53 protein-coding genes (2 of these 53 running past the window's edge) are annotated in these 57,671 nt (G+C 59.3%); 50 read left to right on the plus strand and 3 right to left on the minus strand.

The window, feature by feature from the left end; all coding sequences use genetic code 11:
• Window positions 1–545: the start of a coiled-coil domain-containing protein gene (locus H7B67_RS19265; protein WP_185121482.1), read on the minus strand. The gene continues 559 nt to the left of window position 1, outside the view; 545 of the gene's 1,104 nt are visible here — the first part of the coding sequence; it begins with the start codon at window positions 543–545; its stop codon lies off the left edge, out of view.
• A 156-nt stretch (window positions 546–701) separates the two neighbouring features.
• Here H7B67_RS19265 and H7B67_RS19270 point away from each other — a divergent pair, with 156 nt between their 5' ends.
• On the plus strand, window positions 702–1,844 hold the full coding sequence (locus tag H7B67_RS19270) for an SAM-dependent methyltransferase (protein WP_185121483.1): 1,143 nt from the start codon (window positions 702–704) through the stop codon (window positions 1,842–1,844).
• Between the two features lie 151 nt (window positions 1,845–1,995).
• Here the strand turns inward: H7B67_RS19270 and H7B67_RS19275 are convergent, their stop codons facing one another.
• A complete protein-coding gene (locus tag H7B67_RS19275; protein ID WP_185121484.1) occupies window positions 1,996–2,232 on the minus strand; it encodes a DUF2626 family protein in 237 nt (78 codons plus the stop codon).
• A gap of 304 nt (window positions 2,233–2,536) precedes the next feature.
• Between H7B67_RS19275 and H7B67_RS19280 the strand changes: the two genes are divergently transcribed.
• The 43 genes from H7B67_RS19280 (at window position 2,537) to ftsZ (ending at window position 51,715) form a co-directional block, all read left to right on the plus strand.
• On the plus strand, window positions 2,537–3,190 hold the full coding sequence (locus tag H7B67_RS19280) for an RsfA family transcriptional regulator (RefSeq protein WP_185121485.1): 654 nt from the start codon (window positions 2,537–2,539) through the stop codon (window positions 3,188–3,190).
• Window positions 3,191–3,363: 173 nt separating this feature from the next.
• Window positions 3,364–4,329, plus strand: coding sequence for a ketopantoate reductase family protein (locus tag H7B67_RS19285; protein ID WP_281067817.1), 966 nt, complete (start codon window positions 3,364–3,366; stop codon window positions 4,327–4,329).
• 4 nt (window positions 4,330–4,333) lie between these two features.
• The gene (locus H7B67_RS19290; protein ID WP_185121487.1) at window positions 4,334–4,741 is read left to right on the plus strand and encodes a DUF3397 domain-containing protein; all 408 of its coding nucleotides are present in this window, start codon (window positions 4,334–4,336) and stop codon (window positions 4,739–4,741) included.
• 228 nt (window positions 4,742–4,969) lie between these two features.
• Complete coding sequence (gene bshC / locus H7B67_RS19295) at window positions 4,970–6,601, plus strand: bacillithiol biosynthesis cysteine-adding enzyme BshC (RefSeq protein ID WP_185121488.1); 1,632 nt, start codon at window positions 4,970–4,972, stop codon at window positions 6,599–6,601.
• A gap of 34 nt (window positions 6,602–6,635) precedes the next feature.
• Window positions 6,636–7,898 carry an adenosylhomocysteinase gene (locus tag H7B67_RS19300; protein ID WP_185121489.1) on the plus strand — a complete coding sequence of 421 codons (1,263 nt, stop codon included), beginning with the start codon at window positions 6,636–6,638 and terminating at the stop codon, window positions 7,896–7,898.
• Between the two features lie 278 nt (window positions 7,899–8,176).
• Window positions 8,177–9,265 (plus strand): LLM class flavin-dependent oxidoreductase, encoded by a 1,089-nt coding sequence (locus H7B67_RS19305; protein ID WP_185121490.1) that lies wholly within the window; start codon window positions 8,177–8,179, stop codon window positions 9,263–9,265.
• 27 nt (window positions 9,266–9,292) lie between these two features.
• Entirely contained in the window at window positions 9,293–9,919 is a 627-nt protein-coding gene (locus tag H7B67_RS19310) for a cysteine hydrolase family protein (protein WP_185121491.1), read from the plus strand.
• Window positions 9,916–11,280, plus strand: coding sequence for a zinc-binding metallopeptidase family protein (locus H7B67_RS19315; protein WP_185121492.1), 1,365 nt, complete (start codon window positions 9,916–9,918; stop codon window positions 11,278–11,280). Before H7B67_RS19310 ends, H7B67_RS19315 begins: the two co-directional genes overlap by 4 nt.
• Window positions 11,277–12,347, plus strand: coding sequence for a TetR family transcriptional regulator (locus tag H7B67_RS19320; protein ID WP_185121493.1), 1,071 nt, complete (start codon window positions 11,277–11,279; stop codon window positions 12,345–12,347). The genes H7B67_RS19315 and H7B67_RS19320 overlap by 4 nt, the downstream gene beginning before the upstream one ends.
• Window positions 12,348–12,609: 262 nt before the next feature.
• On the plus strand, window positions 12,610–13,713 hold the full coding sequence (locus H7B67_RS19325) for an amidohydrolase family protein (protein ID WP_185121494.1): 1,104 nt from the start codon (window positions 12,610–12,612) through the stop codon (window positions 13,711–13,713).
• Between the two features lie 7 nt (window positions 13,714–13,720).
• A complete protein-coding gene (locus tag H7B67_RS19330; RefSeq protein WP_185121495.1) occupies window positions 13,721–14,077 on the plus strand; it encodes a Rieske (2Fe-2S) protein in 357 nt (118 codons plus the stop codon).
• A 20-nt stretch (window positions 14,078–14,097) separates the two neighbouring features.
• Window positions 14,098–14,847 carry a DeoR/GlpR family DNA-binding transcription regulator gene (locus H7B67_RS19335; RefSeq protein WP_185121496.1) on the plus strand — a complete coding sequence of 250 codons (750 nt, stop codon included), beginning with the start codon at window positions 14,098–14,100 and terminating at the stop codon, window positions 14,845–14,847.
• Window positions 14,848–15,071: 224 nt separating this feature from the next.
• Window positions 15,072–15,950 (plus strand): carbohydrate ABC transporter permease, encoded by an 879-nt coding sequence (locus tag H7B67_RS19340; RefSeq protein WP_185121497.1) that lies wholly within the window; start codon window positions 15,072–15,074, stop codon window positions 15,948–15,950.
• The gene (locus H7B67_RS19345) at window positions 15,947–16,780 is read left to right on the plus strand and encodes a carbohydrate ABC transporter permease (protein WP_185121498.1); all 834 of its coding nucleotides are present in this window, start codon (window positions 15,947–15,949) and stop codon (window positions 16,778–16,780) included. Before H7B67_RS19340 ends, H7B67_RS19345 begins: the two co-directional genes overlap by 4 nt.
• Before the next feature lie 106 nt (window positions 16,781–16,886).
• Complete coding sequence (locus tag H7B67_RS19350; RefSeq protein ID WP_185121499.1) at window positions 16,887–18,203, plus strand: ABC transporter substrate-binding protein; 1,317 nt, start codon at window positions 16,887–16,889, stop codon at window positions 18,201–18,203.
• Window positions 18,204–18,291: 88 nt separating this feature from the next.
• Window positions 18,292–19,590: a Rieske 2Fe-2S domain-containing protein gene (locus H7B67_RS19355; RefSeq protein WP_185121500.1), complete on the plus strand. Its 1,299-nt coding sequence runs from the start codon at window positions 18,292–18,294 to the stop codon at window positions 19,588–19,590.
• A gap of 23 nt (window positions 19,591–19,613) precedes the next feature.
• Window positions 19,614–20,510 carry a VOC family protein gene (locus H7B67_RS19360; protein WP_342592460.1) on the plus strand — a complete coding sequence of 299 codons (897 nt, stop codon included), beginning with the start codon at window positions 19,614–19,616 and terminating at the stop codon, window positions 20,508–20,510.
• 47 nt (window positions 20,511–20,557) lie between these two features.
• On the plus strand, window positions 20,558–21,496 hold the full coding sequence (locus H7B67_RS19365) for an acetamidase/formamidase family protein (RefSeq protein ID WP_185121501.1): 939 nt from the start codon (window positions 20,558–20,560) through the stop codon (window positions 21,494–21,496).
• Between the two features lie 145 nt (window positions 21,497–21,641).
• Entirely contained in the window at window positions 21,642–23,174 is a 1,533-nt protein-coding gene (locus H7B67_RS19370; RefSeq protein WP_185121502.1) for an FGGY-family carbohydrate kinase, read from the plus strand.
• Complete coding sequence (locus H7B67_RS19375) at window positions 23,171–23,953, plus strand: SDR family NAD(P)-dependent oxidoreductase (protein ID WP_185121503.1); 783 nt, start codon at window positions 23,171–23,173, stop codon at window positions 23,951–23,953. The genes H7B67_RS19370 and H7B67_RS19375 overlap by 4 nt, the downstream gene beginning before the upstream one ends.
• A gap of 12 nt (window positions 23,954–23,965) precedes the next feature.
• Window positions 23,966–25,585: a gamma-glutamyltransferase family protein gene (locus H7B67_RS19380; protein ID WP_185121504.1), complete on the plus strand. Its 1,620-nt coding sequence runs from the start codon at window positions 23,966–23,968 to the stop codon at window positions 25,583–25,585.
• A 64-nt stretch (window positions 25,586–25,649) separates the two neighbouring features.
• Window positions 25,650–26,468 (plus strand): BtpA/SgcQ family protein, encoded by an 819-nt coding sequence (locus H7B67_RS19385; RefSeq protein WP_185121505.1) that lies wholly within the window; start codon window positions 25,650–25,652, stop codon window positions 26,466–26,468.
• Window positions 26,465–27,091, plus strand: coding sequence for a DUF1349 domain-containing protein (locus H7B67_RS19390; RefSeq protein WP_185121506.1), 627 nt, complete (start codon window positions 26,465–26,467; stop codon window positions 27,089–27,091). Before H7B67_RS19385 ends, H7B67_RS19390 begins: the two co-directional genes overlap by 4 nt.
• 24 nt (window positions 27,092–27,115) lie before the next feature.
• Entirely contained in the window at window positions 27,116–28,279 is a 1,164-nt protein-coding gene (locus H7B67_RS19395) for an iron-containing alcohol dehydrogenase (RefSeq protein WP_185121507.1), read from the plus strand.
• Between the two features lie 55 nt (window positions 28,280–28,334).
• Window positions 28,335–29,096, plus strand: a complete 762-nt coding sequence (locus H7B67_RS19400) for an HAD-IA family hydrolase (RefSeq protein WP_185121508.1) — start codon at window positions 28,335–28,337, stop codon at window positions 29,094–29,096.
• Window positions 29,097–29,106: 10 nt separating this feature from the next.
• Window positions 29,107–30,090, plus strand: a complete 984-nt coding sequence (locus tag H7B67_RS19405) for an NAD(P)/FAD-dependent oxidoreductase (RefSeq protein WP_185121509.1) — start codon at window positions 29,107–29,109, stop codon at window positions 30,088–30,090.
• Window positions 30,091–30,263: 173 nt separating this feature from the next.
• Entirely contained in the window at window positions 30,264–31,421 is a 1,158-nt protein-coding gene (locus H7B67_RS19410) for a DUF4349 domain-containing protein (protein WP_185121510.1), read from the plus strand.
• A gap of 152 nt (window positions 31,422–31,573) precedes the next feature.
• A complete protein-coding gene (gene mraZ, locus H7B67_RS19415) occupies window positions 31,574–32,011 on the plus strand; it encodes a division/cell wall cluster transcriptional repressor MraZ (protein WP_185121511.1) in 438 nt (145 codons plus the stop codon).
• A 99-nt stretch (window positions 32,012–32,110) separates the two neighbouring features.
• The gene (gene rsmH / locus H7B67_RS19420; RefSeq protein ID WP_185121512.1) at window positions 32,111–33,064 is read left to right on the plus strand and encodes a 16S rRNA (cytosine(1402)-N(4))-methyltransferase RsmH; all 954 of its coding nucleotides are present in this window, start codon (window positions 32,111–32,113) and stop codon (window positions 33,062–33,064) included.
• 87 nt (window positions 33,065–33,151) lie between these two features.
• The gene (gene ftsL / locus H7B67_RS19425) at window positions 33,152–33,559 is read left to right on the plus strand and encodes a cell division protein FtsL (protein WP_185121513.1); all 408 of its coding nucleotides are present in this window, start codon (window positions 33,152–33,154) and stop codon (window positions 33,557–33,559) included.
• A gap of 20 nt (window positions 33,560–33,579) precedes the next feature.
• Window positions 33,580–35,937, plus strand: a complete 2,358-nt coding sequence (locus H7B67_RS19430; RefSeq protein WP_185121514.1) for a penicillin-binding transpeptidase domain-containing protein — start codon at window positions 33,580–33,582, stop codon at window positions 35,935–35,937.
• A gap of 200 nt (window positions 35,938–36,137) precedes the next feature.
• Entirely contained in the window at window positions 36,138–38,066 is a 1,929-nt protein-coding gene (locus H7B67_RS19435) for a stage V sporulation protein D (RefSeq protein ID WP_185121515.1), read from the plus strand.
• A 166-nt stretch (window positions 38,067–38,232) separates the two neighbouring features.
• Window positions 38,233–39,720, plus strand: coding sequence for a UDP-N-acetylmuramoyl-L-alanyl-D-glutamate--2,6-diaminopimelate ligase (locus tag H7B67_RS19440; protein WP_185121516.1), 1,488 nt, complete (start codon window positions 38,233–38,235; stop codon window positions 39,718–39,720).
• The gene (locus tag H7B67_RS19445) at window positions 39,720–41,120 is read left to right on the plus strand and encodes a UDP-N-acetylmuramoyl-tripeptide--D-alanyl-D-alanine ligase (RefSeq protein WP_185121517.1); all 1,401 of its coding nucleotides are present in this window, start codon (window positions 39,720–39,722) and stop codon (window positions 41,118–41,120) included. The genes H7B67_RS19440 and H7B67_RS19445 overlap by 1 nt, the downstream gene beginning before the upstream one ends.
• Before the next feature lie 4 nt (window positions 41,121–41,124).
• Window positions 41,125–42,087, plus strand: coding sequence for a phospho-N-acetylmuramoyl-pentapeptide-transferase (mraY, locus tag H7B67_RS19450; RefSeq protein ID WP_185121518.1), 963 nt, complete (start codon window positions 41,125–41,127; stop codon window positions 42,085–42,087).
• 4 nt (window positions 42,088–42,091) lie between these two features.
• The gene (gene murD, locus H7B67_RS19455) at window positions 42,092–43,552 is read left to right on the plus strand and encodes a UDP-N-acetylmuramoyl-L-alanine--D-glutamate ligase (protein WP_185121519.1); all 1,461 of its coding nucleotides are present in this window, start codon (window positions 42,092–42,094) and stop codon (window positions 43,550–43,552) included.
• Window positions 43,553–43,599: 47 nt separating this feature from the next.
• Window positions 43,600–44,697: a stage V sporulation protein E gene (gene spoVE / locus H7B67_RS19460; RefSeq protein ID WP_185121520.1), complete on the plus strand. Its 1,098-nt coding sequence runs from the start codon at window positions 43,600–43,602 to the stop codon at window positions 44,695–44,697.
• A gap of 6 nt (window positions 44,698–44,703) precedes the next feature.
• On the plus strand, window positions 44,704–45,807 hold the full coding sequence (murG, locus tag H7B67_RS19465) for an undecaprenyldiphospho-muramoylpentapeptide beta-N-acetylglucosaminyltransferase (protein ID WP_185121521.1): 1,104 nt from the start codon (window positions 44,704–44,706) through the stop codon (window positions 45,805–45,807).
• Between the two features lie 147 nt (window positions 45,808–45,954).
• Window positions 45,955–46,860 carry a UDP-N-acetylmuramate dehydrogenase gene (murB, locus tag H7B67_RS19470; RefSeq protein ID WP_185121522.1) on the plus strand — a complete coding sequence of 302 codons (906 nt, stop codon included), beginning with the start codon at window positions 45,955–45,957 and terminating at the stop codon, window positions 46,858–46,860.
• Between the two features lie 16 nt (window positions 46,861–46,876).
• The gene (gene murA, locus H7B67_RS19475) at window positions 46,877–48,160 is read left to right on the plus strand and encodes a UDP-N-acetylglucosamine 1-carboxyvinyltransferase (RefSeq protein ID WP_185121523.1); all 1,284 of its coding nucleotides are present in this window, start codon (window positions 46,877–46,879) and stop codon (window positions 48,158–48,160) included.
• A 110-nt stretch (window positions 48,161–48,270) separates the two neighbouring features.
• Window positions 48,271–49,053: a cell division protein FtsQ/DivIB gene (locus tag H7B67_RS19480; RefSeq protein WP_185121524.1), complete on the plus strand. Its 783-nt coding sequence runs from the start codon at window positions 48,271–48,273 to the stop codon at window positions 49,051–49,053.
• 214 nt (window positions 49,054–49,267) lie between these two features.
• Window positions 49,268–50,518, plus strand: a complete 1,251-nt coding sequence (gene ftsA, locus H7B67_RS19485) for a cell division protein FtsA (RefSeq protein ID WP_185121525.1) — start codon at window positions 49,268–49,270, stop codon at window positions 50,516–50,518.
• A 51-nt stretch (window positions 50,519–50,569) separates the two neighbouring features.
• Complete coding sequence (gene ftsZ / locus H7B67_RS19490) at window positions 50,570–51,715, plus strand: cell division protein FtsZ (RefSeq protein WP_185121526.1); 1,146 nt, start codon at window positions 50,570–50,572, stop codon at window positions 51,713–51,715.
• Window positions 51,716–52,190: 475 nt separating this feature from the next.
• Here ftsZ and H7B67_RS19495 read toward each other — a convergent pair whose 3' ends face one another.
• The gene (locus H7B67_RS19495) at window positions 52,191–53,048 is read right to left on the minus strand and encodes a transposase (protein WP_185121527.1); all 858 of its coding nucleotides are present in this window, start codon (window positions 53,046–53,048) and stop codon (window positions 52,191–52,193) included.
• Between the two features lie 595 nt (window positions 53,049–53,643).
• On the opposite strand from H7B67_RS19495, the gene spoIIGA reads away from it, so the two are divergent.
• The 6 genes from spoIIGA to H7B67_RS19525 all read left to right on the plus strand — a co-directional run.
• The gene (gene spoIIGA, locus H7B67_RS19500; RefSeq protein WP_185121528.1) at window positions 53,644–54,603 is read left to right on the plus strand and encodes a sigma-E processing peptidase SpoIIGA; all 960 of its coding nucleotides are present in this window, start codon (window positions 53,644–53,646) and stop codon (window positions 54,601–54,603) included.
• A gap of 15 nt (window positions 54,604–54,618) precedes the next feature.
• Entirely contained in the window at window positions 54,619–55,341 is a 723-nt protein-coding gene (gene sigE / locus H7B67_RS19505; RefSeq protein ID WP_185121529.1) for an RNA polymerase sporulation sigma factor SigE, read from the plus strand.
• Window positions 55,342–55,404: 63 nt separating this feature from the next.
• The gene (sigG, locus tag H7B67_RS19510; protein WP_185121530.1) at window positions 55,405–56,187 is read left to right on the plus strand and encodes an RNA polymerase sporulation sigma factor SigG; all 783 of its coding nucleotides are present in this window, start codon (window positions 55,405–55,407) and stop codon (window positions 56,185–56,187) included.
• 151 nt (window positions 56,188–56,338) lie between these two features.
• Entirely contained in the window at window positions 56,339–56,614 is a 276-nt protein-coding gene (locus H7B67_RS19515) for a YlmC/YmxH family sporulation protein (protein WP_185121531.1), read from the plus strand.
• Window positions 56,615–56,682: 68 nt separating this feature from the next.
• Complete coding sequence (pgeF, locus tag H7B67_RS19520; protein ID WP_185121532.1) at window positions 56,683–57,552, plus strand: peptidoglycan editing factor PgeF; 870 nt, start codon at window positions 56,683–56,685, stop codon at window positions 57,550–57,552.
• An 8-nt stretch (window positions 57,553–57,560) separates the two neighbouring features.
• On the plus strand, window positions 57,561–57,671 hold the beginning of the coding sequence (locus H7B67_RS19525) for a YggS family pyridoxal phosphate-dependent enzyme (RefSeq protein WP_185121533.1). It continues 582 nt past the right edge of the window; 111 of the gene's 693 nt are visible here — the first part of the coding sequence; its start codon is at window positions 57,561–57,563; its stop codon lies beyond the right edge, outside the window.

A 57,671-nucleotide genomic window follows, 5' to 3' on the forward strand; every position in this document is an offset into this window, starting at 1 on the left:
TGAAGCGTCTCGATTCTCTGTCTTTGGGCAATGAGTTCCGATTCCACCCGGGCGAGCTCTTCCTTGCTTCGTTCCAACGACCGATATCCGTTCTGCAAAGCCTCATAGTCGTCTTCGTAGCGCGAAAGAATCTCATGGTCGGACTTGAACAGCAGGTCCATCAGCTCCCAGGTGACGAGAAGCTCTTTGAGGGAGCGCGCTTTGAGCAGGGCGGACCACATCGCATCCTTCTGCCCCATATAATAGGTTCGCAGGACCCGTCCGGCTTGCTCGCGTTTGGCCGCGATCGCGACCTCCTGCCGGACCAGCTTCTTGGACGCCTGTTCGATGCCGATCTCCGTATCCGCGCGAAGGCCGGCGATCCGTTCGATCTCCCGGTCGATCTCGACGACGGTAAGGCCTTTTTCGAGCAGCTTTCTCGTTTCTTCGCCATAGCCGGCCGGCGCGGCATACGCGGGCATCGTCAGCAGGTTCGTTCCGGGCATCAGCAGCAATGAGGTTAAGGTCAGCCCCAAGGCAAGGATCAGGGAGAGGCGACGTAGCATGGCAGGGACCTCCCTTTCGTTCGAATGGACATGCGCCGGGTTGATCCCATTCTATGAGTCAGCCGGTCTCGTCATGTCTCTGACCATTATAAATCATCCGGCCGGAATAAGTTTCGATAATATTCCATCCGCGATTGCCAGAAGGGAGCCGATAGGGTGACAGAGCCGATCGTTCGCGTTCTGCGGGAGAAAATAAAGGCTTCGGAGCATGTCGGGGTTACGGAGGAGGGACGCGAGGCTCGCGGAATATCATTCCGGGATTATATGGACGTCTGCCTGTACGATCCCCTTCACGGCTATTATTCCGGGGGCAAGGCAAGGGTGGGCAGGGAGGGCGACTTCTACACGAGCTCTTATATCGGGGAGGCGTTCTCGGAATGTCTGACCCGCCGATTGGCCGAGCTTGCGGACGAGCATTTCGGCGGCGAGGAGCCGGTTCGCGTCATCGATTGGGGAGGAGGAACGGGGTGGCTTGCGGCGCAATTGCTCTCGGCTTGGGAAGCGGGAGGAGAGCGGCGGTTCGAGCTTACGGTCGTGGACGGCAATCCTTCCCATCGCGAGCAGGCCGTTAGGAGCTTGGAGCCGCATATCGGGCAAGGACGGGCGTTCGTCCTTAGCCCCGAAGAGGCGGAAGGCCGGGATTGGAGCCGCTGCTGCGTCATCGTCATCGGCAACGAATTGCTGGACGCGATGCCCGTCCATCGCGTCGTTCGCAAGGAAGGGCAGCTCCGGGAATGGGGAGTGTCATGGGACGAGCTCCATTGCCGGTTGATTCCCTGCTTGCTGGAGCTTCCGGCCTGGCTTGCGGAGAGGATGGACCGGGACCGGATCCTTGTTCGGGAAGGGCAGACGGCCGAAGTAGGAGCGGATGCCGGGCGTTGGCTCGCGAAGCTCGCTTCTTCTCTCGGCAGGGCGCTGCTTGTGTTCATCGACTACGGGGACGAATCGGAGGAATTGACGGCCGAACACCGGATGAACGGGACGCTCGTCTGTTACCGCAATCATATCGCCCGCGATAATCCGCTCGAAGCCCCGGGGGAACAGGATCTAACCGCTCACGTGAATTTTACGGGCCTGAGGGCGGCGGCTAGGGAAGCGGGATTGAAGGAGCTGTGGTACGGGACGCAGCTTCGCTTCCTGATGGAGTCGGGAGTGCTCCGATCGCTGGTTCCGCTGTCCAGCGCCGACCCGTTCCATCCGGACGCGCGGCGGAACCGAGCCATCCGGCAGCTTCTGCTCAGCGACGCGATGAGCGAGCTGTTCAAGGTCCAGATTTTCCGCAAGGGCTTGGCCGAATAACAATTCCCCCAAAAGTGACGCAAAACTCTGTAGTTGATTCCGATTACTTTTGGGGGAGCCCCCGGTTATCCATAGGAAAATGCGTTGTCTAATTTCCTGATCCATAAAAAAACGCCGGAGCATGGCGCTCCGGCGTTCTCTCTTGTTTGTATTAAGCGGGAAGTCCCATCTCGAAGACACTCCAATAAGTGAACCCGAGGAAGGCGATGACCATATAGCCCCAGAACATGTAGATATAGGTCTTCTCCGTAAAATTCAGGTAACCGAACAAGAAGAACACTGCCGATTGGATAAAGAACAGCAATGCCATCTCCCACATATCGCCCGCGAACGACATCAAAGCGATTAGCAGCGTAAAGAGCCCCAACACCCGGAACATGCGTGCCATAATGAAATCTCCTCTCTGTCTAACCCCGTTTACTCATGCATATTATACCTGTTGTCCCAGCATAGTGTAAACCGGAAGAAGTGACGAATTGGCAAACTTTTCGTCCATAGCTTCAAGGTTCCGTTTTTTTCGCTCTTTTATTCATAAGGACCGGGCTCTTCTTCGCGGGAGGTATACCAAGACGGAAAATGGATATACATAGAAGTAACCGATAGATTCTATGAACTCTACTACGGGCATAGAAATGAATAAAAACACTAAAACAACGATGGAATATCATCCTTGACGAGGAGGGAATGTGGGCATGACGGCTGTCAGACAGGATGCATGGAGTCCAGATGACGATTTGATTCTGGCCGAAGTTACGCTCAGGCATATTCGAGAAGGAAGCACCCAACTAGCGGCATTCGAAGAGGTCGGCCAACGAATCGCCCGTACGTCCGCCGCATGCGGTTTTCGCTGGAACAGCTTCGTTCGCAAACGGTATGACGAAGCGATCGGATTGGCGAAGCAGCAGCGGCAGAAACGTAATTATCTTAAAAAGCAGGGACTCACTTCTTCCTTGGCGAACTCGATTTCGGAGCGGCTTCCGGGAGAAGACGCGGATTCATCCAAATCCGAATTGCTGACCGCGGATTCATTATCTATGGAAGCGGTTATCCGCTACTTGCGGCAATGGAAGAATTCGGTACAGGAATTAACCCGCCAGGTGAAGGCGCTCGAGAAGGAATTGAAAGAGAAGGAAGAGCTGCTGGCGGAGCTGCGGGACACGAACAACCGTCTATCCAAAGAAGTGAGCGAGGTCCAGACCGACTACCGCGTCGTCAACGACGATTACAAGGCGCTCATCAAAATCATGGACCGGGCAAGAAGGCTCGCCTTCCTGGCCGAAGATACGGAAGAAGAGAAAACGCGCTTCAAGATGGACGCCAACGGCAATCTGGAGCGAATCGAATAGATCCGCGAGCTCCCGAAGCATGAAGACGGGGGCCGCCCGCTTGGTCTCGCAAGACCGGGCGGACGGCTCCCGTCTTTGCTTCGTCTTCATGCTAAGCTATGATAAAGGGAAGAGTTGGTAAGCCATCGAAGTTTTAAAGCCTTCGTTAATAAGGCTGTCGAGAGGAAAATCAGATGACGAAAATATCCATAGCGGTGTTGGGAGGCGGCTCTATGGGTCTCTTGCTGGCGGCCAGGATCGGCGCCGCCGGCTTCGGGACGTCCGTCTGGACAAGAACCCGCGAGCAAGCCCATCTTCTGGCGGAGCAAGGAATCCTTCTTAAAGACGCGCAGGGAACGGCGATCCGGCGGGTCTCCGTTCAAGCGGCTCCTATCGAGGAGGCTCCCGCGAATATAGACGGCCTTATCGTGTTCAATGCCCTTAAGCAGACCGGGCTGACCGAGCCGCTCCTTCGGCAATTGGATTCCGTTCTGGCGAAGAACGCGGCGATCGTCTCGTTCTGCAACGGAATCGGGCATATCGAACGGATCGCCGCGGCCGTTCCCGGCCGGCCGCAGCTGGCCGCGGTGACGACGGAAGGGGCGCTTCGGACGGGGCCCGCGGAGGTCATGCACACGGGAACCGGCGGAATTTGGCTGGGAAGAGCCCCCTTATTTGAAGGGACTTCAAGCGATTATGTCCAAATGCCTACGGAAGATAGGATCAAGGGTATGGCAAACGTTGTCCGGGAGGCAGGATTCTCCATTTTCTTGTCGAATAATATGACAGAACGCATTCTCCGGAAGCTGCTCGTCAACTCGGTGATCAATCCGCTTACCGCGGTGCTTCGGGTACGCAACGGAGAGCTGCTTGCGACGGAGGACCGGCTTCGCCTGATGAGATCGTTGTTCGAGGAGACGCTGTCTATCCTCCAACGGAGCGGGCTTCCGAGCTCGGAAGGGCTATGGGAGGAGCTTCTCGACGTCTGCGCCCGAACCGCGCGGAACGAATCCTCCATGCTTCAGGATGTCCGGAACGGCCGGGCAACCGAGATCGAAGCGATCAACGGAGCCGTGGCGCGGCTCGCGGCCGACAGAGGGCTGCCAGCGCCCAGGAACGAGACGATGGCTGGATTGATTAGATCCCTATCCGGCGAATAAGGAGATGAGAACGGTGTCCGTGATCTGGGATGCATTGGTGTACGCATACGCTTCCGTGGCCGTCATTCCCGTTATTCCGTTTCTCATCGTCTTCTACTTGGCAAGATGGCGAGGCCAAGAGCGCAACCGGGCGATCAAGCTGTCGATGGACATCACGACGGTCTTCCTGATCGGCTGCGTTTCGATGCTTCTGAACCGATTGGGAACCTCTTTCGGCCCATATATTTTATTGTTGTTCATGCTCGTCGTCGGCGGTTTGCTCGGTGGCGTGCAGAACCGCGTACGAGGCAAGGTAGACGCGCGCAAGCTGGTCCGGGCGGTCTGGCGGCTCACCTTCTTCTTGACGACGCTTCTGTACGTGCTGCTGACGATCGTCGACATCTCGATTCGGGCGTTCGGGAAATCGGCCTAATGCGACAACGAACCCGTTAAGCCGTGCCGCGGACCGCGAATCCTCGCGACGCCGGCGCGGTTTTTTTCGATCCGAAGAGAAGGGCGCCCGGTTTCCGCAAGCCGTTGCGGATGACGCGGGTTGGCGGCAGATCGCGAGAGCGCCCGTTCTCGCCAACCTTTCTTTGACGCCAACGAACCCCTTCATGTACAATCTAGTGGACATGATATTTATCGGGGGGACTCTTCCATGAACTTGACTCCCTTACAAGGGGTGTCTTCCCCAGCTCTGGCGGAACGATACCGGCAGGGAGACGCACGATTGCGAGATCTATTCGGCTCTCATCCCTCTATCGCCGAAGACTGGCGGAAACGCGCACAATTATTGGACCGGACGGAAGCCGGACGCATAGAGAAGTCCGAGCTCGCCTCCGTCCTTCGAGATTACCAAGCCCGGCTCGTTCCAAGCGAAGCGGTCGACCGCTCGATCGAAGAGCTGGCGCGGCCGGGCAGCCTTGCCGTCGTCGGCGGCCAGCAAGCCGGCCTGTTCGGAGGAGCTCTCTTGATCGCCTATAAAGCGATCTCCGTCATTCAGGCGGCGCGGCATGCGGAGAGCCTGCTCGGCCGCAAGGTCGTTCCCGTCTTCTGGATCGCGGGAGAAGACCACGATTTCGACGAGGCGAATCATCTGTATGTCGCGAACGCGGAAGGCAAGCCGCGCCGCGTTCGGCTGGATCGCCCGGATGGCGCCCGCCATTCGGTCAGCCGGACTCCTCTTACGGAGGAACAATGGACGGCGGCGATCGAGCAGCTTGCCGAAACGCTGCCGGACTCGGAGTTCAAGCCGGGGCTGCTCGATCGGCTTCGCGGCTACTCCGGGGACGCGCCGACCTTGACTCTTGCCTTCGCCAGGCTGTTGTCCGAGTGGTTCGGCCCGGAAGGACTCGTTCTGCTCGACGCCGACGACCCCAAGCTTCGCCGGCTGGAAGCGCCGATGTTCCGCCGGCTCATCGAAGATAACGAATCGTTGGAGCTCGCTCTTAAGCAAGGCGAGGAGAAGGTCGGCGAGCTGGGCTATTCCGTTCAAGCGCCGTTGGCGCAATCGTGCGCGAACCTGTTTCTTCATTCCGAACACGGCAGGCTGCTGCTGTTCCGGGAGGAGAACGGCTTCGCGGACAAGAAGAAGCTTCGGGCTTACAGCCGCGAAGAGCTGCTCGCCCTGGCGGACCGTTCGCCCGAGGCGCTCAGCAACAATGCCCTGACGCGGCCGATGATGCAGGAGTATGTCCTGCCCGTGCTGGCCACCGTGCTCGGACCGTCCGAGATCGCTTATTGGGCGGGCCTGGGGCAGGCGTTCGGGCAATTCTCGCTCGAGCTCCCGATTCTCGTTCCCCGGCAGTCCTTCACCTACCTGGAGCCGGGAATCGACAAGCTGCTCTCGAAGTACGAAGTGACCGTAACGGACATCATGTCCGGCGGCGAGCGGCTGCGGGACGAATGGCTTCAAGCCCAAGACAAGTGGAGGCTGGAGGAACGCTTCGAGGAGGTTCGCGCCGGAATCGCGGCGCTCTACGCGCCTCTGCTTGATACGCTTGCGGAGATTCAGCCCGCATTGGGCGATCTCGGCGGCGTTAACCAAGGCCGGCTGATGGAACAGATCGCCTACCTGGAGAAGCGGGCGGCGGATACGGTCGCCAAGCAGCATGACGTATCGCTGCGGCAATGGGACCGAATGCGGGAATCGCTGTGGCCGTTAGGCAAGCCGCAGGAGAGAACGTTCGGCACCCTTCATTTCCTGAACCGCTTCGGCCCGAATTGGCTGAAGGAATGGCTGAACGTTCCGTTCGACGTAACGGGCGGCCATCGATTGGCCGATAAATAACATAGCGTTTCGATAACGCAGGAGGAATCCCGTCTTGAAGACAACTCTCAAGAGCATTATCCAAGATCCGTCCCTAGCGCCGGAAGGCAAGCTGAAGATCGATTGGGCCGAGGCCCATATGCCGGTGCTTAACCGGATCCGCGAGCAATTCGAACGGGATCAGCCGTTCAAAGGGCTGAAGGTGGCGATCTCGCTGCACCTGGAAGCGAAGACGGCTTATCTCGCCAAGGTCGTTCAAGCCGGCGGCGCCGAAGTCGCGATAACGGGCAGCAACCCGCTGTCGACCCAAGACGACGTCTGCGCGGCGTTGGCGGAAGACGGCATCGCGGTGTTCGCCAAGTACAACCCGACTCCGGAGGAATATCGCGAGCTGCTCGTGAAGACGGTCGAGACGAAGCCGGACCTGATCATCGACGACGGAGGCGACTTGGTCACGATTCTCCACACGGAGCGCCAAGACCTGCTCCCGAACGTGCGCGGCGGCGCCGAAGAGACGACGACCGGGATCCTTCGCCTGAAAGCGATGGATAAGGAAGGCTCGCTGAAGTTCCCGATGGTCGCGGTCAACGACGCTTATTGCAAATATTTGTTCGACAACCGCTACGGAACCGGACAATCGGTATGGGACGGCATCAACCGTACGACCAATCTGGTCGTCGCGGGGAAGACGGTCGTCGTCAACGGCTACGGCTGGTGCGGCAAAGGCGTCGCCATGCGCGCGAAGGGATTGGGCGCCCATGTCGTCGTGACCGAAGTGGACGCGATCAAGGCGGTCGAGGCCTACATGGACGGCTTTACGGTTCTGTCGATGGAGGAAGCGGCCAAGGTCGGCGACTTCTTCGTTACCGTCACCGGCAACAAGGACGTCATTACCGGCGAGCATATCGCGAAGATGAAGGACGGAGCGATCCTGTCCAACGCCGGCCACTTCGACGTCGAGGTGAACCTGGTCGAGCTGGCGGAGATATCCGTCTCCAAGCGCACGGTTCGCCGCAATATCGAAGAGTACCGTCTGAAGGACGGCCGCAAGATCTACGTTCTGGCCGAAGGCCGCCTCGTGAACCTCGCCGCCGGCGACGGACACCCGGCCGAGATCATGGATATGACGTTCGCGCTGCAGGCGCTGTCCCTGAGATACGTCAACGAGAACTATCGGGAGCTCGGCAACCGCGTCGTCAACGTTCCTTACGAGCTGGATGAGCAGGTGGCCCGCACGAAGCTGGCTTCTCTCGGTATCCGGATCGATTCCCTTAGCGAAGAACAGAAGGCTTATCTCGATAGCTGGGCGGCGCACTGAGGAAGATACGCCCTTTTATAGCAAATCATAAAACGGCTTCGCCCCGATTCGCCTCGGGACGGGGCCGTTTCTGCTTGCGTCGGATTGCGATTACTCGACAAAGAACCGCTGCAAGTTGCTTTAATTTTTTGAATATTATGAACGAATATCGTCCGGTGCCGTTGACGCCCTATGGGGCATGTGCTACTTTAGGGGCAATTAAATTAACTAAACATTTAAATGAATTTACTGTTTAGTTAATACGTACTTAACCAAACGATGAACAGGAGAGATGGACCATGAGCTCAGCTTCCAAAGAGGTCGATTTTAACAAACGGGATTTCGGCGTGTTTCTTCCGGTGGCGAACGGAGGTTGGATTATCTCCGACGCGCAGCCCAGGCCGGACGGAAGCTATGCTCTCAACCGGGAAGCGGCGATTCTGGCCGAAGAGCTGGGCTTCGACTTCATCATGTCGATGGCCAAGTGGAAAGGGTACGGCGGAGAAACGAATCATTGGGGCGTCTCCCTCGAGTCGATGACGATGATGGCCGCGCTCGCGGAAGCGACGTCCAGAGTGAAGGTGTTCGCCACCGTCCATACGATTCTCTATCATCCGGCGGCCGCGGCGAAGATGTTCTCGACGCTCGACCAGATCAGCGGCGGGCGCGTCGGAATGAACATCGTCTCCGGCTCCTATGCGGGAGAGTTCCGCCAGATGGGCACATGGCCGGAGCACCTGGACCACGATGCCAGGTACGATCTGGCCCGCGAATGGATCCAGGTCGTAAAGCGGCTGTGGAACGAGGAGCGGGTTACCCATAAGGGGCAATTCTACCAATTGGAAGATTGCGAGTCGAACCCGAAGCCGCTGCAGCGTCCGCGTCCGCCGATCATCTGCGCCGGCGCCTCCGATAAGGGGATGGGCTTCACGATCGACGAGGGCGACGCATGCTTTATCGGGGGCCGCGATCTGGAGGAGCTGGCCCGGGTGAGCGCCCGAGCCAAGGAGCTGGCGGCCGAGCGGGGCAAGACGATCAAGACGTATTCGATGTTCGGCGTGCTGCCGGGAGACTCGGAAGAGGAAGTGCAGGCGAGGCTGCAGCGCTACCGGGACGGAGCCGACCTCGAAGCGATCAAGGGCCTGCTTCGCAGCTACGGCTTGGAGCCCGACGGACGGGAAAATTCGATGCAGGCGCGCGCCCGCAACGTGTTCATGAACGAGATGCTGACGGGCGACGCGGAGAGCATCGCGCGGCAAATCAAGCACATCATGGAGATGACCGGACTCGACGGGATGATGCTGACGTTCGCCGACTACATCGGGGATCTCCGCTACTTCGGCGAGAAGGTGCTGCCGCTGCTTCGTTCGGAGAAAGAAGCCGGCTGACGGCCGGTACGCGAAAGGGTGACGGAGATGGGCGTTCCAAGCGAGAATACGGCTTTGCTGGTGGTGGACGTGCAGAACGACTTCTGCGCTCCGGACGGGATGATGGGGCGGCTCGGCGCGGACCTGTCGCAGGTGGAGCCGGCGGTGGGCCGGATCGGGCGATTGATCGAGGCCGCTCGCGCCGCTGCCGTCCCGGTCGTCTTCGTGCGGCTCGTCACCGCGGCGCATACGGATTCCAAGGCGATGCTCGCCTGGTATTCCAGGCAAGGAATCGATGCGTCCGCGGCGGCGGTATGCCGGGAGGGCACGGCGGGGGCGGAAGGATACAAGCTGTTCCCGCAAAAGGGGGATTACGTCGTCGAGAAGCAGCGCTACAGCGCGTTCATCGGCACGAATATGGAGTTGGTGCTGCGCCGTCTCGGCATAGACAAGCTGGTCGTTACGGGAGTGACGACGGAGTGCTGCGTCGAATCGACGGTCAGGGACGGGTTCATGCTCGATTACGAGACCTTCGTCGTCGCGGACGGCTGCGCGGCGTACGAGTCCGGCCTGCATGACATGTCGCTGAAGCTGATGGGTCTTAATTTCGCCTCGATCGTAGAGACGGAGAGCGTGCTGGCCGATTGGGCCGAGCCGAAGGGGGGACTTAGATGACGCAGGGAACCCCGGACGGCTTCGAAGCCTTGAAGTTAGGAGCGGGAGCGTTCAAGCCGAAGGACTTGACTCTCGGCGAGGTCGTCGCGCTTATTCGCGCTAACGTCGATCGGCAGGAATTGATCGATCTGATTCTGGAGCTGTGCAACATCCGAAGCTTGCCCGGCTTCGAGAAGGACGCGGGAGACTTCGTCTATGCCTGGATGGAGAAGGAAGGGATGGCTCCGAAGCGCGTCGGCATGGTGCCCGATCGCTTCAACGTGATCGGAAGAATGGGCGGGGCCGACCCGGCGAACGGACGCAACCTGCTGTTCACGAGCCACCTCGATACGGAGGCTCCGCAGTACAATTGGCGCGACAGCTGGAAGTACCGGCCCGGGGGCGCCGTGTGCGATCCGGGCTGGATTCGCGCGGAGCTGAAGGACGGCGTCTTCCTGGGCCATCCGGTCGAGAACGACCGGGGCCCCATGGCCTGCTTCCTGATCGGCGCCAAAGCCCTGAGGAAAGCCGGCCTGACCCTGAACGGCCATCTGTATTTGACGGCATGTCCGGCGGAGATCGGCCCTGAGCACGTGGAGGAATTCCAAGGGCCGATCTATCACGGCAAAGAAATCGGCGCCCAATACATGATGACGCACGGAGGAGTCGCTCCCGACTTCGCCGTGGCGGCGGAGGGGACGGACTTCGGCATCTCCTGGGTCGCCTGCGGGTATGCGAATTACCGCATCGATATCTACGGGGAAGACGTGTTCACGCCGCTGCTGACGCATCCGCCGAGGCTGAAGGATCATCCGAGCGCGCTCGTGCTCGTCGCTCCGCTTATCGAAGCGGTACAGCGCTGGGCGGCGGATTACGAGAAACGGCACGTTTACAGGGGCGCCGGGGGGACGGCGGTGCCGAAGGCGCAGATCATCGCCATCCGCGGCGGAGATCCGCACATCATGGGCGGCGGCAGCGAGGTATGCTCGCTCTACCTGGAGGTCGGCCTGACGCCTGCCCAGGCGATCGCGGACGTGCAGCGGGAGCTGGAAGCGGTGCTCGCGGAGGAGCGGTTCGAGGGCAAGGTCGAACCGCTCGTGTACCGTCAAGGCTTCGCGGCGGAGGAGGGGAAGGTGAGGCCTCTGGCCGATGCGATCGACGCCGCCGGCCGTTCGAGCGGCAAGGGAGCCTTGGAGCTCGGCCATTCCGTCTATTCCAGCATGTGGCGGGATCATAACGTATTCAACATGTTCGGCATCCCGGCGGCGACGTACGGGCCCCGGCGCTTCAAGCCGACGGTGGACGACATGGCGGATGCCGCCGTTATTTACGCGGCGGCCGCTTGGCTCGTGTGCAACGGCATTCGGGAGGGAATAGAGTGACCGATAACGCGGATTCGCATGACGGCAAATCCTCCGTGAGAGAGCGCATCCTGGCGGCCGCGGTGGAGGCGTTCGCCTCCAGCGGCTTCGCGGGAACGCGGGTCGGGGAGATCGCCGTGAAGGCGAAGGTCAACCAAGCGCTGATCTATTATTATTTCGAGTCCAAGGAGCGGCTTTACCAGGAGGTCTTGAACGGCTTGTTCGCGCAGTGGGAGGCGATGCTGAGCCGGCTCGACTGGGAGGGCAAGGACGTGACGGCCTTCGTCCGCGAGTACATTCGCGCCCAGTACGAGATGAAGGTACGTATGCCGCACCTGTACAAGATCTTCCATTGGGAGACGCTCGAGGGCGGAGGGCTGTTCGAGAAGTACGCGTCCCCGGTGTGGACGCAGGACTTCTATGACATCGCGGGCAAGCTGGCAGGCTGGAAAACCGAAGGCGCGATCCGTCCGCAGGCGAACGAGAAGGTGCTGCTGTTTCTGATGTTCGGCATGATGGACCAATTCTACTTCCGCCGGGCGGAGGGGCTCGCTTCGATTCTCGGCAAGGACGGAAGCGAGGAACGGCTGCACGCGGACGTCGTCGAAGAGATGGTCGCGCTGACGCTGCACGGCGTGCTGCCGAAGGCCGAGCCGCCTCGGCGGGGGAGCGGGCGGCCGATCGTGACCGTCCTTGCGGAAGGCGAAGCCGAAGTACCCGAGGCCAGGCAGCTGCTGGAAGCGCTGAAGGATGCCGCGGGAGCGGAGCTGCGCGCGGTCGACGTTCGCGCTCCGGAAAAGGCGCTTGCGAACGATAGCGGGCTTGTTCTCCTTCTCGCGTCCACGTCCGTCGGAGAGATGCCGGCTTGGATTCGCGATTGGCTTGCGGCGCTTGCCCGCAACCGGTCCGCCGCGGAGGGAAGAGCCTTCGCGATCTGGACGATCGGCGAAGGAGCGGCGCCGGAACGGCTGCAGAGGCTGCTCGAAGAAACGTTCAACGAGCTCGGCGGCTTCGCGGTGTCGCGGCTTCGGGGGCAATCGCCCGGGGATTATGCGAAACGATGCATGAGTTGGATCAAGGCTCATTAACGAGAAAAGAAGGGTTCATGTAAAGAAAGCGTTATTTTATTGTCAGATAATTGATGGTTTTTGGGAATAGTTCTGATTTTTTATGATTGAAACGTGATTATTGTTGACGGAATTAACATGCAATTCTATAATTGCCCTAAAGTCACTTATTTAAAGTTAGTTGCGAGTCATATTTCCTGACGCGAATTGCGACAGGGTCGCGCGAAAGCGTACCGCTCGCGATTCCCTGTCGATCCCGAGCCGAGATTAAGGAGGAGCCGGAATGTCTACTCTGCAAGCCGAAGCGTTGACCGAAGGAAAAAAAGAAAAGGCGGCGAGATTCCCGATTATCGATACGGACGTTCATGAGCGCATGGTGTCGATCGAGGACTTGCTTCCTTACATCAAGGAGCCTTTTCTCAGCTATATGAAGCATTGGACAGGCTGGGGCGAGTTGAAGTACACCCATCCGATCGGGGGCTCGCGACTCGATTCGCTTCTGCCAAGCGGCAATGTTCCCGGCTCGGATTACGGCGTGCTGAAGGAGCAGCTGCTCGACAAATACGACATCGATTATGCGATTCTGACGGGGTTGTTCTACCCGGCGACGATGGAAGCGCAGTTCGAACTGGCGGCGGAGCTGGCGTCCGCGTACAACGAATGGTACGTGCGCAATTGGCTGGAGAAGGACGACCGCTTCCTCGGCTCGATCCACGTCGCTCCCCAGATGCCGGAGACGGCGGTGCGCGAGATCGAGAAGTGGGGCGACCACCCGAAGATGGTGCAGGTGCTGCTTCCGATCGGAACGGCTCCGCTGGGCGATCCGTATTACCACAAGATCTACGAGGCGGCCCAACGCAAAAACCTGGTCATCGGCATGCATCAGGGCAATTCGGTGACGACGGGCTTCGGACAGCCGAGGTATTACGTGGAGTGGCACACGATTCTCTCGCAGGCGTTCATGGGCATGGCGGTCAACCTCATCCTGAACGGGGTGTTCGACAAGTATCCGGGAACCCGGGTCGCGATGATCGAAGGGGGCTTCACCTGGGTTCCGTCGCTCATGTGGCGCATGGATCACAATTACAAATCGCTTCGCTCCGAGGTGCCGTGGGTGAAGCGCCTGCCGAGCGAGTATATCAAGGAGCATTTCCGGTTCTCGACGCAGCCGATCGAAGACCCGAACCCGCAGCACATGCTCCGAATGGTGGAGATGATGGAGAGCGACGAGCTGCTCATGTTCTCGACGGACTACCCTCACTGGGATTTCGATTCGCCGACGCGCAGCCTTCCGACGACGTTCTCGGCGGAGCTTAAACGCAAGATTTTCTACGACAACGCCAAAAATTTCTATCGGTTGCCCGATTCTCCCAAGGCTGCGAGGTGACGGAAGAATGAATCGAATGGTGGTTTGCGGCTCGGAGGAGATGGCTCCCGGCCAGAAGAGGGCGGTGCAGGTGGGCACTCGTTCCGTCGTGCTGGTCCGGCTGGGCAGCGGCGAATACTGCGCGCTGATGAACGCTTGCCCGCATCAAGGCGCTCCGCTGTCCGACGGGGAGTTGACGGGGACGACCTTGCCCTCTACAGTAGGAGAATACGTGTACGGCAAAGACGATCAGGTTCTTCGCTGTCCTTGGCATCGCTGGGAATTCGACGTGACGAGCGGCCAAGCATTGTTCAACGATAGACGGGCTTGCGTCAAGCGGTACGAGGTGACGGTCGAAGAAGGGAACGTCGTCATCCATTATTGAAGCGGAAATCGGAGGGCGTTATGTCTCGTAACAGGGAGAGCGAAATTCTGAGGTATCTGAGTAAAAAATCGCCGATTACGGTCGAGGAGCTCGTCGGCTTGTTGCAGGTGTCGGAGGCGACGGTTCGCCGGGATCTGGTGCAGCTGGAGAATCAGGGGCTTATCTTGAAGCGCCGCGGCGAGGTGTCCTTGCCGGGACTCGGCGTGGAGCCCGTGTTCAATCAGCGGTTGAATCAGAACGCGGTGCCGAAGCAGAGGATCGCTCAATACGCGGCGGGGCAGATCGCGGAAGGCGAAGTGATCGCTCTCGACGTGGGCACGACCACGGCCGCGCTGGCCAAGGAGCTGCTCAAGCGCAAGGGCATGACGATTTTTACTTACTCCCTTCAGATTGCCTCGATCCTGTCGCGGAGCCAGCACAACGTTTACGTCATCGGCGGCGGCTTCCGCAAGCAGGAGATGTCGATGGTCGGCTCGCTCGCGATCGAGATGATCAAGCAATTCCACTTCGATCGATTCTATCTCGGGCTGGGCGGCTTCTCCAAGGAGGAAGGGCCGACCGACTACGCGATAGAGGAAGTCGAGATCAAGCGGGCGCTGATCGAGCGTTCGAAGAGGGTCGTCGCTCTCGCCGACGGCTCAAAGTACGGAATGACTTCGCTGGTGAAGGTGTGCGAATACGACGACATCGACGAGCTGGTGACCAATGAGCCGGACGGCGTGTCGCTTGCCGACGAGCTTGGGCTTGGCGATAAAGTTACGCTGGTGTAAAGAACGGCCTTTCCGTTGCGCGCGGAAGAGACTTGAGGCTCCGTTGGTTCGGGGGAACGTCTCGGTTCGGGTGGCGAAGGGCTTTTTTTACAGCCTATGAATGTTAGGTATTCGTTAATTAATGTAACTCAAAGTATCGATATCCCTCGCTATCCCCGATTTTACGTCATTTAAATTAACATTTCTTATCGACTTGACTCCATATGCCGGGGGTGATGGCTGCCATGAGGAAAAGTTTGTTCGAAGCGATCCGTCAGACCGTATTTATGGGTCCCGCTGTCTTGGTGTACGTAACGATACTCCTGATTCCGCTCTTGCTCGGCTTGTATTATTCGATGACCGACTGGGACGGAGCCTCCTCGTCTTATTCCTGGGTCGGCTTCGGCAATTACAAGGAAGCGCTGCTTGACGACCCGGACTTCGTTTATTCCTTCTGGTTCACGATCAAGATGACGCTCGTCATCGCCCTGCTCATGAATCTGATCGGCTTCGGCCTCGCCTTTCTCCTGACCAAGAAGCTTCGCTTCCGCAATCTGTGGCGAGCCGTCTTCTTTCTTCCGAACGTGCTAGGGGGACTGATTCTCGGGTTTCTATGGAACTTTATCTTCACCAAAGTCTTCGAAGCCATCGGAGAAGCGACGAATTGGCCCCTCTTCGCCATCGCTTGGCTGGGCAACGAGCACACCGCCTTCTGGTCGCTCGTGATCGTAAGCGTCTGGCACGGCCTCGGCTACGTCATGATCATCTATATCGCCGGCTTGGTCAATATCCCGACCGAGATTCGGGAGGCGGCGCAGATCGACGGGGCGACCGGCTGGCAATCGCTAACCCGGATTACCTTGCCTCTCATCATGGCTTCCGTCACGATCTGCCTCTTCTGGACGATCAGCTCCACGCTGCGGATTTTCGACCTCAACTATTCCCTTACCGCGGGCGGTCCGTTCGGCTCGACCGAATCCGTCGCGATGAACATTTATTACGAAGCTTTCCGGGATAACAACTTCGGCCTGGGCTCCGCGAAAGCCGTCATCTTCTTCCTGGTCGTCGTGGTCATTACGGCCGTGCAAGTGATCCTGACGAAGCGCAAGGAGGTGGAGGCATGACCGGACGGCAATCGCGCAAGCGGCTGATCGCCGCGGAGTGGCTGCTCCTCGCCGTCTCCGTCGTCTTTCTCTATCCGTTGGCCCTGGCGCTCATCAACTCCTTAAAGACGATGAACGACATCCTGATGAACATGGGGTCGCTGCCGAAGGAGTATGTCTGGTCGAATTACAAGACGGCCTGGGAGGTGCTGGATTTTCCCCGCGCCTTGACGAATTCGCTCGCGATCGACGTCTTCAGCGTCCTTGGCGTCACGCTCATCTCCGCGATGTGCGCTTACCAGATCGTTAGGCGTCCCGGGCGGTTCAACCATGCGATGTTCGGTTTGTTCGTCGCGTCGATGGTCATTCCCTTTCATGCGATCATGATCCCCCTTGTTCAGGTTCTGCGCGAGCTCGGCATGGTCAACAGCCTCTTCGGCATCGTTTACGCCTATTGGGGCTTGAGTCTCGCTTTCGCCATCTTTCTTTTCCACGGATTCGTCAAAGCATTGCCTTATGAGATCGAAGAAGCGGCTCTCGTCGACGGGGCAAGCATCTACAGCGTCTTTTTCCGGATCGTGCTGCCGCTGCTGAAGCCGATCGCGGCGACCGTCGTCATCATCAACGCGCTGTGGATCTGGAACGACTTCCTGCTTCCGATGATCGTGCTTCAAGGACCGGATAACCGCACCATCCAGGTGGCGATCAATACGATGTTCGGCCAGTACATGAAGAGATGGGATGTCGCGCTTCCGGGAATCGTCATGTCGCTCGCTCCGAGCGTTCTGTTTTTCCTTCTCATGCAGCGCCAAATCGTCGAGGGTATATCGAGCGGGGGAATCAAGGGCTAGGCGGACGCGCCTCTCTCTTGCGCTCTTCTTCTCTGGATATATAAATGAAAGTCGGTTTTAGACAAAGAGAGCAGACGAAAGAGTAGATGAAACGGAGGAGAAAAGGATGGGAAAACGGAAAAAGGCAGTTGCATTCGCGGTTTTGGGAGGATCGCTTGCTTTGGCGCTGGCCGGTTGCGGCAGCTCGAACAACGACGGCGGCTCGGGGGCGGCTCCGGCCGAATCGTCTTCGTCCTCGGCTTCGGCTTCGGCGGAGAAGGCGACCTTGAATTTGTTCTTGAACCGTTCGGAGAGCGTCGACGCGTTCAAGAAGCTCAAAGAGATTTACGAAGCGGCTTACCCGAACATCACGCTGAACATCGAGACGGGACAGGGCGGGGAATTCAACACCAATCTGAAGACGAAGTTCGCCGCCGGCGCGGGCCCGGACATCTTCACGAACTCGGGCTTCACGGATCTGGATATCTGGGTCGACAAAATGGAAGACCTGACCGGCTCGGCCTGGGAAAGCGAGGTGCTGGACCGTTCGCTGGACGGCATCACGAAGGACGGCAAGGTTTACGGCTATCCGCTGTCGATGGAAGGCTACGGCTTCATTTATAACAAGGATTATTTCGCCAAGGCGGGAATCGCCGAGGTTCCGAAGACGATGACCGAGCTGAAGGAGGCGGTCGCGAAGCTGGAGGCGGCGGGCATCAAGGCGTTCGTGCCGGATTACGCCAACTTCTACGTGCCCGGCGTGTTCGAGACGAACAACGCGGTGGCCAAGCAGCCCGATCCGGATCAGTTCCTCGCCGATCTGAAGTCGGGCGCCGCGAAAGTTACGGATAATCCTCTCTTCTCGGACATGCTCGATTTGGTCCAGCTGCAGGCCGACCACGCCAGCAAAAACCCGATGTCGATCGACTACACCGGAATGGTCACCGACTTCGCGGCCGGCGAGGGCGCGATCTCGTTCGGCTGCTCCTGCTCGCAGCCGCTTCTGGACCAAGCGCAGCCGGGCTTCGAGATCGGCGTGTTCGGCACCCCGCTGAACGACGATGCCGACTTGAACGACCGGGTGTTTGTCCAAGTCTCCTCGTACCTGGCGATCAACAAGGATTCGAAAGTCAAAGAACAGGCAAAGCAGTTCATCGATTGGCTGTACAGCTCCGAAGAAGGCCGCGAGTGGTACGTCAAGGACTTCCGCTATCTTCCCGTACTTAAGGGACTGGAGACGGACGCCGCCAGCCTGGGCACGATCGGAGCCGGAATCAAGGCCTATATGGACCAAGGCAAGTATTTGGCCTACGAGTATCCGAAATATCCGGAGGGCCTGACGACCGAGTGGGGCGACACTCTCATCAAGATGATCGCGGGCAAGCTGGATAAGCAGCAGACGCTCGAAGAGCTCCAGGCGGTCTGGGAGAAAATGTCGAAGTAACGGGGTTGATCCGGTCGCCGGGACGGCGCGCATGCCGCATTCGGCGACCGGATCGGAATACGCATGCGATCGGGAGGAGGCTAACCTAATGTTGTCGCAAGAAGATAACGAGTTGATCACGAGAGTCGGGGCCGGAACTCCGCTGGGCAATTTGTTCCGCCGGTATTGGCTGCCGGCCTTTCTCTCCGAGGAATTGGAGCCGGGGGGAGCGCCGATGCCGGTCAAGCTGCTAGGCGAGCGCCTTGTCGCCTACCGGAACAAGGAAGGGAAGCTCGGGCTGCTCGGCGAGTTCTGTCCGCACCGCGGCACGTCCCTGACGTTGGCCCGCAACGACGATTGCGGCCTGACCTGCATCTATCACGGCTGGGCGTTCGATACGGACGGCGCCTGCGCCGATATGCCTTCGGAGCCGGATTTCAGCCGCTTCAAGGAGAAGATCAAAGCCAAGAGCTATCCGGTCTACGAGGCGGGAGGCGTCGCCTGGACGTACATGGGCGAGCCGGAGCATCAACCGGCGCCTCCGAAGTACATTTGGACCTCGCTGCCGGAATCCCACCGGATGGTGGCGAAGGTGTACCAGGAATGCAATTACCTGCAAATCTGGGAGAACGAGATCGACTACATGCACGCGGCGTTCGCCCATCTGGCGTTAAAGGAGCAAGACATGAAGGAGGGGGCGCTCAGCACGGAGCTCGGCATCAATCCTTCGCATCCCCTCGTCACCTCGCGCAATCCTCTGCTTAGCGTACAGCCGACGACGTACGGCTTCCGCAACATGTTCGTCGGCCAGGCGGACACGTCGGAGAACGCCGATCAATTCATCCTGGACGCGCCGATTCTGATGCCATCGTTCGCCTTTACGCCCCGAGTCAAGGAAGAGGATCACCTGTTCCACGCCTACGTTCCGATCGACGATACGACGACGTGGTCGTACGACGTTCACTTCACGCTCGACCGCCCTCTGAATCACGAGACGCAGAAGGAGCGGCGGGGGCTCTGGGTGGACGAGAACCACAAAAAAATCTACAACCGCGACAACAATTACAAGCAGGACCGCTCGCTGATGGAGAGCGGGAACTTCTCCGGCATTCTCGGCATCAGCAACCAGGACCACGCGGTCACCGAGAGCATGGGGCCGATCGTCGACCGTTCGAAGGAGCATCTCGGCACGAGCGACGTCGGGGTCATCGCGCTGCGGCGGATGGTGCTCAAGTCGATCAAGCAGCTGGAGAAGGGCGAGGTTCCGCTCGGTCTCGATCCCGGCATTCCGACCGACCGAATCTACAGCGAAGGCGTTATCGCCCCGCGAGGAATCCCTTGGAAGGAAGCGTGTCCGCTAGACTCGGCCTTCGAGCCGGCCAAAGCCGAGAAACCGGTGAAAAGTTGATTCGATAAGGGGGGGGATTCCAGGTGGTCCTGCAGCCGACAGAGCTTAAGCCGTCCGGCAAAGAGGCGCACGCCGGCACCGAGATGGGGGCGGTCCATCTCAAAGTGAGCGATCTGGAACGCTCGACAAGCTATTATACCGAGGTGCTTGGCCTCTCGGTTCTGAACCGCTACGCCGGTCTGGTGAGGCTGACGGCCGACGGCGTTCATCCCTTGATCCTGTTGGAGCAGATCCCGGGAGCGCTCGCTCTGCCACCCGGCCGGCACAGCGGCTTGTACCACTTCGCGCTGCTTGTCCCGAGCCGCCGGGATCTCGGTAACGCGCTGAGGCATCTAATCGGCCGGCAGGTTCGGCTCGGCTCGTCGGATCACGGCGTCAGCGAAGCGCTCTACCTGTCCGATCCGGACGGGATCGGCATCGAGATCTACCGGGATCGCGATCGCTCGGAATGGACGTACCTGCCCGGCGGGCAAGTGTTCATGAGGACCGATCCGCTCGATGCCGCGGGCTTGCTGAGGGAAGCGGAAGTAAGGGAGTGGGAGGGGCTTCCCGTCGGAACGAGGATCGGCCACGTCCACCTTCACGTCGGCGACCTGAACCGGGCCGAAGCGTTCTACAGCCGCCTGCTCGGCTTCCGCATCATGCTCCGCTACGGACCATCCGCGCTGTTCGCCGGCGCCGGGGGCTATCATCACCATCTCGGGCTCAACGTCTGGGCGGGAGAGGGAGCGCCCGCGACGCCGGATCGGGCGACCGGGCTGAAGTATTTCACGATCGTCAATCCGGACCCCGACCACATCGAGTGGCTGCTGGAGGAGTTCGCCGCCCGCTCGATTCCCGTGGACGCCCGCGGCGACGGCTGGTACTTCAAGGATCCGTTCGGAATCGGAATCCGCTTGACGACGTGCGGGATTTTATGACATTACGGCGAATCTATCAGCGATTTTATTGAGGGGAGCGAGCTACGATGGCAAAGCTTCATCGGCTTGACGCATCCGCGGATACGGTCGTCTGGGGCTACATCGGGGGCCGGCAGCGGCCGGTTCTGACGATCGAGCCGGGCGATTCCGTCGTATTGCGTTCCGTGTCGGGAACGCCGGACGACGAGGTGCCGCGGGAATGGATTCCGGACGCGCTGCGGGAGATCTACGGCAAGGTGACGGACCGCGGACCCGGCGTTCATCTTCTGACCGGCCCGATCGCGGTCAAGGGGGCGATGCCGGGAGACACGCTGGCGGTCGAGATCGGGAAGATCCGCGTCGACGCCGATTACGGCTTCAATTATATGGGGCCGATGTCCGGGCTTTTCTATAACGAGATGGACGACGCCGAGATCGCGATCGTCCCGTACGACAGGGAACGCCGTTACGGGAGCCTGGGACGGGCTTCGATCCCGCTCCGCCCTTTCTTCGGGATCATGGGGGTGAATCCCCCCGAAGATTGGGGCCGGATCACGAGCGTGACCCCGGGACGTTACGGCGGCAACATGGACAACAAGGAGCTGGTCGAAGGGACGACTCTCTACTTGCCCGTCCTGCGCGAGGAGGCGCTGTTCTATGCGGGCGACGGGCATGGCGCGCAAGGCGACGGAGAGATCGACGTGACCGCGATCGAGACTTCGCTCGAAGGACGATTCAAGCTGGATCTCCTTAAGGGGACCGGCCAGGAATGGCCCTACGCGCGAAGAGGCTCGACCCTGATCAGCATGGGCTTCGACGAGGATTGGGCGGTGGCCCTCAAGGCAAGCGCAAATCAAATGATCGGGCTGCTCGGGGAGCAGTACGGACTGAGCCGGCGCGAAGCCTACCGGCTGTGCAGCATCTGCGCCGACTTCCGCATCACCCAGGCGGTCAACGGCATCAAAGGCGTTCACGGGCTGTTCGACACCTCCGTGATTACCTCGTGAAGCGTCGGCGTCCGACGAGGAGCCGAAGGATAACGACAAACGAAGAAACCGAAGAAGTAACCTCGAATAAACGACGAAGCGACTAACGAAAAAAACCGACTGGAACGACGATCGGCTAGCGACATCTAAGAGCGAGGTGAGAAGCATGTCCTCCTATTCCTTGGGGATCGATATCGGCACGACGGCCGTCAAGGCGATCCTGCTGTCGGAGGATCGCATCGTCTATCAGACGAGCGCGGCGCATCACCTGCTGTCCGAACGCCATGGCTGGGCGGAGGAGGATGCGGGCGAGTGGTGGGGCAACGCTGTTAAGGTCGTCCGCGAGACGCTCGCCGCGGTTCCGGACGCGCGGGACGGCATCCGGGCGATCGGGGTGAGCGGCATGGTGCCCGCTATCGTCGTGCTGGACGAACGCGGGGAGCCTCTGCGCAACAGCATCCAGCAGAACGACGCCAGGGCGACCGAGCAGATCGAGCGGCTCAAGCGGGAGCTCGATCAGGAGCGGCTGTTCGCGGCGACCGGCGGCTTCACGAACCAGCAGCACGTTCTCCCGCGGCTGCTGTGGCTGCGCGAGCATGAACCGCGGCTGTGGCCGCGAATCTCCGCCGTGCTAGGCTCCTACGACTACATCAACTACAAGCTGACGGGCACTCTTGCGCTCGAGATCAACTGGGCGGTCGAGAGCGGCATGTTCGACATCCGGAAGCGGGAATGGATCGGCGAACAGCTTAAGCTGCTCGGGCTGCCCGAGAGCGCGTTCCCTCCCGTCAAGGAATCGGCGGAGAGAATCGGCGTCGTTTCGGAAGAGGCGGCGGCGATGACCGGCCTTCGGCCCGGAACCCCGGTCATCGCCGGGAGCGCGGACCATATCGCTTCCACGCTGGCGGCGGGCATCCTCGAGCAAGGCGAGCTGCTGATCAAATTCGGCGGAGCGGGCGATATTCTCTACTGCATGAACGAGATCCGTCCGGCTCCGGAGCTGTTCTTCGATTATCACGTATATCCCGGCAAGTACCTGCTGAACGGGTGCATGGCTTCGAGCGGCTCGCTCGTCAAGTGGTATTCGAACGAGCTGCTGCAGGACGATTCGCCCGATCTGTTCGCCCGGCTCGACCGCGACGCGGAGCGGGTGCCTCCGGGCTCGGACGGGCTGATCATCCTCCCGTACTTCCTGGGGGAGAAGACGCCGATCTTCGATCCCGAAGCGAGAGGAGTGCTGTTCGGGCTGAGCCTCGCCCATAAGCGGGAGCATCTTTTCCGGGCCATTCTCGAATCGGTCATTTACGGGTTTCGCCATCATATCGAAGTCATCCACGGCCTCGGCTACGAGCCGCAACGAATCTTGGCCACGAACGGAGGCGCGAAGAGCAAGTTCTGGTGCCAGATCGCGGCGGACGTTCTTAACGCCGAGATTCGATCCTACCCTTCCCATCCAGGCTCCGCGCTAGGCGTCGCGTTTCTGGCGGGCAAGTCGGAGGGCGTGTACGGGAGCTGGGAACAAATCCGAGATTTTCTCGTTGATTACAGAGATTTTAAGCCGGACCCTTCGCGGGCGGCTGTCTACGATAAAGCTTATGCCATTTACCGCAAGCTGTACGCGCAGCTCAAACCGTTATTCGCCGAAGTCGGCGCGATGTACGGGGATTCGGCGGACCGACAGGAGGAGCAACCCTTATGAGCAATCTGCACGGCAAAGTAGCCGTCGTCACCGGAGCCGCGAGCGGAATCGGCCATAGCATCGCAACCAGGCTGGCATCCGCCGGAGCATCGGTCGTCATCTGCGACCTGAACGGCGAAGCGGCCAAGGAAGCCGCGGCGGCGCTTCCCGCGAGCGGCTCGGCCAAGCACGGCTTCGCTGCCGTCGACGTGACCCGCAAGGAGCAGGTGCAGGCAGCGGTTCAAGACATTATCGCCGATTACGGCGCCATCGACATTCTGTGCAACAATGCTGGCGTGTCCACGATGAACCGCATCGAGGACCTGACCGAGAAGGAATGGGACTTCAACTTCGACGTGAACGCGAAGGGGGTATTCCTGTTCACGCAAGCGGTGTTCCCATATATGAAGGCTCGCGGCAGCGGCAAAATGATCAACACCGCGTCGATGGCTGGCAAGCGGGCGACTCCGCTGCTCGCGCATTATGCGGCTTCCAAATGGGCGGTCGTCGGCTTCACCAAAAGCGCGGCGGTCGAGTTCGCTCCCTTCGGAGTCACGGTCAATTGCGTCTGTCCCGGCTTCGTCCGGACGAGCATGCAGGAGCGGGAGCTGGAATGGGAAGCGGAGCTGCGCGGCATGACGCCGGAGGAAGTGAAGGACGAATACGTCAAGCTGACGCCGATGGGACGGATCCAGGAGCCCGAGGACGTGGCGAAGGCCGTCTGCTTTCTGGCTTCCGAGGAAGCGGACTTTATCACCGGCGAAGCTCTGGACGTGACGGGCGGGGCGCACCTGCTGTAGGAGGGAGGAACGATGGCCATCGAATTCGACGCTCTGAGCTACCCGAACGCATCGAGAAGAACGACGGTATACGGGAGAAAAGGCATGGTGGCGACTTCGCAGCAGCTGGCGGCGCAGGCGGGGCTCGATATTCTCAAGCGGGGCGGCAACGCCGTCGACGCGGCGATCGCGACCGCGGCTTGCCTCACCGTCGTGGAGCCGACCTCCAACGGCATCGGAGGGGACGCCTTCGCTCTCGTGTGGATGAAGGGAGAGCTTCACGGCCTTAACGCAAGCGGCCCCGCGCCGATGGGCATCTCCATCGACAAGCTGAAGGCGCAGGGCTTCGCCGAGATGCCGAAGTACGGCTGGCATCCGGTCACGGTGCCGGGCGCCCCGTCCGCCTGGGCGGCGCTGGCGAAGCGGTTCGGCCGCCTGCCGCTGGCGGAGCTGCTGGAGCCGGCCATCCGCTACGCCGAAGAAGGCTATGCGGTGTCGCCGACGCTCAGCTCCTTCTGGCATCGCAATTACGAGAGACACGTAAAGGAATTCCCGAAGGTGCTGCTCGATCAATGGAGCGAGCTGTTCATGCCGGAAGGCGCGCCTCCCAAGCCGGGGGACATCTGGCGCTCGCGACGGCACGCGGAGACGCTGGCCGAGATCGCGGCCACGGATGCCGAGTCGTTCTACCGCGGGGCGCTGGCGGATCGGATCGACCGTTTCTCCCGGGAGACGGGGGGCTATCTCCGGAAGGAGGACCTGGCTCGCTTCGCCCCCGAGTGGGTGAAGCCGATCAACTCAAGCTACAAGGGCTGCGACGTGTGGGAGCTCCCGCCGAACGGTCAAGGCATCGTGACGCTAATGGCGCTTAATATCTTTAAGGGCCTGGACACGAGCGGGGACGATGCGGCGCGGTACGTCCATCGCCAGATCGAAGCGATGAAGCTGGCTTTCGAGGACGGGCTGGAGGAGATCGCGGATCCGTCCAGGCTGCGCGAAGGCGTTGTCGCCGAGCTGCTCTCCGAGGAATACGCGGACCGGCAGCGCCGGCGCATCGGCGAAGAAGCGATCGTGCCGCGCACGCCTCCCGTCCCGACCGGAGGCACGGTCTATCTGTGCACGGCCGACGGCGAGGGCAATATGGTCTCGTATATCCAGAGCAATTACATGGAATTCGGCTCCGGCTTGGTCGTGCCGGGAACGGGCATCGCCCTGCACAACCGCGGACATTCGTTCTCGCTGAACCCGGCGCACCGCAACGCGCTGGAGCCGGGGAAGCGGACGTACCACACGATCATTCCGGGCTTCCTGTCGAAGGACGGGGAAGCGATCGGACCGTTCGGCGTGATGGGCGCGTTCATGCAGCCGCAAGGGCACTTCCAAGTCGTGCTCGGCGCGCTGGACCGAGGACTTAATCCGCAGGCGATCCTGGATGCTCCGCGTTGGCGGTGGGACGAAGGCAGGAAGGTGCTCGTCGAGCCGTCGTTCCCGCGGGAGTTGGCCGAAGCGCTGCGCGACCGGGGCCACGAGATCGCCGTCGGAGACAACCCCGGCCTGTTCGGTCGGGGGCAGATCATCTGGCGGAACCCCCGTACCGGCGTCCTCAGCGGAGGAACGGATCCGCGAACGGACGGAGCCGTCGTCGCCTGGTAAGCGGCGAGTCGGCGGCAAGAGAAGACGAAAGCCTACCCCATTCGAAGTTGAGGAGCGTGCCAATATGACCTGGTTAAAGGATGTTATCGGGACCGAGAAGGCCATTATCGCCATGTGCCATTTCAACGCGTTGCCGGGAGACCCGAATTACGACGCGGACAAAGGAATGGAGGACGTCCTCGATTGGGCGAGAAAGGATCTGCTCGCGCTCCAGGAGGGCGGCGTGGACGCCGTCATGTTCTCCAACGAATTCAGCCTGCCCTATCTGACGGACGTCCGCACCGAAACGGTCGCATCCATGGCTCGCATTATCGGCGAGCTGATGCCGGATATCCGGGTTCCCTTCGGCGTCAACGTGCTGTGGGACGCCAAGAAGTCGCTGGATCTCGCCGTGGCGACGGGAGCGAAGTTCGTCCGGGAGATCTTCACCGGCGTGTATGCCAGCGACTTCGGCTTGTGGAACACGAACGTGGGCGACACGGTCCGCCATCAGCGCCATATCGGCGCCTCGAACGTCAAGCTGCTGTTCAACATCGTGCCCGAGGCGGCGCAGTACGTCGCCCACCGGGAGATCGAGAGCATCGCGCGCTCGACCGTGTTCAACAATCGCCCCGACGCGCTCTGCGTGTCCGGCTTGACGGCGGGCGCCGAGACGGATTCGGCCGTGCTGAAGCGGGTCAAGGACACGGTGCCGGACACCGTCGTGCTGGCCAATACGGGGATGAGGCTCGACAACGTCGACCGGCAGCTGGCGATCGCCGACGGCGCGGTCGTCGGGACGACCTTCAAAGCGGAAGGGAAGTTCGAGAACCACGTCGACGTCAAGCGGGTGAAGGCTTTCATGGACAAGGTCAAGGAGTTCCGGGGAGTGCTCGTTCCGTGAAGAGGCATTTAGAGGATTTAAAGAACGGAACGTCGTTCAAGGAAGGAAGCGGCCTCGTCTGGATGAACGAGCCGGGCGAGTGGAGCGTTCGGGAAGGCCTGCTCTCGATGACGGCGCCGGCGGGCGGAGATTTCTTCAACGACCCCGGCTCCGATTCCGTCGTCGCGACGGCTCCCTTTCTGCATGTCGTTCTGAAGGGCGACTTCGTCGCCGTCGTTCGCCTTAGCGTCGAGATGGCCGCCCAATGCGACTCGGGCTGTCTGATGGCGATGGCGGACGCGTCGAATTGGGCGAAGATTTGCTTCGAATACATGAACGGGGCGCCGACGATCGTCACGGTCGTGACGAGGTCGAGATCCGACGACTGCAACTCCAAAGCGACCGCGGCGGAAGCCCCGTATCTGCGGCTGGCGCGCTCGGGAAGCCGTTTCGCCTTCCATTATTCCGAGGACGGAGAGAGCTGGGAGCTGGTGCGCTACTTCGCGATGGACGTGCCGGATGAACTGAAGGTCGGCCTCGTGGCGCAAGCTCCGTTCGCCGATCGGTGCCGAGCGACGTTCCATTCCTTCGATACGTCGGAGGAGGCCGTAGCGGACGTCAAGGCCGTAACAATCGTGAAGTGACCCATTCCGGAGGTGAAGAGGCTTATGGAAACATTCGTGCATATGAACCCGACGAAGCTGATTTTCGGCCAAGGAACGTTAATGAAGCTAAAGGATGAATTGAAGCCGTTCGGGCGCAAGGTTCTCCTCGTTTACGGAGGCGGCAGCATCAAGCGCAACGGCGTATATGACGGCGTTAAGGAGCAATTGACCCTGGCCGGTCGGGAAGTGTTCGAGCTGGGCGGCGTGGAACCGAACCCGCGCCTCTCCACGGTGCATAAGGGAGTCGATATCTGCAAAAGGGAAGGGATCGACTTCGTGCTGGCCGTCGGCGGGGGCAGCGTTATCGATTGCGCGAAAGCCATCGTCGTCGGAGCGGTTTATGACGGCGACGTCTGGGACATTATCTCCAAGAAGCTCTACGCTCCGGGCGCGCTTCCGTACGGCGCGGTGCTGACGCTGGCGGCGACCGGCTCGGAGATGAACGCGGCTTCCGTCATTACGAATTGGGAGACGAAGGAGAAGAACGGCTGGTATGCGCACTTCAATCATCCGCAATTCTCGATTCTCGACCCCGCGTTCACGTACACGGTGCCGCTCGACCAGACGATCAACGGAATCGTCGACATCATGACGCATATTCTGGAGCAGTACTTTCATCATACGCCGAACGCTCCGGTACAGGACGCGTTCTGCGAAGCTCTGCTGCGGACGGTCGTCCGTACGGCGCCGAAGCTGGCGGCGAATCTCGAAGACTACGATTCCCGCGAGACGATCCTGTACGCCGGAACGATGGCTCTCAACGGAACGCTTGCCATGGGAACGCCCGGCGATTGGGCGTCCCACAACATCGAGCACGCGGTCAGCGCGGTGTACGATATCGCGCACGGGGCGGGGCTTGCCGTCCTGTATCCTTGCTGGATGGAACACGTTCTGGACGACGGCGTCGCTAAATTCAAGCAGCTGGCCGTCGAAGTGTTCGGCGTCGATCCGTCCGGGAAGGAGGACCGGGAGACGGCGCTTGCCGGGATTCGCGCGCTGCGCGAATTCTGGACGTCGATCGGAGCTCCGAGCCGGCTTAAGGATTTCGGCATCGGCGACGAACGCTTCGAGGAGATGGCCGACAAGGCGATGGCGAGAGGGCCGTTCGGCACGATCAAGACGCTCGGCAGAGAGGACGTTCTCGCCATCTACAGATTGGCCGTTTGAGCGAGGCTATTTTGCGGCCGGCAAGCCGCAAAAGCGCGGGAGGAGGACAAACGAGGTGGCGAAGCTTCAAACGAACGGGCGGAATCTGGAGGTGGAGGTCGCCGTCTTCGACAAGGACGGCCTGCTGTTCGATTCCCAGCACTTCTGGAAACACCTGGCGGAGGCGAGGCTTCGCGAGCTGTCGCGGCTTCTCGAGCCGGAAGCGCTGTGCGAATGGGCGGAATGGTTCGGCGTCCGCCAAACGGACGGAGAGATCGACGGGGCCGATCCGAACGGCATCCTCGCGCTCGCTTCGCCCCAGGAGGAGATCGCGATTACCGCTTCCTTGCTGAAGCGGCACGGCATCGGCGATTGGGGGCGGTGCCGGCGGGCGGCGGCCGACGCGTTCGACCGTTCGGATCGCGACTTCTCCCTCTATGAAGCGCTGCTGCCGAAGCGGGGCTTCCCGGCCGTGTTCGACCGGCTGAGGGAAGCCGGGGTGACGATCGGCATCGCCACGTCCGACGACCGGAGCCGGGCGATCGATTCGGTGGCCCGATACGCGCGGGCGGACGATTTGGCTTTTATCGTCACGCCGGCCGACGTTCGCCGCGGCAAACCCTACCCGGACATGCTGGAGCTGATCGCCGAGCGTACGGGCGCAAGGCGGGAGCGTATCGCCATGATCGGCGATTCTTTCGTCGACGTGCAGATGGCCAGCGAGGCGGGCTGCATCGGCATCGGCATCCCCGACGACCCGGAGATGCGGGAGAAAATGCGGCCCTTCGGGGCCGAGATCGTCGATTCGCTGGACGACATACTTGTGGTTGGAGGGTAACGGAATCGTCATGAGCATCGAGAAGGATATTGTCGTTATCGGCGGAGGTCCGGCCGGATTGTTCGCCTGCTTCTACGGCGGAATGCGCAACGCGTCCGTCGCCTTGGTCGACAGCTTGCCGCAGCCGGGCGGGCAGCTGTCGGCGCTGTACCCGGAGAAATACATTTACGACGTGGCCGGCTTCCCGCGGGTAACCGCGCAGGAGCTGGTCGATCGATTGGTCGAGCAGATGTCTTACTTTCCGATCGATGTCCGGCTGAACGAGCAGGCGTTGGCGGTGCGCAAGCTGGACGAGCGGCTGTTCGAGGTCCGATTGGCCGGGGAGACGCTGCGCGCGAAGGCCGTTATCGTCACCGGAGGCGTCGGGGTGTTCAGCCCGAGGCGCTTGGAGATCGAAGGGGCCGAGAAGTACGAGCGGACGAATCTCCACTACGCGGTGACGGATCTGGAACGGTTCCGGGGGAGGAGGGTGCTCGTCACCGGCGGAGGGGATTCCGCCGTCGATTGGGCGCTGATGCTGGAGCCGGTCGCAAGCCAAGTGACGCTCGTTCATCGCAGGGACAAATTCCGCGCGCATGAGCACAGCGTGAACAAGCTGCGGGAGTCGGCCGTCGACATCAAGACTCCTTGGGAGATCTTCGCTCTGGAAGGGCAAGAGCGAATCGAACGGGCGACCCTGCTTCATGCGGCCGGAGGCGAGCGGACGGAGCTCGAGGTGGACGACGTCATCGTCAGCTACGGCTTCCTGTCGCAGCCGGGACCGATCGCGGAATGGGGCTTGCGGATGGAGGGCGGTTCCATTCTCGTCGATTCCCGCATGGAGACGAGCATTCCCGGCATATTCGCCGCCGGCGACATCGCTTCCTACGACGGGAAGGTCAAGCTGATCGTCGTCGGATTCGGCGAAGCCGCGACCGCGGTCAACAACGCGAAGGCTTACTTGGATCCGACGGCCAAGCTGTCGCCCGGGCATAGCAGCAATATGAAGAGATAAATGTAGGGTTAAATGAAGGATTATAATGAAGAGAAAACGGCGAGCGGCGGAAAGCGCCCTGTTCGAGCCTCGGCTCCTTAAATGGAGCCGGGGATTTTTTTTGTTGGCAGAATTGTAACATTCCTCCATGTCCAATCGTCTGAAGAGTCAGATATCGATGAGGGGGATGGATGATGCGAAGAAAAAGACAAGCAAAACGCGGCGCGAAGGGACTTATTCTCGTATTGGCATTGATGGTATGGGCGGCGATTCTGACAGGCTGTTCGGGCTCGAACGACGATTCGGATTCTGCGGCGATGGCCGATAAGTCGGCTCCGATGGAAGGGGCGATGCCAAGCTCGGCTCCGGTCGCGGAGGCTCAAACCAACGTAGTATTCGGCGAAGAGAAGGGATCCGCATCTTCTTCCGTGGAGGATCGGGGAGAAGCCGCCGCGCCTGCCCAGACAACGACGACTTCTACGGCATCGCAAGGCTCGGCCATATCCGCGTCCTCGATCGGCGTCATCGCCGACGCGAACGCGGGCTTCAACCGGAAGATGATCTATACCGCCAGCGTCGTGCTTAAGGCGAAGAGCTTCCGGACGGCCGAGGAAGCGGTCAGCAACGCGATTTTCCAAAGCGGGGGGTTCATCGTCCAATTCGCCGATACGAAGAGCGAGCGCGAAATCGGCTCCACTTACGTGATCAAGGTGCCGTCCTCCGGGCTGAGCAACTTTATCTCGCTGCTCGAAGAGATTCCGAACGAAGACTTCGACCGCAAAATGCAGGGCAGCGACGTCACCGAGGAATACGTGGATCTGGAGTCGCGCCTAGCGGCGAAGCAAGCGGTGGAGGCCCGGCTGCTCGCCTTCATGGAGAAGGCGACGAAGGCGGACGATCTGGTGAGGTTCTCCTCCGAGCTGGGCGGCGTGCAGGAAGAGATCGAACAGATCAAAGGCCGGATGAGGTACCTCGATCAGAATGTCGCTTATTCTACCGTTAATCTTCGGCTCTACGAGACGATCGAAGAAAAAGCCGTGGCGCAGGAAGAAAAGAAAGAGAAATCCCTGGGCGCGAAGCTCTCGGATACGATGCGCTCCAGCACGGACGTGCTCGGAAACATCGGAGAAGGCATCCTCACTTTCCTGGCGGCCGTGTTGCCCATTCTTCTCGTGCTGATCGTCATCGGCGGACCGGTCTATTGGGCCGTTATGCGTACCCGCAGCGGAAGAAAAGAACGGGCCGAGCTTCGAAGAAAGCTGCTGAACGCGGATTTGGCGGCTGCCCGGACGGTCGCGGAAGAGCCGGAACCCGCGTCGCGTAAGGATTCTCCGGCGCCCAAGGAGGAATAGGCGAACGAAGGTTCGGGTCTTTAATCCCTTTAAATATTTTTTTGAGAATCCTGCTCCCGAAGCAGGATTTTTATTTTATGGGGCGAATAATTCATCATATGTGGTTTAAAGTGGGGGAAAGTGGTGGAAGATGGAGGGGGTGAAGAGGGCCGATGTTTTTAGGGGAATTTCAGCATTCGATCGATGATAAGGGAAGAATCATCATCCCCGCCAAGTTTCGCGAGGCCCTCGGAACCGACTTCGTCGTCACCCGCGGATTGGACAACTGCTTGTTCGTCTACCCCCGCGAGGAATGGAACTCTCTCGAGCAGAAGCTTAAGCAGCTTCCGCTGATGAAATCCGATGCCCGCGCTTTTACGCGCTTCTTCTTCTCGGGCGCTTCGGAATGCGAGTGGGACAAACAGGGAAGGGTAAACGTACCCGGCCACTTAAGAGAGTACGCCAAGCTGGAGAAGGATTGCGTCGTCATCGGCGTCTCCACGCGCGTGGAGATCTGGGACAAGGCGACATGGGATGCTTACAACGAGGCTTCTCAATCGTCCTTCAACGAAATCGCCGAGAAGCTGGTCGATTTCGATTTCAATTTCTAAAGCCGCCTTCTACTCGGCCGCGAACTTCGTTCACACATTACTTCTTATAGATTAGACAAACTAGAAACGACCCCGAGAGGTTGCCGGGAGGACCTAAAGATGTTTCACCATATTACCGTGCTGAAGGAAGAAGCGGTCGACGGCTTGCGCGTTCGACCGGACGGCATTTACGTCGATTGTACGTTAGGCGGAGCGGGACACAGCGAATTGATCGCGTCCAAGCTGCGGCCGCCGGGCAGATTGATCGGACTGGATCAGGACGAGACTGCTTTGACCCATGCGCGGGAACGGCTTCGTCCCTACGAGGATGTCGTCACGTTGGTGAGGAGCAACTTTAGGAACCTGACCGAGGCGCTGAGGGAAGCGGGGGTGCCCGAGATCGACGGAGCGCCCCGGGTAGACGGGATCCTGTTCGATCTCGGCGTATCCAGTCCGCAGCTGGACGAAGCCGACCGAGGCTTCAGCTACCAGCACGACGCCGAGCTGGACATGCGAATGGACCGCAGCCAGCGGTTGACGGCCAAGGAGATCGTCAACGAGTGGGACGAGCGGGAAATCGCCGAAATCCTAAGGGACTACGGCGAAGAGAAATTCGCCCGCAAGATCGCTCGCCAGATCGTGCAAGCAAGAGCCAAAGCCCCGATCGAGAAGACGGGCGAGCTGGTCGAGCTGATCAAGGCCGGCATCCCGGCCGCGACGAGAAGAACCGGGCCGCATCCGGCCAAGCGTTCGTTCCAGGCGCTGAGAATCGCGGTGAACGACGAGCTGGGAGTGTTCGAGGACGCTCTTAAGCAGGCGATCGAATGCGTGAAGCCGGGAGGAAGAATCGCCGTCATCACCTTCCATTCCCTGGAGGACCGGATCTGCAAGACGATATTCCAGAAGGAAGTGGCGAGCTGCAGCTGTCCGCCGGATTTTCCCGTCTGCGTCTGCGGCGGGGGAGACGGACGTCTAAGGCTCACGCCTCGAAAGGCGATTCTGCCGTCCGAAGCGGAGCTTGAAGCGAACAACCGGGCGCGGTCGGCCAAGCTGAGAATCGCGGAGAGGATTTAGAAGAGACGGCTTATCGGACTCTATGAACCAGTGAACATAAAGAATGGCTAGATTTCCCATGGGGGACAAGCAAGGGGGAGAATGACGATGCAATATTACGGCAACCTGGCGCTCAGCCCGGAACGCAAAAAGCAGCAAGAGCAGGTCAATCGGCGCCGTCCTCAGACGCCGCCTTCGAACCGCCCGCGCCGCAAGACGATTCCGGTCGGCGAGAAGCTGCTCTACTTGCTGACGGTCTTCGTGTTCGTGGCCGTGGCGGGTCTCGTAGTCTATCGCTACGCGGGACTCTATGAATTGAATCGCGAGATTCAAACGACGAAGTCGCTTTACGAGCAAGAGGCCGATCTCACGAAGGAGCTTCAGCAGGAGATCAATACGCTGAGGGATCCGAGCCGAATTCAAGAAATGGGGAAGAAGCTCGGTTTGCAAGGCACCCAGGAATCCATTACCCTGTCCGGCGCTAACGGTCAAACTTCTACGGCCATGAAGCCGTAAGACGAGCACGGGTGATCAGTATGACGAAACGAATCAAGCTCCGTACGCTGCTGTTGGGAGGGTTCATTACCCTCCTTTTTGTCGGTTTGGTCTTTCGCATCTATTGGGTGACCGTCGGGCCTAAAGGGGAGTTCTGGCTCAACCAGGCCAAGCAGACCTGGATTACGAGCAAGCCGCTGCCGCAGGAGCGCGGGACGATCTCGGACCGCAACGGCGTGGTTCTGGCGGCGGACGCGGCCGCTTATACCCTGGCCGTCAGCCCGAAGGTCCTCAACGAGCTGGAGGAGAGCCATCCGTCCTGGAGGCTGATCGACCAGATCGTCTCCAAGTTCCATCTGGTGCTGGACAAGGACGAATCCGAGATTCGCGCGGCTATCGGCGCTAAGAAAGAGGACGGCACCTATTACGACCAGCGCGAGATTCGGCCGGAAGGCTGGAAGATGGACAAGGCGGTCGCCGACCGGCTGATGGCGTTCCGCGAGGAGATGCGGAAGCTGACGGGCCAGAACGACGTCGGAATCTATTTTAACGAAGAGAAGAAGCGCTACTATCCGGGCGGCGCTCTCGCCTCGCAGATACTAGGCTACGAGAATAAAGACGGCGAAGCGATCATGGGCCTCGAGAAGACGCTCGACGAGCAGCTTCGCGGGGAAGCCGGCCATATCACTTACGAGAAGGACGGCATACGCACGCAGCTTGCGGACGGCGTCGTCGACGTGAAGCAGGCGGTGGACGGCAAGGACGTGACGCTGACGCTCGATCGCGACATTCAATTTTATATGGAAGAAGCGCTGGAGGAAGCCTACAAGAAATATAATCCGGTCTCGATTACCGCGATCGCGGCGGACCCGAAGACGATGGATATTCTGGGCATGGTCAGCTTGCCCGACTTCGACCCGAACAACTATTGGGACTACAGCAATAATCTGGCGGCTTTTAAGAACAATGCCGTCCAGTCGGTCTACGAGCCGGGATCGACGTTCAAGATCATGACGCTTGCCGCCGCGGTTCAAGAGGGCAAATTCAATCCGAACGCCACCTATAAATCGGGAAGCATCAGCATTTCGAAGAAAGACAAGCCCATTCACGACCACAATTACAGCGGATGGGGAACGATTACGTATCTGGAAGGCTTGAAGCGCTCCAGCAACGTCGCGTTCGTCAAGCTAGGCTACGAGATGCTGGGCAAGGAGAAGTTCGCCCAATACATCAACGACTTCGGCTTCGGCGCGAAGACGGGCATCGATCTGCCGGGCGAGGTGCTGGGACAGACGAAAATAACCTGGAACCGGGACTACGCGTCGGCGACGTTCGGCCAGTTCGTGACGGTAACGCCGATTCAGCAGGTGGCGGCCGTGGCGGCGGTGGCGAACGGCGGCAAGCTGATGCAGCCGCATATCGTCAAGTCGATCGCCGATCCGAAGACGGGCGAGAAGACGGTGACGGAGCCGAAGATGATTCGCCAGGTCATCTCGGAGAGCACCTCGAAGCAAGTCGGCGAATACCTGGAGCAGGTCGTCAGCGACACGGAGATCGGCACCGGGCGGAACGCGTACATCCCCGGCTACAAGATCGCGGGCAAGACCGGTACGGCGCAGGTCGTCGTCAACGGCAAATACGCCGAAGACAAATACGTCGTTTCGTTTATCGGCTATGCGCCGGTCGAGGATCCGAAGATCGTCCTCTATGTCCTCGTCGACCAACCGGATATCCCGCTCGCGGGAGGCAGCTCGGTCGCGGCTCCGATCTTTAAGCAGATCATGGAGCAAGCGCTGCGCCATCTGGGAATCCAGCCGGACCTGGACGAAGAGGAGACGAAGGGCAAGGAAGGCGAGGATGAAGAGGTCGTCGCCGAGGTGACCAAGGCCGTGCCGGACGTGACCGGCATGACCGTCGCCCAGGCGGTAAGCGAGCTCGCGAACGTCTCCTTCAATACGGAGACGCTAGGCAAAGGCGAGAAGGTTCTTCAGCAATTGCCTAAGGCGAACAGCGTCATTCCGTCTTCGCAGAGAGTCTATCTCGTAACCGAGAAAAGCGTAAACAGCGTTCCTTCGCTCAAAGGCATGTCCTTGCGCGACTCGCTCGAGATGTGCACGCTGCTCGGAGCGAAGTGCCTGACAAGCGGAGAAGGCTACGTCGTCGCCCAGACATCGGGCAAGGCGAACGGCCAGCTCGTGCTGACGCTTGCCTTCGCGGCCCCGGGCCAGGAGGAAGCGGCGCTGCGGGAGCTGGCCGCGAAGAATCAAGAATCCGGGGCGGGCGACGGCGATTCCGGCAGCGGCTCCGAAAGCGATTCGGACAGCGAAGCCGCAAGCGATGCGGGCGGCGATTCGGAAGCCTCGGACGGGTCGGGCGAATCGTCGTCCGGCGACGGGTAATCGCAATGGAGAAGAAGCTGTCTCGTCAGGTCAGAAATGGCTTCGCGAGACGGCTTTTTGTTTGGAGGCTTCCTATCGCCTTCGCTGGGACAGCCCCGGGTTCTAACGAACTCTTAATCGGAATAGCTTGAACTAATAGGAATGGGCTTGTTCCATCCCGTTCCGTCTCAAGCGCAAGTGTTCCGGTGAGGAGGGAGAGCTTGAAGAAGATATCGCAGGTGACGGTGCGCAGGCGGCTGTTTATCGTATTGGTCGGCGTCGTGATCGCGTTCTGCGCGCTGCTGGTAAGGCTCGGCTACGTGCAGCTGTGGATCGGCGGCGAGCTGTCCGCGAAGGCGGAGGATTCCTGGCGGCGGCAAATTCCGTTCGAAGGCAAACGGGGGGAGATCGTCGACCGCAACGGGACGAAGCTGGCCTACGACATCAGCTCGCCGACGGTCTACGCCGTCCCCGTCCAGGTGAAGGATAAGGCCGGCACGGCGGCCAAGCTGGCGCCGCTGCTGGGGATGACGCAAGAGAAATTGGTCGAGTTGATGTCCAAGAAGACGAGAGAGGTGGCGCTGCGTCCCGGAGGACGGAAGATCACGACGGAGCTGGGGAGACAGATCCAGGCGCTTAACCTCCCGGGAATCTTCGTCGCGGAGGACAGCAAGCGATATTATCCTTACGGGGTCATGGCGTCGAATATTCTCGGCATTACCGGCTACGACGGCGGATTGACCGGCGTGGAGAGCAAGTATGACGAGCTTCTCAAAGGAATGAGAGGCAGCATCTCCTATCTGACGGACGCCGCCGGCAACGCGATGCCGGACTCCTCGGAGAAGTACCAGGCGCCCCGCGACGGGCTGACGCTGAAGCTGACGATCGATCAGCCGATTCAGTCGATGGTGGAGCGGGAGCTGGACCAGGCGATGTTGAAGTATCAGCCGAACAGCGCGATCGCGATCGCGATGGACCCGAACACGGGCGAAATTCTGGGAATGGCGAGCCGGCCGACTTTTCAACCGGATAAATACCAGGAAGCGAAGCCGGAGGTGTACAACCGGAATCTGCCGATCTGGATGACGTACGAGCCGGGGTCGACGTTCAAGATCATCACTTTGTCGGCGGCGCTGGAGGAAGGCAAGGTCGACCTGAAGAACGAGCATTTCTACGACCCGGGCTACATCGAAGTGGCGGGCGCCAAGCTGCGCTGCTGGAAAAGAGGCGGACACGGAAGCCAGTCGTTCCTCGAAGTGGTGGAGAACTCTTGCAACCCGGGCTTCGTCACGCTGGGGCAGAGGCTTGGCAAAGAGAAGCTGTTCGAGTATATTGAGGACTTCGGCTTCGGCAAGAAGACCGGGATCGATCTGGGCGGCGAGGAGAACGGAATCCTGTTCAAGCTGAGCCAAGTCGGTCCCGTCGAGCTGGCGACGACATCCTTCGGCCAAGGCGTCTCCGTGACGCCGATCCAGCAGGTCGCGGCGGTGGCGGCGGCGATCAACGGCGGCAAGCTATACAAGCCCCATGTCGCGAAGGAATGGATCCACCCGGAGACCGGGATGGTGATGGAGGAGATGCAGCCTGAGCTTGTCAGGCAGGTGATCTCGCCCGAGACGTCCAAAAAGGTTCGCGAGGCGCTGGAGAGCGTCGTGGCGCAGGGAACCGGGGGCAAAGCCTTTCTCGACGGCTATCGCGTCGGAGGCAAAACGGGGACGGCCCAGAAGGTCGTGAACGGGCGCTACTCGCCGAACGAGCATATCGTCTCCTTCATCGGCTTCGCTCCCGCCGACGACCCGAAGCTGGTCGTTTACGTGGCGATCGACAACCCGATGGGGATCCAGTTCGGCGGCCAAGTGGCGGCGCCGATCGTTCGAGACATCATGGCGGACGCGCTTCCCCATCTCGGAGTGGAACCGAGAAAGGAACAGATCGCCAAAGAATACAAGTATCCGGACGTTCCGCTCGTGACCGTTCCGAATCTCGTCGGCAAGACGGTTTCGGATTTGTACGAGGATATGAACATGAACTTTCAGCTGTCCGCTTCGGGCAAAGGGCAGACGGTGCTGAGGCAGGCGCCGGCGGCGGGAGCCCGCGTCGAGAAGGGCTCGGTCATTCGGATCTATCTGGGGGCGGAAGGCGGCGATTAAGCCGTCTTCCTCGTCTAAAGCCGGTTGCAGCAGTCGGCTGTTACTTGCATGGCCCGTTAAAAAAGCTTCATTTTTGGCGCAAAAGCAAGCTCTTCCCCTTGTAATTGAAGAGACGGTTGGATGATAATGAGTATAATGTTTGTGCGTCGAAGGAGGCCGAAAGAAGATGAGATTGCGCGAGCTGACGGATCACCTGCTCGTCTCCAGAATCGTCGGAGACGAGGATCTGCTTATTCAAGGCATAGAGGCTGACTCCCGGAAGGTCGAGAAAGGGCAGCTGTTCTTTTGTTTGCCGGGCCATACGGCAGACGGCCACGATTACGCGCCGCAAGCGCTCGACCGCGGCGCCGTCGCGCTGGTCGTCTCGAGAAAGCTTGACCTGAACGCGACGCAAGTGGTCGTGCCGGACGTTCGCCAAGCGATGGCGATTATCGCCGACGTATGGTACGGGTTCCCCTCGAAGGAGCTGAGGCCGATCGGGGTCACCGGAACGAACGGGAAGACGACGACGACCTATCTCATCGAGAAAATTTTGTCGGATGCCGGCGCGAAGCCCGGCGTCATCGGCACGATCGAGAAGAGGTACGCGGGAATCAGCTTCCCGATGTCCGGCACGACGCCCGACATTCTGGAGCTCCAGAAGACGTTCCGGGACATGCTGGAAGCGGGGACGGAGCGCGTCGTGATGGAGGTGAGCTCCCACGCTCTCGAGCAAGGCCGGGTCAAGGGAACGTTTTTCCGCACGGCGATCTTCACCAACCTGACCCAGGACCATCTGGATTATCACGGATCGATGGAAGCCTACGCCGACGCGAAGGGGCTGTTCTTCTCCCGCTTGGGCAACTTTTATTCCGATTCGCCGAGCGAGCGAAGCTATGCGATCCTGAACGCCGACGACGAAGCGTCGAAGCGCTACGCCCGCCTGACGGCGGCCGAAGTCATCACTTACGGCGTCGAGAACGAAGCTTTGGTAAGGGCCTCGAACGTTCGGGTGACGAGCCGAGGGACTTCGTTCCGAGTACATACGTTCCAGGGAGATCAGGACGTTCAGCTCCGGCTCGTCGGCAAGTTCAACGTCTATAACGCTTTGGCCGCCTTGGCCGCGGGAATCTGCGAAGGAATTCCGCTGGAGGACGCCGTTCGCAGCCTGGAAGCGACAGAGGGCGTCCCGGGACGGGTGGAGGCGGTCGACGAAGGCCAATCCTTCGCCGTTATCGTCGACTACGCGCATACGCCGGACGGACTCGACAACGTCCTCCGGACGGTCCGCGAGATTGCCGCCGGCCGGGTGATCTGCGTGTTCGGCTGCGGCGGGGACCGCGACCGGACGAAGCGCCCCATCATGGGCAAGATCGCGGCCGAGTGGTCCGATCGCGTCATCGTGACGAGCGACAATCCGAGGACGGAGGATCCGCTCGCCATCCTGAAGGATATCCAGGCGGGGCTGATCGAAGCGGGCGTCGACCCGTCCCGTTATGAGCTCGAGCCCGATCGCGAAGCGGCGATCCATAAAGCGGTTGAAATGGCAAGCCCGGGAGATGTAGTATTGATAGCGGGGAAAGGCCATGAAACCTACCAATTGATCGGCGGCGTCACCTACGATTTCGACGATCGCCTGGTAGCGAGAGCCGCGATAAGGAGCGTATTGAATTGATGCAAGCCACTTTGCGGGAAGTATCCGTCTGGTGCGGTTCCAGCAGCTTTCCGAAAGCTCAGGAAGCGGGAGACATGACGGCAAGCGGAGTATCCACGGATACGAGAACGCTGAAGCCGGGACAATTATTCGTGCCGCTCGTCGGAGAACGCTTCGACGGGCACGATCACTTGGCCGCCGCGGAAGCGGCCGGCGCCGTTGCGGCGCTCTGGCGGGAGGATCGGCCTCCCTCCTCAACGAAGCTTCCTCTTATTCTCGTGAACGATACGCTAGAAGCCCTTCAAAGGCTGGCCGAAGCCTATCTGGACCGACTGGGAGCCAAGGTCGTCGGCGTCACGGGAAGCAACGGCAAAACGACGACGAAGGATCTGATTGCTTCCGTGCTGTCGACCGCTTACAAGGTCGTGAAGACGGAAGGCAACTTCAATAATCATATCGGCCTGCCTTTAACGATCCTTCGCGCCCCCGCGGACGCGGAGGTGCTCGTCTTGGAGATGGGGATGAGCGGCTTCGGCGAGATTTCCTTGCTGACGAAGCTGGCGAAGCCGCAGGTCGCCGTCATTACGAACATCGGCGAATCCCATCTGCTGCAGCTCGGCTCGCGCCGCAATATCGCCCGGGCCAAGCTGGAGATCGCGGAGGGGCTTAGAGAAGGCGGAGCTCTTATCTATAACGGAGACGAACCGCTGCTGGCGGAAGAGCTGGCCGCGTCTCCCGTTCGGGGAGACATCGAGAAGATTACCTTCGGAGCCGGAGAGCCGTGCGACGTAAGGCTGGGAGAGGCGAGACCGACGGAGCAAGGCGGCGAATTCTACGTCGCGGACGAACCGGACTTCCTATATTCGATTCCGGTGCCCGGGCGGCATAACGCGCTGAACTCCCTCGCCGCGATCGCGGCGGGCAAGCTGCTGGGCCTCTCTCGCGAGAGCGTCGCGAAAGGCCTGGCGACCGCTCCGATGACGGGGATGCGAATCGAGAGGTCGAAAGCCTGGAACGGCGCCGACCTTCTGAACGACGCGTACAACGCGAGTCCGACTTCCGTCCGGGCGGCGATCGATCTGGTGGCGAGCCTAGAGCCCGAAGGCAAGCGGTGGGTCGTGCTCGGAGACATGCTGGAGCTCGGTCCTGACGAAGCGGAATTCCACGCGGGCATCGGGCGGTATTTGAACGGCGGCAAGGCGGAAGCCGTGCTGGCTTACGGCCCGCTCTCCAAGCGCATCGCCGAGGAAGCGGCACAAGGTTTTCCCGCCGGAGCCGTTAAGCATTATGACGATAAAGATCAACTGATAGCGGATTTGATCGCTCAGCTGAAGCCGGAAGATCTGGTGCTGGTCAAAGCCTCGCGCGGCATGAAGCTGGAGCAGGTCGTATCCGCGTTGCACAAAGGAGTCGTGGGGTGAGATCATGGACTATTCTTCTACATTATGGACGCTGGGAGTTTCCTTCGTTCTGGCGGCCTTGCTAGGTCCGGTCTGCATTCCCATTCTCCGTCGGATGAAGTTCGGGCAGACCGTTCGCGAGGAAGGGCCGAAGTCGCACCTTAAGAAGACGGGGACGCCGACGATGGGCGGCATCATCATTCTGCTGGCGCTGACGATAGCCTATGGGAAGTTCGCGGACGGGGGACTGGCCTTCTGGGCGATTCTCGTCGCATGCCTGGGCTTCGGGCTGGTCGGCTTCCTGGACGACTACATCAAGATCGTCTTGAAGCGTTCGCTCGGCCTTACAGCCAAGCAGAAGCTGTTCGGACAGCTGCTTTTCTCGATCGTGTTCTGCGTGCTGCTGCACCGGATGGGGCATAGCACCGCGATCGGTTTTCCGGGCATTAATGGCTCTATCGATTTGGGCTGGGGTTATTATTTATTCGTCATTATCATTTTCTTCGCGTCCAGCAACGCGGTGAATTTCACCGACGGCGTGGACGGCCTGTTGTCGGGGACAAGCGCCCTGGCCTTCGGTGCTTACACCCTGATCGCCCTCGAGGCGGCCCAATCGCAATCGGCGATTTTCTCGGCGGCGATGATCGGCGCCGTGCTCGGCTTCCTCGTCTACAACGCGCATCCCGCCAAGGTGTTCATGGGCGACAGCGGCTCTCTGGGAATCGGCGGCGGCCTTGCGGCCGTGGCGATTCTGACGAAGACGGAGCTTCTGCTTATCCCCATCGGCGGCGTGTTCGTCATCGAGATGCTGTCCGTCATCATTCAGGTGACCTCGTTCAAGACGAGAGGCAAACGGGTATTCAAGATGAGCCCGATCCACCATCACTTCGAGCTGACCGGATGGTCCGAATGGAAGGTCGTGACGGTGTTCTGGACGGTCGGCCTGATGCTTGCCGTTCTTGGATTCATTATGTACAAGGGGCTATAACGACATGAGACCATTAGAGGATTATCAAGGCCGCCGGGTCGTCGTCCTGGGGCTGGCGCGCAGCGGAGTCGCTGCCGCCAAGCTCTTCCACAAGATCGGCGCGGCGGTCGTCGCGAACGATCGCAAGCCGCGGGAGCAATGTCCCGAAGCCGAGGAACTCGAGGCTTTGGGCATTTCTGTTGTATGCGGGGGTCACCCGTCCGACTTGGTGACGGAAGACGTCGCTATCGTCGTCAAAAATCCGGGAATTCCCTACTCGGCCGATCCGCTCGTTCGCGCGGCCGAGCTCGGCGTCGAGATCGTCACGGAGGTCGAGGTGGCGGGCCGGATCAGCCGCGCCCCGATTATCGGGATCACCGGCTCGAACGGCAAAACGACGACCACGACCTGGACGGGGGAGCTGCTCGCGGCAGCCGGCCTGTCGCCTCTCGTGGCGGGCAACATCGGGCGTCCGCTCTGCGACGCCGCCGAAGAGATCGAGCCGCAAGACTGGCTCGTCGCCGAGCTCAGCAGCTTCCAGCTGAAAGGCACGGTAGACTTCAAGCCGCGCATCGCCTGCCTGCTTAATCTGGCGGAGACGCATCTGGACTACCACGGCACGATGGACGATTACGTCGCTTCCAAGGCGAAGCTGTTCGCCAATCAGACGGAAGAGGATACGGCGGTGTACAACGCGGACGATCCAGCGGTGCTTAAGCTGTCCGAGGCGTTCCGCGCTTCCAAGCTTCCGTTCTCGCTGCTTCGCAGCCTAGATGCCGGCGTGTTCGTCGAACCGGCCTATCCGATGCCGGGCTCCGACGTGTCGCCGGCCGAAGGCGGCGACGGCTCGTCCGCCTCTCCGGCCGAGCGCTGGATCGTTTACCGACCGGGCGACGGAACCGAGCATCGCATCGCCCGGGTGGATCGCCTGGGCATCCCGGGGCGCCACAACGCGGCGAACGCGCTGGCGGCGATCGCCATCGCCCTGGCCGCGGGCGCCAAGCCGGAGCAGCTGAGGGAGCCGCTCGAGAGCTTCCGCGGCGTCGAGCACCGCTTGGAATACGCGGGAACGTTCGGCGGCGTGAAGTATTACAACGACTCGAAGGCGACGAACGCGACGGCGACGACGATGTCGGTCTACTCTCTCCCGGCTCCGCTGATCCTCATCGCGGGAGGGCTGGATCGCGGCTCCGATTATATGGAGCTCCTTCCGGTGTTCCGCGAGCGGCTCAAAGGGGTCGTTCTTCTCGGCGAGACGAGAGAGAAGATTCGCAAGGTGGCGGAGGCGGCCGGTTTAACCTCGGTCAAAGTCGTCGAACCTGTGGGTGATGCCGCCGATACGCTGCGACTTGCCGTCAAGGAAGCTGCCGCCATGGCTTCGCCGGGAGATACCGTGCTTCTCTCTCCCGCGTGCGCGAGCTGGGACATGTTTCCTTCGTACGAGGTTCGCGGCCGCATTTTTAAGGAATCGGCGCATACGCTGTAAGAAGGGGGCTTGTCCCCACTTCTTCGCCACGTGAGGTGTCCGGTACCATGGTCAAATTCCGCTCTACCCCCGACATTTGGATGATCGTCGCGACGCTAGGCATATTGGCCATCGGCGTGGTCATGGTATACAGCGCCAGCGCCGTTGCGGCTTTTCACGACTATGGAGACAAGTTCTACTATGTCAAGAGGCAGCTCATCTTCGCGGGCATCGGCATCGCTTCCATGTTCGCGATGATGAACATCGACTACATCCGGTGGAAAAAATGGGCGCCAGCGGCGTTGCTCGTCTGCTTCGCCATGCTGCTCGTCGTGCTGATTCCCGGGGTGGGCGTCGTGCGCGGGGGAGCGCGGAGCTGGCTGGGGATCGGGAGTCTCGGCATCCAGCCGTCCGAATTCATGAAGCTGGCCATGATCCTTTTCTTGGCCCGCATGCTGTCCGAACGCCAGAACGAGCTGAACTCGTTCACGCGCGGCCTGCTTCCGCCCCTGGCGATATTAGGGGCGGCCTTCGGCCTTATTATGTTGCAGCCGGACCTGGGCACGGGCGCGGTCATGATCGGCGCCTCGCTGCTCGTCATCTTCGTCGCGGGAGCGAGGATCTCGCACCTCGCCGGATTGGCGGCGATCGGCGCCGCCGGCTTCATCGCCCTGATCGCCGCCGCCCCCTACCGTCTCCAGCGGATCACCGCCTTTCTGGATCCCTGGCAGGATCCGCAAGGAGCGGGCTATCAGGCGATTCAATCGCTTTACGCGATAGGCCCAGGAGGGCTTGTCGGCTTGGGGCTCGGGATGAGCCGGCAGAAGTACAACTACCTGCCGGAGCCGCAGACGGACTTTATTTTCTCGATCTTGGCCGAGGAGCTGGGCTTTATCGGAGGCTCGCTCCTTATCGTCTTGTTTTTATTGCTGATCTGGCGCGGGATGCGAACGGCCATTACGATTTCCGATCCGTTCGGCAGCTTCCTGGCTGCGGGGATCGTCGGCATTATCGGGACCCAGGTGCTGATGAACATCGGCGTCGTCATCGGTCTGCTGCCCATTACGGGGATCACTCTGCCGCTCGTCAGCTACGGAGGCTCCTCTCTGACGCTGTTGCTGACGGCGCTAGGTCTATTGCTTAATTTATCCCGTTATTCGAGGTGACTTGGAATGCGTCTCGTTCTTACCGGAGGAGGTACCGGTGGACATATTTATCCGGCGCTCGCCATCGGCCGCGAAGCGGCCGAGCGGGAGCCGGACTCTTCGCTTCTCTATATAGGCACGACCAAAGGGCTCGAGAGCCGAATCGTGCCGAATCAAGGCATTCCTTTCGAGAGCATAGACATTACCGGCTTCCGCCGATCGCTGTCGATGGAGAACGTGAAGACGATCGTTCGCTTCCTCCAGGGCGTTAAGCGCTCCAAGGAATTGCTGCGAAGCTTTAAGCCCGATGCCGTCGTCGGCACCGGCGGGTACGTGTGCGGACCGGTCGTTTACGCCGCTTCCCGGCTTGGGATTCCTACGCTCATTCACGAGCAGAACGTCGTCCCGGGGCTCACGAACAAATTTTTAAGCCGTTACGCGGACGCCGTCGCGGTAAGCTTCGCCGATTCTCTGCCGCACTTCTCCGGCAAGCGCAACGTCCTGCATGCCGGCAATCCGGTCGCGTCGATGGTGGCCAAGGCGAACCGAAGCGAAGGCTTCAAGTCGCTTGGCCTTCCCGAAGGAACGCCGTTCGTCCTGGCCGTCGGGGGAAGCCGCGGGGCCAAGGCGCTGAACGAGGCCATCCTGGAGATGCTGCCCGGCCTGGAGAGCCTCGCGGACGTCCATTTTGTCTTCGTAACCGGGGAACGTTATTATGAAGAAGCGCTTGCTAGATTGCAAGAGCTTCCCGCGAAGGTCAAAGGACGCGTGCACGCGCTTCATTACATCAACAACATGCCCGAGGTGCTGTCCGCCGCGTCGCTCGTCGTAAGCCGGGCAGGGGCTTCTTCGCTGGCGGAGATTACTTCGCTAGGCATCCCCTCCATTCTCGTTCCGTCTCCTAACGTGACGAACAATCATCAGCAGCCTAACGCGGAGAGCTTGGCGGTTGCCGGAGCCGCGGTGATGATATTAGAGAAGGATTTGAACGGCGGCGCGCTCTTAAGCAATCTATCCGCGATCATGAAGGACCGTTCTCGCCGGGAAGCGATGGCTGTCGCCGCGAGAAAGCTGGGAATGCCGAAGGCCGCTTCGGCCATCTACGAACAAATCAAAGGAATTCTAAAATAACTAGAGCCGGAAGCTTGTCTGCTGGGCATTTGTCACCACCTGCGAATCCATGACATAAGATACAGCGTGATCATGACTGTCGAGCTATCGCGGATCGGGACATCGGGCAGCCAAGTGCCGGACTATCAAGGGCAAGGGGGAACAAACATGCAGCAGTTGGCCGCGGAATTGGAACAAGCCCAGGTTGGCGCCGTCAGATTCAACGAGTCGCTGGCGCGGCATACGACCTGGAAAATCGGAGGGCCTGCGGACATCTTCATCGTTCCCGAATCCCGAGAAGAGCTGGCGGCTGCGCTTCGTATCCTGAACCGTCATGGCGTTCCGTGGACGACGCTCGGCCGCGGCTCCAACACTCTCGTCTCCGACAAGGGCGTGAGAGGGGCGGTTATCCATCTCGGCCGCGGCTTCGACTTCGTTCTCTTCGACGGAGAATTCGTCAGAGCGGGAGCGTCGTATTCCTTCATCAAGCTATCCGTCATGGCTGGGAAGGAAGGTCTCTCCGGCTTGGAATTCGCGGGAGGAATTCCGGGTTCGGTAGGTGGGGCCGTCTATATGAACGCCGGAGCGCACGGCTCGGACGTGTCATGCATCCTTAAGTCGGCGGACATTGTCTGGGAAGACGGAACGTTGGAGACATGCAGCCAAGAGGAGATGGGCTTCTCGTATCGCCATTCCTTGCTTCAGGAACGCAGGGGGATCGTCACGGAAGCCGTATTTCGGTTAAAGAGCGGAGATCGCAAGGAGATCGCCGCCGCCTTGGCGACCTACAAAGATCGCAGGCGGCGCACGCAGCCGCTGCAGATGGCTTGCGCGGGCAGCGTATTCCGCAATCCGCCGAACGATCATGCGGCGAGGCTGATCGAAGCCGCGGGAATGAAGGGCGCTCGCGAGGGCGATGCGGAAGTTTCCCTCATGCATGCCAACTTTATCGTGAACCATGGCGATGCCAAGGCCGAGGACGTCCTCACCCTCATGCGCCGGGTTCAGAGCACAGTGGAAGACCAATTCGGAATCCGACTGGTGCCGGAGGTTCTCCTGATGGGTGAGCGGTAATCCGGAGGTGAAACCCTTGGACAAATTGGTGATTGAAGGCGGCAATCCGCTTTCGGGCACCATACGCATCCACGGAGCCAAGAATGCCGCCCTGCCGATTCTCGCGGCCAGCATGCTGGCCGAAGGAACGGTAACGATTCGCAACGTACCCCGATTGTTGGATATCGAAGTGATGCTGAATATTTTGCAGGACCTTGGCTGTCGTACCGAGCAGATTGACAATGTCGTCACCGTAGACAGCAACGCCGCTTTCTCTTCTCACGTGCCGGAGAACCTGATGCGGCAGATGAGATCCTCCGTCTTCTTGATGGGTCCGCTGTTGGCGCGTTTCGGCGAGGTGGAGGTTTACCAGCCGGGAGGCTGCGCCATCGGCGAGCGCAAGATCGATTTGCACCTGCGCGGGCTTCAAGCGCTCGGCGCCGTGATCCAAGAGACCGGCAGCCGCATTGTCTGCAAGGCGGATCGATTGACCGGAGCGGAGATCATTCTCGATTTTCCGAGCGTCGGCGCCACCGAGAATATCATGCTGGCGGCGGTTCTCGCATCCGGACGCACGACGATCGTTGGAGCCGCCCGAGAGCCGGAGATTCAAGACCTGGAGCGCTTCCTTAACGCGATGGGAGGCAAAGTGTCGGGGGCGGGAACGGATACGATCATCATTGAAGGAGTCCGATCCTTGAACGGCTGCGACTTCGAGGTCATTCCCGACCGCATCGTGACGGGAACCGTCATGGTCGCCGCCGCGGTTACTCGCGGAGACGTGACCCTTGAAGGCACGAGACCGGGCCATTTAACCTCGCTGATTCACGTCATGCGGCGAGCCGGTGTTCATATCGATGTCGAGAATGATATAATGAGAGTCATCTCCCGTTCGAGACCGAAATCGGTCGATCGGGTGGTCACCTCTCCTTATCCGGCTTTTCCGACCGACCTGCAGGCCCAGTTAATGGTTCTGCTCGCCATATCGGAAGGAGTCAGCATGGTGAAGGAGACCGTGTTCGAAGGACGCTTTAAGCATGTGGACGAATTGGGACGCATGGGAGCGGATATTCGGCTCGATCTCAACACGGCATTTATCCGCGGGGTTCCGCAACTGTACGGGACGGCCGTGGAAGCTTCCGATCTGCGGGCGGGAGCGGCGCTGGTCATTGCCGGCTTGGCTGCGAACGGACGTACGGTCGTCGAGCAGGTTCATCACATTGACCGCGGTTATGATCGGATAGAGAAGATGTTCGGCAGCCTTGGCGGGGATATCGTCCGCCAGCCTTTCGAACGAGTGCCGACCGGCTCTCTTCGGTAAGATGTCCCCCGCTGGAGCGGAACCTTCCGGAACCTTCCTTTGGCGGGGATTCTTTTTGCGCCAGCGGAGGACAAGTTTTATCCAACCGAGTTTTGAAGGGAGACGAGTTCATGTCGGAGCGGATTCCCGCCTTGAAGCTGAATAATGCGGAGAAGCGGGGAGCCGCGGAGAAGAGGCGCGGACGCAAGCTTCTTTGGATTGTCATCGCTTTGTTTGTCATTCTAGCAATCTTTCTTTTTCTGCGCTCGGACCTTTCCAAGATTACCGAGATCGAGATCAGTCCTTCCGTGTATACGAGCGAAGAGGAGATTCTTCAAGCTTCGGGGATTCGGCTTAAGGATTCGTTTTTTACCGTCGACGCCAAGAAGGCGGAGGAGAAGATCGGCCAGCTGAAGGCGATCGAGAAGGCGAGCGTCGTCAAGAAGTTCCCTGGCATGGTAGAAATCACGGTCAAGGAGTACAAAGAGGTCGCCCTTGAGATGGACGGACAAGGCAGCACGCTGCTCGTGCTCTCGAACGGCCTTTCCGTGCCTTTGCCGGAAGGGAGCGTCCTGCCCGACATGCCCGTATTGACGGGCTGGAAGCCGGATGATCCGGCCAGGGCTTCCATCTGCGCGGCGCTTGGAGGAATGCAGTCGAGCCTTCTCAAGGATCTGTCCCAGATCTCGCCGGATCCTTCGAATGCCTATCCGGACCGAATCAAGATTTACACGAGGTCCAAATTCGAAGTCGTCACGACCGTCTCCCGTCTAGCGGGCAAAATGACGCTCTTAAGCGAGATAGTAGAAAATAGAGAGCCCGGAAGAGTCGTCTTGCTAGAAGCGGACACATACCTGCCCTATTCGGCAGAAAATGCGCCGGAGACGGCTTCGCAAGCGGAAACAAGCGAGTAAACTTAAGGAAATGGACTCTACTCAAGTGGATTAATCAATGTTAAAATTTCATGTATGGCCGCGCACAATTCCCTATGAGAGGGATTAGAAAAATATCAGCGAGAAACATGAAAATTTTTGTTGAAAAAAGAGGGAAAACCTCGCAGACGTTGAATATGTAGAGAAAGCATCCCATTTCCCAGCCATTTTCATCACCAATTGGAGGTGCCACCGGTTGAGTAGCAACGACCTCATCGTCAGCCTGGACATCGGCACGTCGAAAGTCCGGGTGATTATCGGGGAAATCAGCAACGGGGCCATTAACATTATTGGCGTAGGATCCGCGGATTCCGATGGAATTCGCAAAGGCGCCATTGTGGATATTGACCAAACCGTTCAATCGATCCGAAGCGCTATTGACCATGCGGAACGCATGGTCGGAATTACGATCAGCGAAGTTTACGTCGGCATTGCCGGCAATCATATCGCGCTACAGAGCAATCACGGTGTCGTCGCCGTTTCCAACGAAGATAGAGAGATCGGCGAGGAAGACATCGAGCGAGTTTTGCAAGCGGCCAAGGTGGTTGCGCTGCCCCCCGAACGCGAAATTATCGGCCTTTTGCCGAAGCAGTTTCTCGTTGACGGGTTGACGGGAATTCAAGACCCGCGAGGGATGATCGGAGTTCGACTGGAAGTTGAATGCACCATTATCACGGGAACGAAGGCTGCCGTACATAACTTGATGCGTTGCGTCGAGAAGGCGGGCTTGCGTATCGCTCCTTCCGGCATTATTCTCATGTCCTTGGCATCCGGTATGATGGCCTTGACCAAAGACGAGAAGCAAATGGGCACCGTTCTCGCGGATATCGGAGCCGGAGCGACTACGATCGCGATATTCGAAGGCGGAAGCCTTGCGGCCGTGTCCACGCTTCCGATCGGCGGAGATTACGTGACGAGCGATATTTGTTACGGATTGAAGACTCAGACCGAGCATGCGGAGAAAATCAAGCTTAAGTACGGTTGCGCTCGCGTCGACGATGCCGCTTCCGACGTCTCCTTCAAGGTGATGCGGGTCGGCACGAACGCGGAGAAGGAATTCTCCCAACCCGATCTGGCCGCGATCATCGAGCCGCGCATGCAGGAGATCTTCCATATGATCCGTCAAGAGGTCAAAAGGCTTGGCTATTTGGACAAGCTGAATGGCTATGTCTTGACGGGCGGATCGGTCACGATGCCGGGAGTTCTGTCGCTGGCTCAGATCGAGCTTGAGTCCAGCGTGCGAATCGCGGTGCCCGATTTTATCGGGGTTCGAGACCCGTCGTACAGCAGCGGAGTCGGCATGATTCAATACGTGACGAAGTTCGTCCGCTATCGGGGCAGCGCGGCAAGTCCGAAGCGCGCCGCGAAGAGCAAGGCTGCCGCTCCGGCAGCGGCCAAGCCCGGCGTATTCGAATGGTTCAAGAACATGTTCAAAGAATTTATATAAGCCGCCGCTTACAGTTGTCTCGACAAAGCGATGCGAGGAGGAAATACGAAAATGTTGGAATTTGATTTTGAAATGGAACCGCTCGCTAAAATAAAAGTAATCGGTGTTGGTGGCGGCGGCAGTAACGCAGTGAACCGAATGATCGAGAACGGAGTCAAAGGCGTCGAGTTCATTACCGTCAATACGGACGCCCAGGCTCTTCACCTTACGAAATCCGAGCAAAAGCTTCAGATCGGGGACAAGCTTACCCGCGGTCTCGGAGCGGGCGCCAACCCGGAAGTGGGCAAGAAAGCCGCTGAGGAATCCCGCGAAGGCATCATGAATTCGCTTCGCGGCTCCGATATGGTGTTCGTCACCGCCGGAATGGGCGGCGGCACCGGTACCGGCGCGGCTCCCGTCATTGCGGAGCTGGCCAAGGAATGCGGAGCTCTGACGGTCGGCGTCGTAACCCGCCCGTTCACCTTCGAAGGCCGCAAGCGCTCTACTCAAGCCGAGCAAGGCATCGAAGCGCTGAAGGAGAAGGTCGACACCCTCATCGTCATCCCGAACGATCGCCTTCTTGAGATCGTGGACAAGAAGACCCCGATGATGGAAGCCTTCCGCGAAGCGGATAACGTTCTGAAGCAAGCGGTACAAGGCATTTCCGACCTGATCGCGGTACCCGGCTTGATCAACCTCGACTTTGCGGACGTGAAGACGATCATGACCGAGCGCGGCTCGGCTCTGATGGGCATCGGCGTAGCCAGCGGCGAGAACCGCGCGATGGAAGCGGCCAAGAAGGCTATCATGAGCCCTCTCCTGGAGACTTCCATCGAAGGCGCTCGCGGCATCATCATGAACATCACGGGCGGTTCGAACCTGTCGCTGTTCGAAGTCAACGAAGCGGCCGAGATCGTCATCTCCGCATCCGACCCCGAAGTCAACATGATCTTCGGCGCCAGCATCGACGACAGCCTGAAGGACGAGATCAAGGTCACCGTCATCGCTACCGGCTTCGAGCATAGACCTCAATCGCGCCGCGGTTTCGCCAATGCTCCTCAGCAATCGGCGCAGCAGCACGCTCCTAGCGCTCCGGAGACCCATGATATCCGCTCCGCGGGCAACAGCAATCTTCGCCCGTTCGGCAGCAACAACGCGGGCAGCGACCAACTGGACATCCCGGCATTCCTTCGCAATCGCCCTCGCAACGACCGCTAAAGCTGTCAGACACTCTTTAAACCTATCCTTTCACCGGGATAGGTTTTATTTTTTTGCACATTCCAGTTACCGAGCTCATCAAATCGCACCATTGTCGTAACAGTTCCTCTGCATACCAGTACCCTTGTAATACCATTTCCCTCGCTACTCCAGCTCCCTGCAGGCCTCTTACAACCATGTCCCCCTCGTCATCACTTATGCCTCCTCTCCCATTCGCTCAGGAAGAATACATCTCTGTGCTAGAGTGCGTTTTCGAACAATGGACTCCTCGAATAATGGACGCTACGTACAATTGGCTCTTGTTTTGTCTAGCTAGGAGCTTATTCGACGAATGGACTTAGGTATTGTTAAGCGATGAGTTTGTTCGACGAGTGGGCTTTTGTTTTTTCCGGCTAGGAGCTTATTCGACGAATGGACTCATTTTTGATTAGCTTTGAGCTTATTCAAAGCGGCTCGCGATCAGTCATCTGCCTTATTATGCAGCCTGGAGGTTACGGGAGTATGCGATACAAGTTTGAGAGAGGCGTTGCATGGCATCGGATGTGCCTGCGGCGGCGTTCCACCTGAAGGTGATTTCCGCCAAATACTTGGAAAGCGATCGCGATCGAATACCATGATAAGTATCGTGGAGCTGTTTGAAGCATGATTTTACGAGAGAGCTCAAGGTTTTGCAGTGGCGCTTGGTGAGAAGAAGACTGCGATAAACGGTTGGGTTGGGTCGGGACAAGGACTCGGACTCAAAGAAACGGTCCTTGACCGAATCGATTCCCATAGGCGTGATAATGCTTCCATGCATATGATCTCGAGGAATGGCCATCATCGCAAGACGAATGGGGTTTCCCGCCTCATCGATAGAAGCGCCTACAGCGATAGGGTGGAGATTCTCGGGCAAGCTGAAGATCGTCTTGTAGAAGCTTCCAAAGATCGCTAGCCCTGCTTGAGCCTCTCCCGATAGCTTGTCCGGAGTTGCGAGGCTAAGGCTCTGTCGAATTTTATCCAGCATGGAATAGGCCGTTTTGTAGGTTATGTGCAGCAGCTTGCTTAACTGGACGGCATTGACCCGGGCTTGGGGGTCGCTAAGAAGCTTTAAGGTAAACAGCCACTTGGATAAGGGAGTGCGAGTTCCTTCCATAGCGGTGCCTGAAGTAACGGAGGCTTGGTAGCGACAGCGGGTGCATTCATATAGAGGCAGTCTTCTGGAGTTGATGACGTAGCATTCATGGTGACCGCATGACGGGCAACGATACCCTTCGGGCCAACGGCACTGATAGAAGTAGTTAAGGCAAGCCTCTTCTCCGCCGAATTCAAGCAAGAATACATCGTAAGCATCCATTATCTTAATCACCCCAAAAGGGAACATTTGTTCTTATTTCATAATAACATTTTCGATTCAAAAATACAATCTTTTTCCAAAAAAAATGACGAGTTGGGAGCTCCTGAGCAGGCGGGAGAGGAGAAATAGGTTTATAGAAAAAGGAGGACTGAAATTAAGGGGGATGCCGGGAAAGAGGGATTCTGAGCGAAGGGGAGAGGCGAGATAAGCTAAGAGAAAGATGAGGTGTTGAATTAAGGGAAGTGGCGGGAATTGAGGTTTCTGAGCGAAGGGGAGAGGCGAAATAGGCTTAGAGAAAGAGGAGGAGTTGAATTAAGGCGAGGTGGTGGGGAATGAGGTTTCTGAGCGAAGGGGAGAGGCGAAATAAGCAGAAAAAAGAGGATGTTTCATTGAGAGCAAGCAGAGAGAAGGCCCTAAGAGAATGGGATTAGCGTCATAGGAAGGGGCGGGCGTCGTTCTTTGTACTCCGACAAAAAAACAAAGGTCAGGACGCCAGGAATAGACAGACACCGAATAACAAACGGATTATACTGGGTTCATCCATCCCGGCCTTGACCGTTGGCGGTTCCGGGGCGATAAAGGATGGCGATCCCATGTGACTGTATACGTAGATTTGGTTTTCCTTACGAATCTAGCCGTGGACGGGACGGTTCTTCTATTGACGGCGAAAGTGAGAAAGCTTCGGCCGAAACGCCGGAGAGTGGCTCTGTCATCGGGGCTCGGAGCGGCTTACGCGGCTCTGATGTTCCTTGTGAGCGTGCCCTACTTGTATTCGTTCGCCGGCAAACTGCTCGTATCCCTTCTCATGCTCCTGTGCGCTTTCGGGTATGGTGGCCTTCTGCGATTCGTGAGAATTTTCGTCGCCTTCTATGTCGTGAACTTCGCGACGCTCGGCGGCGTTATCGGTACATCTTTTTTGTTGACCCAATCGGGGAGTCCGTGGGAGGCCATCACCATTACGGAGGAAGGCGGACTGCTGCTAAGCTGGCAGCTCCAGCTCGGATTGTTCGCTGCGGCTTTCGCTTTGTCGGTATGGATGTTCCGCGGCGCATCGGCAACGACCGAGCATCAGCAGCGGCTTGAGGCCTTGCTGGTAGACGTTGCCGTAACCGTGGATGGAGAGAATTGGAGTTGCCGCGGCTTGGTGGATACCGGCAATAGGCTCTATGACCCCTTGACGAGAATACCCGTCATGATGATGGAGGCTTCCATCTGGAAGGATAAGCTTCCTTCCGGATGGGCGAATCGCCTGCAAAACGAGCCGGCGGACCGTTTATTGTCGGAATTGGACAGCTTGGGCGAAGACGGCTTTGCCTGGGGGGAGCGGCTACGGCTAATTCCCTATCGCAGCTTGAACGGGGTTACTCGCCTGCTGTTGGCGATTAAACCGGATTCTGTCTCTATCGCTAACGGTTCAGAAGAACGAATCTATCGACGGGTATTGATCGGTATGGATGGAGGCTCTATCTCGCCGGATGGAACCTATCGCGCTATCGTGCATCCTGACCTGGGAATGACGGACAGCTCTCCGTCGGTCCCGTCCCAACCCGCGTGACAGGAGGCTGACCAAATGTTCGTGAAATTGAAGCTGATGTCCCAATTGACGTTCTATCGCCTGTTATTCCGGTTCGGATGGAAGAGCGAAGAGGTCTATTACATCGGAGGAAGCGAAGCGCTGCCTCCGCCGCTCACGAGAGAGGAAGAGGAATATTTGCTGGAGCGGCTCCCGTCGGGAGATTCCGCCATCCGGGCGATGCTGATCGAGCGCAACCTAAGGCTGGTCGTGTACATCGCCCGCAAGTTCGAGAACACCGGCATTCATATCGAGGATCTGGTTTCGATCGGAGCGATCGGGCTGATCAAGGCCGTAAACACGTTCGATCCGGAGAAAAAAATCAAGCTGGCCACCTACGCCTCCCGATGCATCGAGAACGAAATTCTTATGTATCTCCGCCGCAATAGCAAAACCCGCACGGAGGTGTCGTTCGACGAGCCGCTCAACATCGATTGGGACGGCAACGAGCTGCTTCTCTCGGATGTTCTGGGAACGGAGAACGACACCATCTACCGCAACATCGAGGAGCAAGTAGACCGCAAGCTGCTTCACAAAGCGCTGGATAAATTGAGCGAGCGCGAACGAACGATCATGGAGCTAAGGTTCGGGCTCGCGGACGGCGAAGAGAAAACCCAGAAGGACGTTGCCGACCTGCTCGGAATTTCGCAATCCTATATCTCCAGGCTGGAGAAACGAATCATCAAACGCCTTCGCAAGGAATTCAACAAAATGGTGTGACCGAATAAAAACGCCTGCCGCGGAGATACTTTACAGTAACGCTGCTCCCCGGGAGGAATCGCCTTGACCCGCAACAAAGTGGAGATTTGTGGAGTGGACACCTCCAAGCTGCCTGTACTTACAAACGCCGAAATGAGGGAGTTGTTTCTCGCTCTGCAGACCCGTGGAGAACTGGAAGCCCGGGAGAAATTGGTCAACGGCAATTTGAGACTCGTGCTAAGCGTCATCCAACGATTCAACAATCGCGGAGAATTCGTCGACGATCTGTTCCAAGTCGGCTGCATCGGCCTGATGAAAGCCATCGACAACTTCGATCTAAGCCAAAACGTTCGGTTCTCGACGTATGCGGTGCCGATGATCATCGGGGAAATTCGTCGCTACTTGCGCGACAACAATCCGATTCGAGTGTCTCGAAGCTTGAGGGACATCGCCTACAAAGCGTTGCAAGTCCGAGACCAGCTGACCAATCAGCATTCGCGGGAGCCGACCATTCTCGAGATCTCCGAAGTTCTGAACGTTCCCAAAGAGGACATCGTGTTCGCCTTGGACGCGATCCAGGATCCGGTCTCGCTGTTCGAGCCGATCTATCATGACGGCGGCGATCCGATCTTCGTCATGGATCAAATCAGCGACGAACGAAACAAGGATATTCAATGGATCGAAGAGATCGCTCTGCGCGAAGCGATGAGAAAGCTCAACGAACGGGAAAAAATGATCCTGTCGATGAGATTCTTCGAGGGCAAGACGCAGATGGAGGTCGCGGACGAAATCGGCATCTCGCAGGCGCAGGTATCCCGATTAGAGAAATCGGCGATCCAACAGATGCAAAAGCACGTCAAAACGTAACCGAGCGAATACGGGCGAGGCTAAAGCGGCGCGAAGAGCTGCTTAGCCTCGTTTCTTATTTAACCGTACATTTTCGGGACTAGGCACATATAATGAAATATGCGGACGTTAGTCCAAAGACGGGGCCGGCTGGGGAAGGCGGGGGACGCTCATGAAAATATCCGATTTCCAGACGAAGGACGTCATTAATATCGTGGACGGCAAAAAGCTGGGCCAAGTGAGCGATCTAGAGCTTGATCTGCGCCAGGGAAGAATCGATTCGATCGTCGTTCCGACGGTCAGCCGCTTCTTCGGGATGTTCGGCGGCGGGAACGACGTCGTGATTCCCTGGCGCAACATCGTGAAGATCGGAGCGGACGTCGTGCTCGTTCGGCTGGACGACGCGAAGGCGTACAAGGCGGAGGAGGTGGAAGGAATCGGACGGTAGCGTTCGATTCCTTTCTTTTCGCATCGGCGTACGCTATGATACACTTGGTGTCTGGGAGGTGGAACTGTATGGAATCGTTCAAGAATGCGGAACCGTTCGTGCTGACGGGGAATGCGCAAGCTTCCGCAGGTCTGCTTCGTCTTGAGACTTGGGAGAAGTTCGAAGGATTGACGGCCGGATTCTCGACCCGGAATGGCGGAGTCAGCGCTCCTCCCCGCCATACGTTGAATACGGCGCTGCATGTAGGGGACGCTCCGGCGGATGTCGTAGCCAACCGCAGGAGAGTAGCCGAGGAGCTGGGCTGGGACTTTGAGGCGTGGACCTGCGCCGAGCAAGTCCATGGCAGCCGCGTTCATGCCGTTACGTCCGCCGATGCCGGCCGAGGGAGGCTGGATCGGGAATCGGCGATACCCGATGCGGATGCGCTTATTGCGAACGAGCCGGGCATCCTGCTCGTGATGTATTTTGCGGACTGCGTTCCGCTTTATTTCTTCGATCCGGACACGAACGCGATCGGGCTTGCCCATGCGGGTTGGAAAGGGACCGTCGCCAATGTCGCGGCCGCCACGGTCGACGAAATGCGAAAGCGCTACGGGACAAAGCCGGAGAGGCTTCTGGGCGCCGTCGGGCCTTCCATCGGGGCCTGCTGCTACGAGGTGGACGAGGCCGTGCTGAAGCATGTCGGACCGCTTGCGGCAGAGCTCGACGCGCATCTCCAAGAGGATGCTCAACCTTTGGTTACGAATGCCAAAGAAGGGCGAGCGCAGCTAAACTTGAAAGAATTTAACCGACACCTTATGATAAAAGCAGGAATTTTGCCGAGTCGCATCGAAATGACAACATGGTGCACAGGCTGCCGCACCGATCTTTTCTTCTCGCATCGCCAGGAGAACGGGGCGACCGGCCGCATGATGAGCTGGCTCGGGATGAAGAGGTGAAGGGCATTATGGCATTGGCAGACCGCATGGCGGAAGTGGAACGCCGTATCGCGAACGCTTGCGAGAGAAGCGGAAGGGCAAGGGAAGACGTCAACGTCGTTGCCGTCACGAAGTATGTA

This window comes from Cohnella thailandensis, from assembly GCF_014212135.1.
GTDB lineage: Bacteria > Bacillota > Bacilli > Paenibacillales > Paenibacillaceae > Cohnella > Cohnella thailandensis.

Bases quoted from the DNA above. Each gene is read 5' to 3' on its own strand.
- H7B67_RS19275 (WP_185121484.1), bottom strand. From the start codon at position 2,232: ATGGCACGCATGTTCCGGGTGTTGGGGCTCTTTACGCTGCTAATCGCT.
- H7B67_RS19280 (WP_185121485.1), top strand. From the start codon at position 2,537: ATGACGGCTGTCAGACAGGATGCATGGAGTCCAGATGACGATTTGATT.
- H7B67_RS19285 (WP_281067817.1), top strand. From the start codon at position 3,364: ATGACGAAAATATCCATAGCGGTGTTGGGAGGCGGCTCTATGGGTCTC.
- H7B67_RS19290 (WP_185121487.1), top strand. From the start codon at position 4,334: ATGAGAACGGTGTCCGTGATCTGGGATGCATTGGTGTACGCATACGCT.
- bshC (WP_185121488.1), top strand. From the start codon at position 4,970: ATGAACTTGACTCCCTTACAAGGGGTGTCTTCCCCAGCTCTGGCGGAA.
- H7B67_RS19305 (WP_185121490.1), top strand. From the start codon at position 8,177: ATGAGCTCAGCTTCCAAAGAGGTCGATTTTAACAAACGGGATTTCGGC.
- H7B67_RS19310 (WP_185121491.1), top strand. From the start codon at position 9,293: ATGGGCGTTCCAAGCGAGAATACGGCTTTGCTGGTGGTGGACGTGCAG.
- H7B67_RS19315 (WP_185121492.1), top strand. From the start codon at position 9,916: ATGACGCAGGGAACCCCGGACGGCTTCGAAGCCTTGAAGTTAGGAGCG.
- H7B67_RS19325 (WP_185121494.1), top strand. From the start codon at position 12,610: ATGTCTACTCTGCAAGCCGAAGCGTTGACCGAAGGAAAAAAAGAAAAG.
- H7B67_RS19330 (WP_185121495.1), top strand. From the start codon at position 13,721: ATGAATCGAATGGTGGTTTGCGGCTCGGAGGAGATGGCTCCCGGCCAG.
- H7B67_RS19335 (WP_185121496.1), top strand. From the start codon at position 14,098: ATGTCTCGTAACAGGGAGAGCGAAATTCTGAGGTATCTGAGTAAAAAA.
- H7B67_RS19340 (WP_185121497.1), top strand. From the start codon at position 15,072: ATGAGGAAAAGTTTGTTCGAAGCGATCCGTCAGACCGTATTTATGGGT.
- H7B67_RS19345 (WP_185121498.1), top strand. From the start codon at position 15,947: ATGACCGGACGGCAATCGCGCAAGCGGCTGATCGCCGCGGAGTGGCTG.
- H7B67_RS19350 (WP_185121499.1), top strand. From the start codon at position 16,887: ATGGGAAAACGGAAAAAGGCAGTTGCATTCGCGGTTTTGGGAGGATCG.
- H7B67_RS19355 (WP_185121500.1), top strand. From the start codon at position 18,292: ATGTTGTCGCAAGAAGATAACGAGTTGATCACGAGAGTCGGGGCCGGA.
- H7B67_RS19365 (WP_185121501.1), top strand. From the start codon at position 20,558: ATGGCAAAGCTTCATCGGCTTGACGCATCCGCGGATACGGTCGTCTGG.
- H7B67_RS19370 (WP_185121502.1), top strand. From the start codon at position 21,642: ATGTCCTCCTATTCCTTGGGGATCGATATCGGCACGACGGCCGTCAAG.
- H7B67_RS19375 (WP_185121503.1), top strand. From the start codon at position 23,171: ATGAGCAATCTGCACGGCAAAGTAGCCGTCGTCACCGGAGCCGCGAGC.
- H7B67_RS19380 (WP_185121504.1), top strand. From the start codon at position 23,966: ATGGCCATCGAATTCGACGCTCTGAGCTACCCGAACGCATCGAGAAGA.
- H7B67_RS19385 (WP_185121505.1), top strand. From the start codon at position 25,650: ATGACCTGGTTAAAGGATGTTATCGGGACCGAGAAGGCCATTATCGCC.
- H7B67_RS19395 (WP_185121507.1), top strand. From the start codon at position 27,116: ATGGAAACATTCGTGCATATGAACCCGACGAAGCTGATTTTCGGCCAA.
- H7B67_RS19405 (WP_185121509.1), top strand. From the start codon at position 29,107: ATGAGCATCGAGAAGGATATTGTCGTTATCGGCGGAGGTCCGGCCGGA.
- H7B67_RS19410 (WP_185121510.1), top strand. From the start codon at position 30,264: ATGCGAAGAAAAAGACAAGCAAAACGCGGCGCGAAGGGACTTATTCTC.
- mraZ (WP_185121511.1), top strand. From the start codon at position 31,574: ATGTTTTTAGGGGAATTTCAGCATTCGATCGATGATAAGGGAAGAATC.
- rsmH (WP_185121512.1), top strand. From the start codon at position 32,111: ATGTTTCACCATATTACCGTGCTGAAGGAAGAAGCGGTCGACGGCTTG.
- ftsL (WP_185121513.1), top strand. From the start codon at position 33,152: ATGCAATATTACGGCAACCTGGCGCTCAGCCCGGAACGCAAAAAGCAG.
- H7B67_RS19430 (WP_185121514.1), top strand. From the start codon at position 33,580: ATGACGAAACGAATCAAGCTCCGTACGCTGCTGTTGGGAGGGTTCATT.
- H7B67_RS19440 (WP_185121516.1), top strand. From the start codon at position 38,233: ATGAGATTGCGCGAGCTGACGGATCACCTGCTCGTCTCCAGAATCGTC.
- H7B67_RS19445 (WP_185121517.1), top strand. From the start codon at position 39,720: ATGCAAGCCACTTTGCGGGAAGTATCCGTCTGGTGCGGTTCCAGCAGC.
- mraY (WP_185121518.1), top strand. From the start codon at position 41,125: ATGGACTATTCTTCTACATTATGGACGCTGGGAGTTTCCTTCGTTCTG.
- murD (WP_185121519.1), top strand. From the start codon at position 42,092: ATGAGACCATTAGAGGATTATCAAGGCCGCCGGGTCGTCGTCCTGGGG.
- spoVE (WP_185121520.1), top strand. From the start codon at position 43,600: ATGGTCAAATTCCGCTCTACCCCCGACATTTGGATGATCGTCGCGACG.
- murG (WP_185121521.1), top strand. From the start codon at position 44,704: ATGCGTCTCGTTCTTACCGGAGGAGGTACCGGTGGACATATTTATCCG.
- murB (WP_185121522.1), top strand. From the start codon at position 45,955: ATGCAGCAGTTGGCCGCGGAATTGGAACAAGCCCAGGTTGGCGCCGTC.
- H7B67_RS19480 (WP_185121524.1), top strand. From the start codon at position 48,271: ATGTCGGAGCGGATTCCCGCCTTGAAGCTGAATAATGCGGAGAAGCGG.
- ftsZ (WP_185121526.1), top strand. From the start codon at position 50,570: ATGTTGGAATTTGATTTTGAAATGGAACCGCTCGCTAAAATAAAAGTA.
- H7B67_RS19495 (WP_185121527.1), bottom strand. From the start codon at position 53,048: ATGGATGCTTACGATGTATTCTTGCTTGAATTCGGCGGAGAAGAGGCT.
- sigE (WP_185121529.1), top strand. From the start codon at position 54,619: ATGTTCGTGAAATTGAAGCTGATGTCCCAATTGACGTTCTATCGCCTG.
- H7B67_RS19515 (WP_185121531.1), top strand. From the start codon at position 56,339: ATGAAAATATCCGATTTCCAGACGAAGGACGTCATTAATATCGTGGAC.
- pgeF (WP_185121532.1), top strand. From the start codon at position 56,683: ATGGAATCGTTCAAGAATGCGGAACCGTTCGTGCTGACGGGGAATGCG.